Origin of the sequence: Bacillus sp. 123MFChir2 (genome assembly GCF_000383235.1) — a bacterium.
Classification (GTDB): Bacteria; Bacillota; Bacilli; order Bacillales; family Bacillaceae_G; genus Bacillus_A.
Genome location: NZ_KB910924.1, coordinates 346029 through 403699, shown reverse-complemented (window position 1 = coordinate 403699; position 57671 = coordinate 346029). Strand labels below are relative to the sequence as shown.

Here is a 57671-nt window from a genome sequence, read left to right as displayed (position 1 = left end):
CCGTGTGAATCTGTATTTTGTGAAACCATAGGTACTAACTCTAAACGATTGGCATGTTCCTCTGTAATAGGAACGCATACAAGGCCGCGCCCATGCGTAATCATGAAGTTGATTGTTTCCGGTGTACTATACTCGGCTAAAGAAATAAAATCCCCTTCATTTTCTCTATTTTCATCATCGCAGACGATAACAACTTTTCCTTGTTTTAAATCTTCTAGCGCTTCTTCAATTCGATGAAACATTTCATTTCCTCCCTTATAGGAACCCATTGTCTTGTAAAAAGTTTTCTGTAATAGAGCTCTTCTTAGATGTTGGCTTTGTAATAAAACGTTCAATATATTTTCCAATCATATCGCACTCAATGTTCACGATATCGCCAGTAGTTTTTGTTCCGATGACTGACTGACTTAATGTGTGTGGAATGAGAGAGATTGTGATGGAAGATTCATCAATGCCAAAAATCGTAAGACTCGTGCCATCAATGGCAACAGACCCTTTTTGTAAACAATAACGAAGCAATTCATTTGGTAATTGTATTTTGTAATATATGGCGTTATAGCTTCGTTTTTTATCAATAATTGTTCCAGTGCCGTCAATGTGTCCTGTTACAAAATGCCCACCGAAGCGGCCGTTTGCACCCATAGCACGCTCTAAATTGACTGCCCAGCCACGGCTAAGTGATTGGAGAGATGTTGCTCGCATCGTCTCGGGCATAACATCAACGGTAAAAGAGGTGGGTGTAAAAGAAGTGACAGTTAAACAAATCCCGTTTACAGCAATGCTGTCACCTAAGTTTATGTCTGTCAAAATGGTCTCTGCCGAAATTGTCAGTTTCATAGCTTCGCCAGTTTGCTGCATATTAGCGATTGTTCCAAGTTCCTCAACAATTCCTGTAAACATAAGGCACCTCTTTTCTTGGGATGGTAACGACTTTTATATCATCATCAATTTGTTCCATCGATTGAATGTGCAGTGTGAGTGCATCTTTCAATTGTGTAAAACCATTTCCGCCAAAACATGTTGGGGCTTCTTTACCACCAATTAGCTTTGGGCTAATATAAGTAATCAGCTCCTGAAAACATTTTGCTTCTAAGAAACTCGCATGAACTGTTTGTCCGCCTTCGACAAAGAGAGAAAGAATGCTTTTTTCTCCGAGAAGATTGAGCAGTTCGTTTATTTCAATATGATTCGTCTTCATTGGCAAAACAAATACCATATCTGATTGAAATTTTGCGATTTTCTCTTTTGAAACGGTATTTCCAACGATAATCCATGTTGGCGCCTTACCATCTGTAATTACGTGAGATGAAAGGGGGGTTCGCAAATGTGTATCAAGTACGATGCGAATTGGATTTTTTCCGCCATTTACAAGACGCGTTGTTAAATGCGGGTTATCGGTAATAATTGTATTTACACCGACGAGAATGGCATCGTGTGTATGGCGATAACGGTGTACATCGGCACGTGCCTCTTCGCCTGTAATCCATTTACTCTCTCCTGTATGAGTAGCGATTTTTCCATCTAAACTCATTGCTGTTTTTAATGTGACAAATGGTCGCTTTGTTCTCATGTAGTGGAAAAAGTAACGATTTAATTCTTTTGCTTCTTTTTCCAGTACACCAATTGTTACGTCAATTCCAGCTTCCTGTAATCGCTTGACACCTTGACCTGAAACGAGCGGGTTGCTATCGAGTACTGCAACAACGACTCGTTTTACGTTCTTTGCGATGAGCAAATCACAGCAAGGAGGCGTTTTTCCGTGATGACTGCACGGTTCTAGCGTTACATAAACTGTTGCACCGTGGGCATTTTCACCAGCCATGTGAAGAGCGTGAACTTCAGCGTGTTCAGTTCCTGCTCGTAAATGGGACCCCACTCCAATAATATTCCCATCTTTTACAACAACAGCACCGACCATAGGATTAGGACTTGTTTGCCCAGCTGTATGTTTTGCTAATTGCAAAGCAAGTGCCATATATTCTTGATCTGTCATAAACTCACCTCTCCTAAAAAAATCAAAAAACCCCAAGGATAGAATCCTTGGGGTGAGAGAGACGATGTTTCTAGAAATATAAGAAGGATACGAGAGTATACTGAATAAACCTAGCGTTAATCGATATGTTTGCATAGAAAAGAAGCCTAGCAACTATCTATTTTTTACATGCTAGTGTTATTGTATGATTTCAGCAAAGAAAAGAATGGTATATGAAAGAAAACATGTGCATGTTTAAAAATAAACAGTACAAATGAGCATGCTGAAATAAACGTAGTATCCTATTATACGTACTAGAAAACATATCCTTCTCCCATCCAGACTATACTGTCGGCTCTAGAGTCTCACTAGATCCACCGTTTTCAATTTGAAAACGGGTCACGGACTTAGAAGTGTGTACTTCATCACCGCCGGTTGGGAATTTCACCCGACCCCGAAGGATGCTGTTTGCTCACATTATAGCACAAAAAAGACAAAAGGCTATAGAAAATATTTGAATGTGAAGAATTGTATGAAAATAAAGAGTGGTGATAAATCTACGTTAGCGAGGAGAAAAAATTTGTTATACTAGTGTAGAAAAGATTTGATATGTAAATCCATTTTGACTTTTTGACATATAGATTACGGCAATGCAGACAAAAAGATTCTGCTACTTTCTTTCTCTATTTATTTGAACATTGAATGTGGCAGGAAAAGGTCCCGACCGCTCCTATACGCGGCCAGACGCTCTCGCCTCTTTAAAAAGAAAAAGGTTTTTATGTCAGTTTTTTAATTTGGATTTATATAGTGTCTAAATTGAGGTGAAAGTATGAAGTATATTGCTGTAGGAATAGGCGGCGTGATCGGAGCTTTAGCTCGTTATGGAGTAGGACAGCTTTTTGAAACGGCATCGTTTACTAGTTTTCCATTTGCGACATGGTTAGCTAATATGAGTGGCAGTTTTTTATTAGCGTTTTTAACGATGTCAATCTTTCGGATGAAACAGGTTTCACCGCTTATGATAAGTGCTATCGGTACAGGGATAATTGGTTCCTATACAACGTTCTCAACGTTTAGCGTAGACACGCTGAAGCTATTGCAGCACGAAGCGTTCAGGGTGGCTTTTTTATATGTGAGTGCGAGTATGATAGGGGGATTGCTTTTCTCTTTTGGCGGATTTTATGTTGGGAATATGCTATATGAACGCGGTGTGAGGAAAGAAGGAAACATATGAATATTTTACTTGTTAGTATCGGTGGCTTTTTCGGTGCTATTGCCCGTTTTTTTATTAGTATGATAGTGAAAGAAAAATATGGGGATTCTTTTCCGTACGGGACATTTTTTATAAATATACTCGGTTCGTTTTTACTCGGTCTGTTATATGGTGCTGGAGTAGCTAAAATGTGGGTATTATTATGCGGTACAGGATTTATGGGGGCATTTACGACATTTTCGACATATCAACTGGAAATGGTACAATTGATACATAAACGAGAAGGGCAAAAGGCATTACTATATTTTGTTATGAGTTATGTAATAGGTATTGGCAGTGCTTTTGCTGGATTTTATATGGGAAGTATGTAAAAAAACGCGCACATTTTCTTGTGCGCGTTTTTTTCATTCTTTTGGTGCACGTACAACAGATTCAAATTTTCCTTTATGTGAACCATCGCAATACGGCATATTTTTGGATAACCCACAGCGGCATATTGAAAATGCCGGCTTTGCTGGAAATGCATTTCCTTCTGCATCGATTAGTTCCACATCCCCTGTAATGCGGAACGAACCATTATCATTTACTTTAATTTGTACTTTCCCCATTGTTACACCTCCTTACCAAACGCATATGTTTATCATATACTTACTAGAATGACTTGACAATTCTATTGTTTTTTGAACATAAAATATTTTTTCGATTCACCTCACCACCTTCACATATGTTTAGAGGTGGGAGTCCTCTCGAAAGGTATGATATAATAAGCTATATACTGAAAAAATAGTAAGGTGAACATAAACATGAACAAACAATTACGTACATTACAAAACATTGCAACAGAGCGAACGTGGGTATCGTTTTTAAATGATAATCATCCGTACAGCTTACTTCATTGGTCAATTGCTGGTGTGCAACAAGAAGTGAAGGATGTATGGTTATTACAAGATGAAGTAACATTTCAAACAACAGAGTTTCCATCACTTAATGAAGCAGTAAAGTGGATTTCTGAAAATATGGATCAAGTTACAGATGTATTGGCGTAATAGCCATTGTAAATTTGATAAAATTTTGCTGTTGGTTTGGATGGGGAGAAGGCTAATTCATTTGGAGATGAATTAGCCTTTTTGTGTGTAATCATGTTTTTATTATTTTGGGAGTAACTAGTTCCAGTAGCTTGATAGCGATGTAGTAGATGTCTTAATTATCTTGAATTTTCAATTAAGAGAGCTCTAAATTTTTGATTATTTAAAATTTTTAACTGAAAATCATCGTAATGTTTAATTATATAATCAGTTTCAGTTAAGTCATTAAACATAAGCACTATTTCCGTCATATTTCCATCTTTATCTTTTGCATAAGTGGAGTTTGTGAATAAAAATGCTGTTGAACCACCTTTTTGTCCGGCATGTATCAACCACTCCTTATTTTTGGGGTTTTCCATTGGTGATTCGGCAATCTTGTCTAACTCTTTTTGCATATTTGGTGGGAAATAGTTTTTACGATTCAGTCGTTCCATCAATAGCAGATAGTCTTTTGCAGATGCGGCTGGTAAATTATCTGACCAAATTCTTTGGAATTTCATATCGCCAAGGTATGGGATATTCCGCTGTTTAAACTCAGTAGGATTTTTCATCCATTGGTGAATCTTAATAGATTCCCTAGAAAATTCTTGTTGTGACATAGCTTTCAGTTTTTTAAAGGTTTCGTCTTCGGTTAAGTTCTCTTCTTTTTTTAAATTGCCAGCAACGTATAAACTAGATACAAGTGGATATAGTTCTTGATGATGAGGCAATTGTAAATTTTTTATCGTTTGATTAATGTTTGCAAGACCTAATTTGTCTATTAAATAATCGGCATTTGCATTAGAACTAAACTGCAACATTCCTTTTGCAACTTGTTCTAATGTTACTTGATTATTTTGAATCAGATTATTTTCTTTTAAATAACGTATCCAATTAGGATGAGCAGAGCCATCTGTATCTTTCACATAATAAGCTTCTAAATCACTTAAAGGAATTTTTTGATCAGCTGTAATAGTTCCCTCTGCCGATTGTTTAGCAAATTCTACAGCAATCATTAGTTTCATCATGCTTGCTAAAGGAATTACCGCATCAGAATTTATACTAACTAGATTTTTTCCGTTTCTTTGTAGAATAAAAGATACATTTTTATCTGTCTTATGTGTCTTTAAGTATTCCATAATGGGGTCATGATTTTCTTTTTGTTTATGTACAATAAAGAAAATTGAAATAATTAATAATATAATGCTTAGTCTTTTAATTAACTTCAACACAATTTCTCCCTCTATACATTTTATCATTTTGTAAACTTTTGTAATATAATTATATCATAAAATTATATTATGTTTCATATTTTACCAATTTTGTTTTTCTAGAATAAAATTTTACATATCCAAACAGCTCGAATGACGGGTAAAGTTGAAGTCATTATATGTATAAATAAAATCTGTATTAGTACCATGGACTTGATTTCTAATGCATAAAAACATCTAATGTGTGCAACATACAACCGATAGAAACAGCAAAGAAGGTGGTAGTTGTTGTGGAAACGATTGTTTATAGTAAGTATTATCATTTCCTTTTGTATAGCTGGATGCAATAGGGGAGAGCAGGCTAATCAATCAAGTGTAAAAGGCATTTTATCGGCTCATCAAATAGATTTTGTTATTAAAAATGTAAGTCGTGTACCAAATTATGATGTATGGACTGCAAAAAATAATTACACGCTTCTTGTTGTGGACTTTTCTTTAAAGAACAGTAGAAACAAAAGTATTATTGTTAAGCCTTCGCAGTTTAATGTTATTTCGGAGACCGGAAAAATATATGGAGTCGTTCAAACGAAAAGGGAGACAAGTATATTGCATGATAGAAAGTTAAAATCATACGATTTATTGCAATCGAGCGTTATATTCGAAATACCTAAAGAAGAGACGGCATCTGAATTATTATTTGCTCCTTCTTTTGCTAAAGATAAACCAATTGTTATTTCATTAAAATAAAAACAGGCTTATGCAAGCCTGTTTTTTGTTTCGTTCACGTATGTTGTTAAAAATTGATCAACTGCCAATTCGTATTCTTCTCTATTTTCTCCATAAGAACAAGCATGGGCCCCTTTGTTGGCAATAAAGAGTTCTTTTGCTCCTTCTTTTGCTTCATATAATGATTGTGTCATATTGCATAAAATGTAATCATCATCTTTACTATGGATGAACAATACAGGATTTTTAATGTTTTTCACACAATCAATTGGAGAAACCTCACGAATTGTATAGCCATCACGCACTTTTAAAAATGCATTAGCCATTGGTAAAAGTGGCCATTTTGGTAAATGAAACTCAACCTTTAAACGATAATGTAGCTGTTCATAAAAATCAGAGAATGGGCAGTCAGCAATGTAAAAATCAGCTCCGTCCTCAACCATGCCAGCATATTGTAATAACGTTGCTGCTCCCATTGATTCACCGTGGATACCAAGCGTAATATTTGAACCAAATCGTTGTTTGAGCCAATCTACTACCGTCTTTAGATCGTGTTTTTCGTAATAGCCATAACTTGTTGTTTTGCCTCCAGTTTGACCGTGGCGGCGATGATCATAAATAAGTACGTTGAATCCTTTGTTTAAAAATAAATTTGCATACTTTATGGAATTCATTTTGTTGACGGTGACGCCGTGACAAAAAATCATGAACTTATTTGAATTATTAGCAGGAATAAAGTAACCATGAATGTTATAACCAAATTGAGAAGAGAGATATACTTCTTCTTTTTGTAGAGCTTCAAAATCCTCAAAGCGAAAATGCAGTTTTGTTTCACGTTCTAAAATTTCTTCTTCTGTTTTTTTCTTTAAATACATGACTTTATTCGTAAAGAAAATGCCAATTCCAATAAGAGTACCGATTATCGTTAATACTGTTGTCCAAAAAGCTTTCATACTCTATCCTCCAAGTTTACAGTACATATGATAATTACATTGTATCATAACGAGATGAAAAGGTGAGAGCGGCAAGGGGGATTTTAAATATAACGGGGAATATGAACTAGGATAGGGTATAATCTTACATAATATCTAGTTTGAAAAAAATTTTTGTCAGATTAATAAGGGGTTTGAATCAGAAAAATATCTATGTTTTATAAATAGGAAGTTTTTTTGTAACAAGAAATTATTGGGAATAAATAAGCGCTTTAATTACGTAAAGATACAAATTTGATAATTTCACAGACTGGTATAAATCATATATAGTTATTCTAATGAGTAAAGTAGGAAAAGGAGAGATGAGATGATATTTTTCTTTCAATTAGCAGTAATTTTACTAAGTACAAAACTTGCGGGTGACTTAAGTGTTAGGCTAGGACAACCGTCTGTACTTGGAAAACTTATTATAGGTATTATAATTGGTCCAGCAGTACTAGGATTAATTGATAATACGGATTTACTAAAGCAGTTAAGTGAAGTTGGGGTTATTCTTCTCATGTTTATGGCCGGCTTAGAAACGGACTTAAAAGAACTGAATGCAAACCGAAATTCTTCTTTCGCAGTAGCAGTTGGTGGAATTATTATGCCGTTTATAGGTGGTTATGTTGCGGGTCTTATTATGGGAATGGAGCAAGCAAATGCCGTATTTTTAGGCTTACTTCTTTGTGCAACTAGCGTTAGTATCTCTGTGCAAACGCTTCGAGATTTAGGGAAAATGAAAACACGTGAAAGTACAACAATGCTTGGCGCAGCGGTGTTTGATGATATTCTTGTTGTTATTTTACTTGCATTTGCAATGAGCTTCTTAGGTGCAGATGATGTCAATTTAACGATGGTTATCTTGAAGAAAGTTGTCTTCTTTGCAGCAATTATCCTAATCGGATGGAAGGGCGTACCGATGATTATGCGCTGGCTTTCTCCGCTTCGCGTATCAGAATCTATTATTAGTACAGCTCTTATTATTTGTTTTTCTTTTGCATATTTCGGGGAATTATTAGGAATAGCGGGTATTATCGGAGCGTTTGTGGCAGGGATTGCTATCTCTCAAACAGATTATAAACATGAAGTTGAGAAGAAAGTTGAACCAATTGCTTATGCAATGTTTGTTCCTATTTTCTTTGTAAGTATCGGGATGAATATTACGTTTGCAGGAATTGGAGATAAAGTTTGGTTTATTGTCATTTTAACAGTAATTGCTGTGTTAACGAAATTAATTGGTTGTGGTCTTGGAGCGCGTATGACAGGCTTTGATTTACAGTCTTCTACAATCATTGGTTCTGGAATGGTTTCCCGTGGTGAAGTAGCGCTCATTATTGCTGGACAAGGTCTTGCGTCAGGACTATTAGCAAAAGACTACTTTACAGCAATTGTAATTGTTGTTATTTTAACAACAATGATTACACCGCCGATGTTGAAGAAAACATTTGCGATAAAAGACAAACAATTAAAAGAGGGAAGAAGTGCTATGTAAGCACTTCTTTTTTTATGTAACAATTTTCAGAAATATAAAATAATACCCTTGACGTATCATTCAATTTGTTTTACGGTGAATTTGTAAACTATTTCCATGTTGAGGGGTGAAGAGGTGGCAACGATTCGCGATGTTGCAAAGTTGGCGGGAGTTTCAGTCGCAACTGTTTCACGAGTATTAAATGAAAAAGGATATGTACATGAAGATACGGTCAAACAAGTGAAGAAAGCAATTGAAGAGTTGCAGTATAAACCAAATGCGGTGGCAAAAGCTTTATTTAAAAAGTCTTCCACCATGATTGCTTTACTAGTATCTAACATACAAGATCCAGCATGCTTATCCTTGCTTACGGTTATTGAAGAAGAAGCTCACAATGAGGGGTATCAAATCGTTATATGTAATGTGAAACATAAGAGTGGTTATATGGATGTATTGGAACAAAATAATATTGCCGGTATTCTTATGACACGTGATGTATATGAAGGATTACAAAAAGAAAAAGTATCAGTTCCATTTGTAATTATTGATTCAAGTGAAGAAAGGGCTTCGCAGTACTATAATGGAGCAATACAAGCCGTTTCGTTACTAGAAAAGAAAGGATGCCACTTTCTTGCTTATATTCATGAAGGATCGAGTCATGAAACGATGGAAGAACATTTCACTGGTTTTTTAGACGCGGTTTGGGAGAAAAATATATCTTACCGAGTGATCGAAATGTATAGAAGAGAGGAGAATTCAGAACAAATCGCTGTGGAGGTATTGCGAAAACATCCATATATAGATGGCATCGTCACTTGTAGTGATACCACCGGAATTGATTTTATCCGTGCTGCGCAAAAATTACATATCTCTATTCCAGAGTATTTGCAAGTTATTAGTTTGAATGGAGCCGTGCAAGGAGAGTGGTCTACACCATCTTTAACGACAATTGCTCAGCCGATAACAAGTATAGGGATAGTTGCTATCCGGAGATTAATTGCAAAAATAAAAAAGGTAGAAGATAAACATGAGATAATGAATGTAGATTTCGTTCTGATTGAGAGAGGATCAACAAAATGAAAGGTGCGTGAATACACGCACCTTTTTCTATTTTGCTATTTGTAGGCAGCAAGAGTTCTATTGATAGAAGTTGCACCTTGAACAAGAGGCATGCTTCATGCGGTGCACAATCCTTTTCATGAAATATAGAAATCAAGGGTGCAGTAAAAAATGCTCTTGTTTAATTTCGAGTAACGTTTCTGCAAAATGTTCATGTTCTTCAAAGTGTGGAGAATGGGCTGAGTCAGGAAACCAAATCATTTTTTTGATAGGAGCGTTCAAAACATCGCAATATTGTTGTACAAGTGCATAAGGTGTTTGATAGTCATAGCGTCCAGAGCAAAAATAGACAGGAAACGAAACACTTGGAATTTGTGAAAAGAAATCAACTGTTAACATTTCTCTCCATAATTCTCCGGATTTTATATTTCCACTAAAAAATTTTATCCAATCTATCAATGTGTATTCAGATGATAACAATCCTTTTCGAATGAATGAAAAAAATGTTCCATTTTGAATAGCACCGCCAAAAATACCAAGCCATTTCCTTTGAATAAGCAGTCGCTTTTTATCTAGAAATGGTGGTTTTCCAAGCTTTTTTAAAGAAGCGAGTGCCCGATCATGTCTGTGCTTCTTTGCGGATTGAATTAAATGTTTAAAAAGTAATTTCTCATTTTGCTTCATATGCACAATTTGGCCAACTCCAATATAGGCTTCGATGGATTGGGGAGATTGCTGCGCAGCAGATAATCCAATGATGCTACCCCAAGAGTGCCCAAGAAGAAATAACTTCTTTTTTTGAAATTTGTTTAGCAGATAGTCAATTAGTTTATGTGTATCCAAAATAAATTGTTCAATTTTTAGCGGCTCTTTGAAATCACGCCATGAAAAGGATTTACCTGCTCCGCGCTGATCCCAGTTGACAACGATAAAATGTTTCTCGAGTTCTGTTTGGAAATGGCGTGCAAAGCCAATGTGAGCCATTCCCGGTCCACCATGTAAACATAATAAAAGAGGTTGTTTGAGATCTTGGCTACGAATAAGCAATGATTGCTTGCGATTGTTTATAAGTACATTTTCAATTGTAGCAATGCTATTTGGAATAAGTTGTTTATTTTTATCGTAAAAAGAAGGGGTGCAGCTGCGACTGAACATGAGCGGGACCTCCTTTCGAGTGCGATATAGTGAACGGTGTCGATTGGTTAACATATACTAAATAGACGAATAAGAAATTATTGTATCTTAACATAATAACTTTATCTTGCATGAATGAGAAGTAAAATGCTTAAAGATAGAAGTTTTAAGTTATGTATAAGAGAGAGGAGGGAAGAGGTGGAAATTGGTGAAATTATTGATCGCTTAAATAATCATGAATCGATTACAATTGTTGCAAAACGACTAGAGATGAGTCCATATACATTATCAAAAAAATTACGGTTGCTCGGATATGAATATGATAGTGAGCAAAAAAAAAGGATGTTTGTTGGGGAGGGAGAAGAGCCTCGTCATCTACAATTAAAAGAAGCTGTGAGCATACAACAGGAAAAAATAGATTATCAACGTCTTATTTATGAACAATTGCAAAATATTTATAAGTTGTTGCAAAAACAGGAGTATGGAATATGTATTCCTTCTGCCCATACAGGAGAGAAAAAAAGACGTACGTTCTCTCTGTCAAAACAAACATTAGAACATTTAGACTGTTTTTCTATTAGAAATGGCGTGCACAAATCTAAAGTTGTTGAGATAGCCCTGGAAGAATATTTAAAAAAATATCGTGAAAAAGAATAAAAGCGGGAGTTCCCGCTTTTATTCCACTAATTATAGATAGTAAGATTTGTAAAAGATTCAAAATCTGTATTTTATAATGCCTAATTTATTTTTTGAATACGACCTTCAATTTTTGCTTCAATTGGAGATTTTGCTTGTTTCACATAATCTACTAGTGCGTCTAAATCATTTGGCCCTGTTTCTGCATTTTTTCCATTTCTAAATGAAACGAAACCATCCCCGCCAGAAGCTAAAAAGGCATTTGCTACGACAGTATATGTTTGTGAATCAACAAGCGCTTCACCATTTGATAATTGCACATCAACGACTTTTTCTCCAACTGCTTTACTATCATCCCATTTATATGTGATGCCAGAAATTTGGAGCATACGTGTTTTATCTTTTTGCCACTGCTGATTTAAAATGTCACGAATATCTTTCCCAGTTAAGGTTGACTTTATTAGCTGGTTGCCAAAAGGTTGAATACCATATAATTCTCCCCACGTAATATCTCCAGCATCTAAATCGTTCCGAATACCGCCAGGATTCATAATAGCAATTTGTCCGTTCATCACACTGCGCTGTGCATCAGCAATTAAGTTACCAAGCGTAGATTCCCCGGCAGGTGATTGTGTTCTATCTAAAGCAATTGCAGCTTTTCCGACAACTTCGCTTACAAGTGGAGCGACTTTTGCTTCATACTGTTCCATTTTTTTCTTAATTTGTGAATCTGGTTGGATGCCGTCATGGAATGTTGTAACAATCTCAGCCTTTTTCTCTACAATATCTTTTGTTTTCTTGTCAATTTTTAAATCAACATCTGCGAAAGCCATGCCGTATGAATAAGCTTGTACAAGAAGTTTCCCGTTTACAGTACCGTTTACATATGCATGGTTATGCCCGCCAAAAATGACATCGACTTCTGGATCGGTATTTTGAGCTAAGCGAACGAGATCTCCCTCTGTAATTCCTTTATCATCTGTTGTACCCGGATTATGTGCTAATACAACAATCGATTTTACGCCTAATCGCTTTAATTGCTGTGCAGATTTGTTAATAGCCTCTACTTCATCTGTGAACTGTACATTTTCAACCATTTTCGGAATAACCACGTTTGGTGTTTCTGTTGTAACAACACCAATAAAACCAACTGGAACTCCTTGTACCATTTTTACTGTAAATGGTGGTAAAAATAAACGGCCAGTTGTTTTGTTATAAACATTGGCTGCAACGTAAGGGAACTGTGCCCCTTTAAAGTTTCCAGTCTTTTCATGATAACCGCCATAAATAAGGCGACGCATTTCTTCTATACCTTCATCAAATTCATGGTTTCCAATGGTTCCAACATCAAAGCCAAGGTCATTAAAGATCTCAATTGTTGGTTCATCTTGTAATAAAGCTGAAACGGGTGGACTTGCTCCAACTGCGTCTCCGGCATGAACAAGTAGCGTATTTGGATTTTGTTTTTCGTGATCCCGTAAGTATGCAGCTAAATAATCGACGCCGCCAGCTTCCCTGTTATTTATTTTTTTTACTGTGTTTAATTGACCATGAAAGTCATTAATGCCCAGCATTTGCACATCGATATAACGATTATCTTGTGCTGGTGTAGAAGTTGGTTGTGCTGCAAACACACTTGAAAATGTAACGGTACTTAAAACAGCAACTGCAGGTATAATTTTTTTCCACATGTTTTTGTTTCTCCCCTTTTATATAAATCTGACATTATACGACATAATTTTAATAGATTATGAGGAAACAATCTATATAAAATTTAATATTTTAAGAAAATTCATAAAACATCTTTTTATTTTTATATAGAAAATAAATAATAAATTGTAAGCGGTTAACTCTATAAATCTATTTTTATCTTTCAACATATGTAGATGCAAATTGAAAAACTAACATAATAACCCTTTTCTTTTTCGGTGGGCGAGAGCAACTGGCCATGCATAGAATCGGTCAGTGCCTGTTCCTGCCACGTGCAAAGTTTAAAGGAAAGGGAGAAAGCAAGTAGCGGCCATGTTTTATTCTGCATAGCAGCGACTTATATGTTAAAAAAACAACTTGTATTTATATATTCATTAGAGCAAAGATTTGTGAAATTGAATAGTAATACCGCTCTTTTTGTTGCTGCTAATTTACACTTTCTACTATAATAAAGAAAAAAGTAAAAGGTGATTTGATTATGGCGAAGAAAAAACAAAAGCAAACACAGAAACAAAGCGTAATGAAGATGGAAAAGGAAACACTAACAATTGGAGATCAATTGAACGAAGCTCTAATGAAACAACTAAAAAGTAAACAGAAAGAGTTAAAAGAGCAAGAGGAACAGAAACAAGAAATGGAGTTAGAGAGAAAGCGTAAAGAACAGCGTGAACGTGAAAAAAATAAATCATTTGAAGAATTATTAGGTGAAAGTAGCTTGTCATGGAAAGACTTTAAGTAAGAAACGAATGTAAGGGGGATGGGCATGAGGAAAGTGGAAGTATTACCCTATGAAAATCACTGGGCAGAAAGGTTTCAGAAAGAGGCGAAACGTTTAAAGGAAGCAATGCCAGAACATGTGAAAGTTCATCATATTGGCAGTACATCAGTGCCTGGATTAGCGTCAAAACCGATTATTGATATGATTATGGAAGTTACGAATATTGCCAAAGTGGATAGTTGGAATGATGTATTCCAAAAAATGGGTTATACACCAAAAGGTGAAAATGGTATTTCAGGACGTCGTTTCTACATACACGGTACAGAAGAAAAGCGAAGCTATCATTTACATGTATATGAAACAGGGAATCAAGAGATTATACGACACCTCTCTTTTCGCGATTACATGATGGAGCATTGTGAAGAAGCAGAGGCCTATGCAACGCTAAAGCAAGAGCTTGCGAAACAATTTACATATGATATCGAGAGTTATATTGAAGGAAAAGATGCATTTGTTCGTGAGAGGGAACAAAGAGCGATAGAATGGATGAAGAAAAAATAACGTGCCATATAGATACGGCACGTTATTTTTATCATTGTTTTATGGAAGTAATAAAATTTTTCCTGTGCTTTTTCTACTTTCTAAATAATGGTGTGCTTTTGCGCCTTCGTTTAATGAAAATGTAGTTGGCTTAGATAACTTGATTTTTCCTTGTTGAATCCATGTGAACAGTTCATTAGAACGAATAACGCGTTCATCATGAGACGTGAGTACATTCCATAAATCTCCGCCGGTTAGTGTCTTAGATGTATCCATAAGCATGCGCGGGTCTACAGGTGCTGGATCGCCTCCTGCCATTCCGTAAAACACAACTGTTCCTCCGATACGTGTTGCCTCAAAGCTATCCATTAACGTAGAACCAACAGATTCATATACGACATCGACACCTTTTCCGTTCGTCACATGCATAACTTTCTGTTTCCAATCATCTTCATACAAAAAGGCCCAGTCTGCGCCAACAGCTTCGGCAGCTTTTGCTTTTTGAATAGAAGAAGTAAGTGCAATCACTTTACCGCCTAGTAATTTTATAATTTGTACAAGAAGCTGGCCAACACCACCGGCAGCAGCGTGTACGAGTACGATATCTCCTTCTTTTACCGCATAGCTATCTCGGGTTAAATAGTGAGCTGTTAAACCTTGTAGTAAAATAGAAGCAGCAGTTTCATGTGAAATATGATTAGGAAGTGGAATTGCTTTCTCTAGTGGAACTGCTACAAGCTCTGCATTTGCATAAGGAACATCTGCAAATGCGATAGAGTCTCCTTGCTTAATTGTCGTAACATTACTTCCTACCATTTCGACAATTCCAGCGCCTTCGTAGCCTAAAATATACGGTGGTTTACCGGCAAGGTGGTAATTACCTTTTCTTCTATAAACATCAGCAAAATTTAAACCAATTGCTTTCATTTTCACAAGAATTTCATCAGGTCCGATAACAGGATTTGGGATTTCTTCATATTGTAATACTTCTGGTTCTCCAAATGTGTTAAATATAAGAGCCTTCATCTTTTTCCCTCTACTTTGTGTATTTTATTTTACGCTTACACTGTAAGATAAAAGGATGGAGAAAGCAAGGAATTGCGCTTTGGAAAAAATGGGAAAGGAACTTCTTTTTTCTTCTTGTACTAAAGAGGCATTTAAATTGAACAAGCACCAATCATATTGCTAAAGTTGAATTATATTATCGTAGGGTGAAATTTTTTATTTAAATTTGGGTGAGGTGGAGACTAATGATTTTAGATTTAAAAGGTGAATCTCAAATGGATCCAATTGTAGGTATGCTTTATTCTTCTGTAGATGGTAATTATAAGCGCTTAAAATCTATTGTTGCAGGTATGTCACAGGAGGAACTAGATTATAAAGGGCCAGATCAGAAATATAACAGTACAGCACAATTAATAAGGCATTTGGCATATGTGGACCTTAACTGGGTTTTTAGAATTAAAGGTGAACCAGTACCAAAGATTCTTCAAGATAAGTACGGACCTATGTTAGATAAAAACAATGAAATCCCATTGATTTATGGAGTTTCCTTAGAAAGGATTCTCTTTGATTATGATAAGGTATTTAACATGTTTAAGTCTATTTGCTTTCAGTTAACTGACAACCAATTGAATAAAATACTAGATTATGAGAATGAAGTAACTGCAACTATCCGCTGGGGCATTTGGCATATAGCAGATCATAATAGATACCACCAGGCTCACATAAATCAACTTCGCAAATGGTATAAAGAAGAGAAGGGTTTTATGCCGGGTTCCTTCACATAATAACATTATGTGAACAAACCGCTTTTCTTTTGACTTTTTCTTTTTTTCTTGTTCAAATGAAGGGAAGGAGGAGTTTTTTATGCATATTCCAACAACAACACTTCATAACGGCGTGAAAATGCCAATGCTCGGTTTAGGCGTATATAAAGCGAAAGAAGGAGAGGAAGTAAAACGAGCGGTACAGACTGCACTTGAGATCGGTTATCGTTCTATTGATACGGCTGCTATTTACGAAAATGAAAGCGGTGTCGGAGAAGCGATTCGTGAATTTGGAATTGCGCGCGAAGAGCTGTTTATTACAACGAAAGTATGGAACGATGAACAAGGGTATGAAACGACGCTGAAAGCTTTCGATACAAGTTTAAAGAAATTACAGATGGATTATGTTGATGTATATTTAATTCATTGGCCGATACGTGGGAAGTATGCGGATACATATCGCGCTTTAGAAAAATTGTATGAAGAAGGTAAAGTGCGTGCGATTGGCGTGTCAAACTTTCATATTCATCATTTAGAACACTTATTAGCAAATTGTCATATTAAACCGATGGTGAACCAAGTTGAGCTTCATCCAATGTTGGCACAATTTGAACTTCGTAATTTTTGCCAGCGAAAACAAATTCAAATGGAAGCATGGAGCCCGCTTATGCGAGGCGGAGAGGTGTTTGAACATCCTGTTATTCAAGAAATTGCTAAGAAATATGGAAAAACACCTGCACAAGTTATTTTACGCTGGGACATTCAAAGCGGCATCGTAACTATTCCAAAATCTGTTACTCCGTCTCGTATTGCAGAGAATTTTCATATTTTCGATTTTTCATTAGCAGAAGAAGAAGTGCGCCAAATTGATACATTAGATTGTAATAAGCGTTCAGGAACAAATCCAGAGAAATATGATACGATGTAAAAAGCTACCGATTTTCGGTAGCTTTTTTTAGCGATGAGATTCATATGCATCCAATTTTAAAAGTGCTTGAATGTGTTTATATTGTTCGTCTGTCAATGAATGGGCAGTGACCGCTTTTACGTTTTCGCGTAATTGGTCAATTGAGCTAGCGCCTGGAATGAGAGCTGCAATTGCAGAAGTATGCAGGCAATATTGAAGCGCAGTTTCTGTTAGAGAGCGCTCAACTGTTATTTCTTTAATACAAGATACAGCGTGTTTTACTTCATCAAAGTCGTAAGAGAGATAGTCTTTTTCTTTCACCTTAGCTAATTTTTGGTCATTGTTGTTAGTCAATAAGCCTTTTGCAAGTGGGCCGCGAGCAATAACGCTAATATTGTGTTCTTGTAAGAATGGGAACCATTCTTCTGGGCGGCGATTGAACATGTTGTATTCCATTAAAATACTTACAATATTAGAGCGCTCTGCAAACTGGCGAATAACGTTAGGGCGGATGGAAGAAATACCGTAATGACGAATGAGTCCTTCTTGTTTAAGTTCTTCAAATGTTTCAATGACTTCGTCGATATTATCTTTAATTGTTCCGCCGTGCAGCTGATATAAATCGATATAATCTGTTTTTAATCGGTGCAGGCTTTCTTTTACTTCCTCTTTTATATATGCCTTAGAAGGATCCCAAGACCACCCGTTTTTTTCTTCTGTCCAGCGGTTCCCAACTTTTGTAGCAAGGACAATTTGCTCTCGTTTTCCTTGCAAGGCTTTTCCGACAAACTCTTCATTTAATCCATAATTGTATAAATCGGCCGTATCTAAAAAGTTAATGCCTAAATCTAACGCTTCATGAATGATTTGAATGGCTTCTGTTTCATTTGTCCCAAGCGACATGCATCCAAGTCCAATTTCACTTACATATAAATCTGAATTTCCTAATTGACGTGTCTTCATCATTCTCCTCCTTACTTGTATTTTACGAAAGCGTAAGGAGTTTCACAAATACTTTACATTTGTCTATTTGTAATCCAGTCATGGACAGTTTTATAACGTTGTTCATATTGTTTTAGCATATGACGAATTTCCCAAGCTTTTCCGACTAACGTTACTCGATTTGGTAAAATATACACTTTCATTTTCGTTTCGCTCCTTTCAATGTGATAGAATGTATGAAGAAAGATTAGGAAATAGAACAGGGAGATGAAGTCTTGTGAGTAATCTTGAAGAAAGAACGGTTGCGACTGAGCCTATTTTTGATGGAAGAGTAATTAAAGTTCGTGTTGATGAAGTAGTATTGCCAAATGGTGAGACGAGTAAACGTGAAATTGTGACGCATCCTGGTGCGGTAGCGGTTATTGCAATTACAGATGACGAGAAAATTGTGTTAGTTGAACAGTATCGTAAAGCGATGGAAAAAGAGCTTGTAGAAATTCCTGCTGGAAAGTTGGAGCAGGGAGAAAAACCTGAAGTAACAGCAATTCGGGAATTAGAAGAGGAAACAGGGTACATATGTGATAATATGGAGCTGATTACGTCATTCTACACTTCACCAGGATTTGCAGATGAAATTGTGTATGTATATGAAGCGACTGGCTTGAAGAAAAAGGAGGACAAAGCGGATCTTGATGAGGATGAGTTCGTTGAGTTAATGGAAGTATCATTAGAAGAAGCATTGCAACTAATAAAAGAGCAACGTATCCATGATGCAAAGACAATGTTTGCCATTCAATATTTACAACTGAAAAAATAAACACTCGCTTTATGCGAGTGTTTATTTTTATTGTATTTTTGCGTATACACATGTATCACATAAACTACCATCAGGAGCAAGGAAATCATTTTCGAGCGTACCTTCTAGAATAAACTCTAGGCGCTCTGCAACCAATCTTGCGTTTGTATTATTCGCATCACAGCAAATTTCAAGGCGTTTTGCTCCAAGTTTATCGAAAGCGAATTGAACAGCTCCTTTTAAAGCTTCTGTCATAAACCCTTGGTTTGTATAAGAGCTATGAAGCCAAAAGCTAATAGAAAACTTTGGGATATCCCAATTTTCTGGATGGAGAGTGAGTGCACCGATGAAAGTACCCGATGTTTTCTCGTATAGATGGAACGGTAATGTTTCACGAAGTAAAAACTTTCCATGTGCAGCTCTAACTGCTGCTTCTGCTGTTTCTTCAGTTTCGTGTGTAATCGCCATCCATGGCTTTAAGTCTTCTAAAGAAGCTTGGATTGCTTCGTAAACTTCCGCTCCATCACCAGGGAACGGTTTCCGCACTTGTAAGCGCTCAGTCTGAAATAATGTTGGAAAATCTAATAATAGTTGATTCAAACGAAATCCCTCCTATTCTCTTCTTTAAGTTTAGCAAAGTGGCGTGGAATTTCAATGTTAATTCGTCATACTTTTTTCTTTCTTTCATACATTCTATATAGATACAAATTAAAAAACCGACATAAAACCATTCTTTTTAGGTTGGCGTGAGCATCTGGCCAAAGCGGTCAGGGCCTTATTCTGCCACATGAGAAGTGGAAACAAAGAGATAAAACGAGTACAGGTTCTTTTTTTCGCATAGCAGAGACTTATATGTCGAAAATCAAAATGAATTTATATAGTAAGGGAAAGAACGGAGGGAATGAATATGCTAAGGAAATCATCTTGGCAAGATCGTGTAACATATCATGTACAAGAACATGCTTCACTATATGTATTTGTAGCAGTTCTTTTATTAATGGGGGTTATCTTTGGAGCCATTCTTGTGAATAGTTTACAAGTAAGTCAGAAGCAAGACTTGTACTTTTATTTGAGTCGTTTTTTTGGACAAGTTTCCAAAGGGCAATTTGCAAATGCAGGTGAGATGTTTCGAGAAAGTTACTTATCGCAACTGAAATACATTGGCTTTATTTGGATTTTAGGTATTTCCATCATCGGTTTACCACTTATTTTTATTTTATTATTTTTAAAAGGAGTCGTTGTTGGGTTTACAGTGGGGTTTTTAGTGAGTCAACTCGGATGGAACGGTCTATTATTAGCATTTGTGGCCGTGCTTCCACAAAATGTGATTATCATACCGACGTTTCTTATTATGACGACGATTGCAGCTAGCTTTTCATTGCGGATGATCCGTCATCAATTTATTCGGAAAGTAAATGAGCCATTGCTACCACTTTTTATGCGCTACACTTGTTTTTTTCTTATTATCGGTGTGGTGTTAGCGGTTGCTTCGGGGATTGAAGCGTATGCATCACCAACTTTTATGAAACAAGTCATGGACACTATTAATAAAAAGTAATTATACTTTGAGAATTATTATCAAATAATCTTGATTATTTTTGTTTTGACAGTTGCCCTTCTTCTGATATAATGGGGTAAGAGTGGCGAGGGAGGGAGTAGTACCGAATGGAAGAGAGAATTGATCGAATTAAGAAGCAATTACATGCAGCGAGTTATAAATTAACACCACAACGTGAAGCAACGGTTCGCGTGCTGCTAGAAAATGAAGAAGACCATTTAAGCGCGGAAGATGTTTACCTCCTTGTAAAAGAAAAGTCGCCAGAGATCGGACTTGCAACCGTTTATCGGACTTTGGAGTTATTATCCGAGTTAAAGATTGTCGACAAGATTAATTTCGGTGACGGTGTTTCGCGCTATGACTTACGCCAAGAAGGAGCATCACGTTTTCATCATCATTTAATTTGTACGGAATGCGGTGCAGTAGAAGAAATTCAAGAAGATTTACTTGGCGAGGTAGAAAAAAGAGTAGAACAAGAGTGGCGCTTTAAAGTAAAAGACCATCGTTTAACGTTCCACGGTATTTGTGAAAAATGTCAAGAGAAATTAACAGAAGAAAATTAACCTTTTCCTATTTAATTAGGAAGAGGTTTTTTATTTATTATTAGGTATAAATGGTGAAAAGCTTGGCATATGTTGTAATAACATATATTTTGGAGGAATTTATAATGCGCCGAGCAATGAAAGCTATTTTTGATGGCATGAAAGTATTTTTATTGTTTACCAGTTGTACCATTATGTTTTATTTCGCTATACTATGGATAAATGAAGAATATGAAAGTTATCATCGTTATGAAAAACCGAAAGAAGAAATGGTAGAAAAAGTATCTGGAACAGAAGAACCTGTGAAAGATGCTTTCGTAAACAGAATGATTTTTTTCTATGAAAATGGGGAGTAGAGAAGATTGGAAGATCAATTACAAGATTTTATTCATTATATGGTTGTTGAAAAAGGATTGGCTAAAAATACAGTTGTATCATATGAACGCGATCTAAAAAGTTATATGAAGTATTTACAAAAAGTAGAGGAGACTACATCTTTTCATGATGTAACGCGAATGCATATTGTAAACTTTTTGCATCATCTAAAAGAGAATGATAAATCTTCGAAAACGATGGCGCGTCACATTGCATCTGTACGATCGTTTCATCAATTTTTATTACGTGAACGTGTTGTAGAACATGACCCATCTGTACATATTGAAACGCCTCAAGCTGAACGTAAATTACCGAAAGTGTTATCTATTGATGAGGTAGAAGCATTATTACAAACGCCAAAAGCAAAGAGTGCTTTTGGAATCCGTGATAAGGCTATGCTAGAGTTATTATATGCAACAGGATTACGTGTTTCTGAGTTAATTGAATTAAACATAGCTGATGTACATTTAACAATGGGTTTTGTTCGTTGCATTGGAAAGGGGAATAAAGAAAGAATTATTCCTCTTGGCAGTTTAGCGGCTGAAGCGATTCAGCATTATATTGAAAAGGGAAGACCGGAACTATTAGGAAGGAAAACGGCCGAAGCACTCTTTTTAAATCATCATGGAAATCGTTTATCGCGCCAAGGGTTTTGGAAAATTTTGAAGAGACTTGCAAAAGAAGCGAACATTCAAAAAGAACTTACACCGCATACGTTGCGTCATTCTTTTGCAACACACCTATTAGAGAATGGGGCAGATTTAAGGGCGGTACAAGAAATGCTTGGTCATGCTGATATTTCAACAACACAAATTTATACACATGTTTCAAAAACTAGATTAAAAGATGTATATAAACAGTTTCACCCAAGGGCATGAGTTTTCATGTCCTTTTGCTATTATGATGAAGAAACTTCACAAAAACTTCACAAACATTTCGTACATTGTTTTCAGCAGAAGGCTAGAATATGAATGTATATTTCCTCTATACTAATATAGGACGAAGGAGGAAGTTATAAATGAAGAAACTTTTAATTACATTATTTATCGCCATGCTAGCCTTAGCTGGTTGCAATATGAAATCGGACGAAAAAGCGAAAAATGATAAGCGACTTGAAGAAGTAAAAGTAGCAGTAAAAACAAACCCTGAAACAATAAAGCCAAATGAAAAAGTAGAAGTGCAAGCAATTGTTACACAAGGGAAAGAAAAAGTAACAGATGCTGATGATGTGAAATTTGAAATTTGGAAAGATGGCGAAGCAAAAAAAGAAATGGTAAATGCGAAACACAAAGGGAACGGTGTTTATACAATCGATAAAACATTCCCAAGTGACGGTGTTTATCATATTATTGCACATACAAATGCACGTGATATGCATGTGATGCCAGAAGTAAAAGTAGCTGTTGGAAATGCAAAAGTTACAGAAGAAAAGAAAGCCCATGATAGTCATGGTAATCATAAAAGTGAGACAATGATTCACCTTATGGCAGACGGTGTAAAAGTAAATACAGAATCTACAATGAAAGTACATTTAAAACAAAAAGAAGAAGCATTAACTGGTGCGGAAGTTCAACTTGAAATTTGGAAAGATGGTGCAGAAAAGCACGAGTTTGTTCCAGCAAAAGAAGGTAACAAAGGTGAATATACAAGCACTCATACATTTAAAGAAGCAGGCGCATATAAAGTGAAGGTTCATGTACGAAAAGGTGATCTTCATGACCATAAAGAAGAAACGGTTGAAGTGAAGTAAGGAACAGCTCTTTGAAAGAGCTGTTTTTATTTATTACTGGTAACTATTCAGTCCCTCTATGAAAAAACGATAGAAAAGCATTTTTGAAAGCGGACCTGAGGGACTGGCTATGTATAGTAGCGGTCAGTGCCTTTTCTTGCCACGCGCAAGGTTTGAAAACAAAGAAAGGCAGCGAGGTGTAGGTCCAGTTTTATCTTCATGACAGCAATTATAGGTAAGCGTATTTTCGCTGGGCGAGAGTATCTGGCCATGCGTAGAAGCGGTCAGATACTTTTTTTACATGCGATGTTAAAACAAAAAAGAGGAAGAAAGAAGCAGGTTACGTTTTGCTTGGCATAGCGGCAACTTATATGTTGAAAAAATCAACATGGATTAATATATTAGTTTTATTCGCACTTCTGTGCAGAATAGATTACAATGAAAATGTGTAGAAAATATGAAATGTGATAAAAATCCCTTAAAAAGAAAGCGTAAACATGTTATAGTAGCTGTAGGAGATGTCTGACATCTGACTTAGAAGAAGAAGGAAGTTTTTACAAAGATTTGAACATACTACATTAGTAGCATATATAGGAGGTTACAGTTGTGAGCAAATATAAACGTATTTTCCTTATCGTAATGGACTCCGTGGGTATTGGAGAAGCACCAGATGCTGAAAAATATGGCGATAAAGGGTCTGACACATTAGGTCATATCGCAGAGCATATGAATGGATTACAAATGCCAAACATGATGAATTTAGGTCTTGGAAATATCCGTGAAATGAAAGGGATTTCAAAAGTAGAGAAGCCACTTGCATATTATACGAAAATGCAAGAAAAATCTACGGGTAAGGATACAATGACAGGACACTGGGAGATCATGGGCTTATACATTGATACGCCGTTCCAAGTGTTCCCAGAAGGATTCCCAAAAGAGTTACTGGATGAGCTAGAAGCGAGAACAGGACGTAAAATCATTGGAAATAAACCAGCTTCTGGAACAGGTATTCTAGATGAGCTTGGTCAAGAGCATATGGAAACAGGCGCATTAATCGTGTATACATCTGCCGATAGCGTACTGCAAATTGCTGCTCATGAAGAAGTTGTACCACTTGAAGAATTATATAACATTTGTAAAATTGCACGCGAGTTAACACTCGATGAAAAATATATGGTTGGTCGTGTTATTGCTCGTCCATTCGTTGGAGAGCCAGGAAACTTTACACGTACACCGAATCGCCATGACTACGCTTTAAAACCATTTGGTCGCACAGTTATGAACGAATTAAAAGATTCTAGCTATGATGTGATTGCAATTGGCAAAATTTCTGACATTTATGATGGAGAAGGTGTAACAGAGTCTCTTCGTACAAAATCCAACATGGATGGCATGGATAAACTTGTAGATACATTAAACATGGACTTTACTGGTTTAAGCTTTTTAAATCTAGTTGACTTTGATGCACTGTTCGGTCATCGTCGAGATCCTCAAGGATATGGAGAAGCATTGCAGGAATATGATGCACGCCTTCCTGAAGTGTTTGAAAAGTTACAAGAAGACGACTTATTACTTATCACAGCTGACCATGGTAATGACCCAATTCACTACGGTACAGATCATACACGTGAATATGTACCATTATTAGCGTATAGCCCAAGTATGAAAGATGGCGGACAAGAATTGCCACTTCGTCAAACATTTGCTGATATCGGCGCAACAGTTGCAGAAAACTTCAATGTAACAATGCCAAAATACGGAAAAAGCTTCTTAAACGAGCTAGGTAAATAGGAGGAATATAAAATGAATCGTGAATTAATTTCAAAATCTGCATCATATTTAAAAGGTAAATTTTCAGAAAGACCAACAGTAGGACTAATCCTTGGTTCAGGCTTAGGTGTATTAGCTGATGAAATCGAAAATGCAGTAGCTGTACCTTATAATGAAATTCCTGAGTTTCCTGTATCTACAGTTGAAGGCCATGCCGGTCAATTAGTATTCGGTACACTTCAAGGAGTTACAGTTGTAGCAATGCAAGGTCGCTTCCATTACTATGAAGGATACGATATGCAAAAAGTAACATTCCCAGTTCGTGTTATGAAAGAACTAGGTGTAGAAACAGTTGTTGTTACTAACGCAGCTGGTGGTGTAAATACATCATATGAGCCAGGCGATTTAATGCTAATTTCAGATCACATTAATTTCATGGGCTACAATCCATTAATCGGACCAAATGATTCTGAAATGGGTGTACGTTTCCCTGATATGTCTGAATCGTATAGTAAAGATCTTCGTGCAATGGCGAAACAAGTTGCAGCTGATTTAAATATTAAAGTACAAGAAGGCGTATACGCTGGGATGACAGGTCCTGTATACGAAACACCAGCAGAAATTCGTATGATTCGTACAGTTGGCGGCGATGCTGTCGGAATGTCAACTGTACCAGAAGTTATTGTAGCGCGTCATGCTGGTATGAAAGTACTTGGTATTTCTTGTATTTCAAATATGGCAGCTGGTATTTTAGATCAGCCACTTAATCATGAGGAAGTAATTGAAACAACAGAACGTGTAAAAGCAAACTTCTTAGCACTTGTAAAAGAAATTGTAAAACAAATGAAGGGATGAGTTTACAATGAGAATGGTGGACCTAATTGCGAAAAAACGTGATGGCAAAGCATTAACGACAGAAGAAATTAATTTTATCATTGAAGGGTACACAAATGGTGATATTCCAGATTACCAAATGAGTTCACTTGCAATGGCAATTTTCTTCCAAGATATGAATGAGCAGGAACGTGCTGATTTAACGATGGCAATGGTAAATAGTGGTGATACAATTAATTTATCAGCGATTGAAGGCGTAAAAGTAGATAAGCATTCAACAGGTGGTGTTGGTGATACAACTACACTTGTATTAGGTCCATTAGTAGCTGCTTTAGGTGTACCAGTGGCAAAAATGTCTGGGCGTGGTCTTGGGCATACAGGTGGTACAATTGATAAACTAGAGGCAGTTCCAGGATTCCATGTAGAAATTGAAAACGAGGAATTTATTCGTCTTGTAAATGAAAACAAAATTGCTGTTATTGGGCAAAGTGGTAATTTAACACCTGCTGACAAAAAGTTATATGCGCTTCGTGACGTGACGGCAACGGTAAACTCTATCCCGCTAATTGCTAGCTCTATTATGAGTAAAAAAATTGCAGCTGGTGCGGATGCAATCGTTCTTGATGTAAAGACAGGTGCGGGTGCATTTATGAAAACGGATGAGGATGCGAAGCGATTAGCAGAAGCGATGGTTCGTATCGGTAACAATGTTGGACGTAAAACAATGGCTGTTATCTCTGATATGAGTCAGCCGCTTGGTGAGGCAATCGGTAACGCTTTAGAAGTGAAAGAAGCGATTGATACATTACAAGGAAAAGGACCAAAAGACTTAGAAGAGTTATGTTTAACACTTGGAAGTCAAATGGTATACTTAGCTGGACAAGCTTCTTCTTTAGAAGATGCACGTGAAAAGCTAATTGAAGTGATGAACAATGGCAAGGCACTAGAAGCGTTTAAAACATTTTTAGCAGCACAAGGCGGCGATGCTTCTGTTGTGGATGAACCAGCGAAACTTCCGCAAGCGCAATATATGATTGAAGTAGAAGCAAAAGAAGATGGCTATGTATCTGAAATTGTCGCAGACGAAATTGGTACAGCAGCGATGCTTCTTGGTGCAGGACGGGCAACGAAAGAATCTGAAATTGATTTAGCAGTTGGTCTTATGCTTCGTAAAAAAGTTGGCGATAGCGTGAAGAAAGGTGAATCACTTGTAACGATTTACGCAAACCGTGAAAATGTAGAAGATGTAAAACAAAAAATTTACGAAAACATGAAGATGTCTGCAGTACACGTAGATGCACCGAAGTTAGTACACGGTATCGTCGAGAAATAAAGCGACAATTTGTTCGAAAATTGTAAGATAAAGAAGCTAAGGAGTTTTCTCCTTAGCTTTTTTTGCATATAATAATAATGGGTGAAATTATGATAAGAATTTGTGCAGTAACAAAAGAAAATGAAGTATTATATGACGTGTCATTAGAAGAAACGAAGCGAGAAGATATCGTATGGTTTTGGCTGGATTTATGTAAACCGACGAAAGAAGAGTATACATATATTTTACAAGATTATTTTAAATTCCATCCCCTTGCGATTGAAGATTGTTTGGAGTACGTGCAGAGACCGAAAGTGGATTTTTATGAAGGATATAATTTTTTAGTACTTCATGCTTTTAGTGAAGAGGGACTCGAGCCTCATGAAATTGATATATTCGTTAGCGATCAGTTTGTTGTATCTTTTCACTTTTCGCATAATAAGGCAATTGAACGAGCTTGGAATAAACTTGGAGAAAAACAGCGCGTAAAGAGAAGTACTCTTCATGTGACTCATATGATTATTGACCAAATTGTCGATGATTATTTTGCTCCGGTATATTATATTGAAGATCATTTAAATGCTATTGATGACAATTTAACAGGAGATACGGCTGGTGCTGTATTAGAAGAGGTATTTGATATTCGTTCTGATTTATCAAAATTACGACGAACAATTATACCGATGCGTGATTTATTGTATCGTATTTTAAATTCAACGCGCTTTTATGGTGCAAGTGACCATGAAATTTATTTTAAAGATATTCACGATCATCTTTTAAAGCTTGCCGAAATGATTGAAGCAAGCCGAGAGTTGACAGCTGATATTCGCGATAGCTACTTCTCGCTTAACTCTCATCATATGAATAATATTATGAAAACATTAACGGTTTTTTCAACGATTTTCATGCCGTTAACATTTATAGTTGGTGTATATGGAATGAACTTTGATCATATGCCAGAGTTAAAGTGGGAGTATGGCTATTATATTTGTTTAGCCATAATGGCGTTTATAGGTGGAGGCATGATGGTCTGGTTTTATAAGAAGGGTTGGTTTAAATAATAAAACGCCGGGAATTCCCGGCGTTTTTGCTTTAGCCAATGGCATGTAACACAAACATGGCTAAGAAGAGACATGTTATAACATAAAGTGGTTTTGCAACTTGTTTATGTTGACCAAGTGCTACTTTTAAAATTGGATATGCAATGAATCCAAAAGCAATACCATCAGCAATGCTATATGTGAGCGGAATCATAACAATGATTAAAAATGCTGGAAATCCTTCTGAAAAATCGTTCAGAGGAATTTGTTGAATGTTTGTAATCATTAAACCGCCAATAATAATTAAGATTGGAGCGATTGCGCTATCTGGAATCAATTTTACAAACGGCAAAGCGAATAATGAGGCAAAGAATAATCCACCAGTAACGATAGACGTCAGACCTGTCTTGCCGCCCGCTGTAATACCAGCAGCACTTTCTACTGTAGAAACAGTTGGACTCGTGCCAAATAGACCGCATGTCATCGCTGAAATTGCATTTGCTTGATATGCACGAGGGAATTTACGCTGATCCTCTAATAACCCGTGTAAAAGTCCCATGTTTTCAAAAATGAGTACCATACTCAATGAGAACGTTGCGATTAAAAATGGTAAAGAAGTCAGTTTTCCGAACGACATTGCGCCAAAAACGTCACCATAGTTAGCAAATGAAAATGAGCTATTACCAATTTGACTTGTATCAACAATACCAAATAACCAAGAGATTCCTGTTCCAATTGCAATCGTCCATAAAAAGTTTCCTCGAACGTTACGAATAAATAAAACTAAAGCAACGATAAGAGTAAGCAGTGTTGCTAGAACAACAGGACTACTTAATTTTCCCAATGCAACAGCAGTATTCGAATTCGCAACGACAAGGCCGCCCTTTTGCAAGCCGATAAATGCTAAAAAGAGTCCGATACCAACCGTTATCGCTTCTTTTAAAGACTTTGGAATTGCGGTAGAAAGTGTGCGGGCAATTGGTGTAAATGCGGCAACCATAAAAATAATACCAGCGACAAATACCGCTGCTAATGCTTCTTGCCAAGTTAAACCAAGTGTATGCACAGCTGTGTACGTAAAAAACGCATTTACTCCCATTCCTGGTACAAGGATCGCCGGTGCATTTGCCCAAAATGCCATCAATAGACATCCGACAAATGAGCTGAATACTGTTGCTAAAATTCCTGCTTCAAGAGGAATGCCGGCATCTGATAAAATGGATGCATTCACAATCATAATATAAACAATTGTGAAAAATGATGTTACACCAGCGAGTACTTCTTGTTTTGGTGATGTTTGATGTAAGTCTAATTTAAATGTTTTTTCAAGAATTCCTTTCATGTTAAACCTTCTTTTTCATATCCCTCTCCCACCCGTGATATCCCTATGTAAGGTTCACCGTCTATTATTATATCAAAACAAAAGTTTTTTACAACAATTAAATGAGAACGTTTTCTTTTTTGCTAGATATATAATTACATATAGATAAAAACAGCACGTACAGTTGAAATAATTTCTATTTCGCCTGATTGAATAGGGGGAGCACCGCCATGAACAGCAGAATAAGCAACAAATTCTCGCGGCATATGAGAAGATTCTTCAACGAGAGACAAAGGAACGGGATTTATATTTAGATTATATGTACTAGCAATTGTCCTTGCTTTTTCTTGCGCGTTTTGCACAGCGAGTACTAATGCTTGTTTGTAGTAAGTATTCGGTGCAGAAACGCGAAATACAAGTCCTCTGGCGACATTTGCTCCGCTTGCTACAGCTGCTTCAAATACCTCCCCTGCTTTTTGGACATTGAGTACAATAATTTCATATAAATGCTCAACTTGATAACCTCGTAAGACAGGCTTTTCGTTCACGTATTCATATTGCGGTGTAATCGTGTAAGAAAGTGTCTTAATATTTTGCTCTGTAATTCCAAGCTGTTTTAAAGAAGCAAGTAAATTAGTGGAAAGAGCAGCGTTCTCGGCTTGCGCTTGTTTTATATTTTGATCTTCAGTACGAACACCGATTGTAAGTACGACAACATCAGGTTTTGCTTTCACGACGCCTTCACCTTGCACAGTAATTGTTGCTTCTTTGCCATTGCGTAACTCATGTGAATAGGGGGGCATGCCCATTTGCATAATTGTTCACCTTCCTTTCTTTATTTATATGAAAGAAGGAAGTCCATTTTTTCCTTAAATTTAGAAATAGCGCAGAAAATCTAAGTAGAAAATATATACAATTATGGTATTCATGCATTATAATAATGTGTAAATATTATAAAAAAGGATCGAGAACATTGAACGAAAAACGAGAAGCACTAATTTTAAACTTATCTACTTCCTTCCGAAAAATGCTTCGCTTATTACAAAGTGATATTAATGAACTTTTTTCTGAATATATGCCATGGAATGAGTTTTCTGTACTGCGTGCATTATATTGGAAAAGTCCGCAAATGGCATCGCAAATTGCAAATGAAGTGAATGTTACATCCAGTCATATTACAGCAGTTACAGATCGTCTTGCTCGTAAAGGACTTGTAATGAGAAAACGATCGAATTCAGACAGACGCATTGTGTATTTAGAAATTACAGATAGCGGGCGAGAAGTTGCTGAAAAACTTGAAAATGTTCGAAAAGAATATTATAGAGAGAAGTTTCAGGGCTGGAGCGACCAAGAAATTGAAATGGCATTAGAGCTCTTTGATAGAGTCCTATAAAAATAGAAAAGCAAAGATTGCTTTTCTATTTTTATATGTGTGAATATATGAATACAAATTGAAAAATGATATAAAAACCACTTTTTTAGGGGAGGAGACCAGAGCAACTGGCCATGCATAGAGGCGGTCAGTTCTTTTTCCTGCCACGTGCAAAGTTTAAAACAAAAGAAGAAAACCAGTAGAAGTCACGCTGCGTTCTGCACTGCATAAAAATAGCCTGAAATTCCTATACTTTACGTATATGGAATAGGAGGCAGACAATGAAGCGTATTGTTTCTTTTGGCATTATCGGTATCTGTTTATTATGTTACGGCACTGAGATACGTGCAGCGTCTCCAAATCAAATTGTTCAAAAAGAATTGGAGTATCTCTCCAATCATAAAACGGTTTTATATTCAAAGCTATGGATGCGTTCAATGCAAACGTCTGTATTATTTCATCATAATGATCGCATTCATCATCAAGATACTTTACATAATATAAAACATTCTTCTCTCGTCGGTATAAAACAAATGTCACTAACGAAAGCTTCCGTTTATATGCCGCGAGTTTCGCAGTACGTATCAAAATTCGGAAAAGAAAATGTACAAGTGTACTATTTAGCTGTGCAGTATGATGTGAAAAAAGAAAACATATATCAAATGAATGGAACGAACTACTTTTTACAAGTATTTGTACGAGAGTATGGAGACTGGAAAATTGCTGAAAGTATTGTTGCACCAACGGATCAAATTGTGGCAAATGGTAATGGATTTGGGACAGATGAGGAGAAGAATTATAGTGAAAGAAGAAAGAATGTAAAATAGCCTCCTGACTAGGAGGCTATTTTGCATATAAAAAAAGTTTACGTTTTAACACCCACTGTAAAATAACATATGTCAAAATGCCACACCCAATAAAATACATATAGTGAAGCGAGATAGATTTACTGTCATCAGTGAAAACTTCGCTGCCAAGAAGTCCGAAACAAATGGAAGTACATAGTAAGAAATAGACATGAAGTCTTTGATATAGCAATATCTTTCCATTCTGTTCATTTGGTGAACGTGCATACAAATAGGCTCCTAGTGGCAGACAAATAAGTATATAAATTGCTGGGCTTAGTAGTGTCCATGCAGACGGAATATGATGATAAGCAGGTCCTATATGTACATCTCCATGTTCATCTTTTCCAGCTTCTTTTTGTGGTTGATAGTTATAGTTAATTTCAAAATGTTTAAGTGGAGCAAATGTACTTATATTTTCTATATACATGGAACTTTTATGATAGGCCTGAGTATATTCTTTTTCTGATAAATCAACATGTAATGCAAAGAAAGGAAACGCAAGCTGAGAAATGTAAATTGGGAAAATCAATAAAATATAGCTTAGCGCACCTTGTGAAACAATATTTCCTGTAATGGTTCCGATAAAAAGAGCTAGTGTATAAATTGCAATTAATGTCATGATTCTATAAATAAAGTATAGATGAAACAGTGTGAATGATTGATAATCGGCGTGTATCGTAGTTTTATAGACAATATACATAAGGACCCAGCTCACGCTTAGTGTACTTATGATATGAACTGTACCAAACAACCATTTTGATAAAAATAAATGTGAACGTTTAAATGGCATAGCCCATAAAAAATCATTTGTTTGATTATGACGCTCCCAGCCTATTAATATGACAGCTAATGCAATTAAAAGTAGGCCCGGGAAAAAAGTATAATTTTCTCCGCTCAAATAATAGGAATAATACGTATTCGTCGTTTCACGTAAGTATTTAGCTTTGTGTAGTGCGTCGCTATAATATTGATATGGTAAAAGATATAAGGTACTAAGCCAAAATAACGCAATGACATATTTTCCTTGCTTCCAATTTCTCATCCACAATGCTTTATGAAACATACAATTCACCTCGATTTATACGTGTATTTTTATTGGTTAAACCAGTACTGTTATCTTCCACTGAAAGAGAATTTCCATTTTAGTAGGCGAGATAAAATGAGATAAGTAATAACTCCTGTGCCTAGAAAACCGACATAATAACCTACTAACGAATTGATTCCTCCTAGTAAACGAGCACCAAGCAAGGCGAAGCATGTTACGGTACAAATGATAAAGAGCTTTTGTAACTTCGGAAAAAGTAGTATCTTTCCGTTTTGTTCGTTAGGTGACCGAGTGTATAAGTACATACTTAATGGTAATAAAATCAGTGTATACAGAATAGGACTTATTAATGTCCAAAGAGACGGAATAGAACTAAAGTTAGGTTCATTGATTCGTTTTCCTGTTTTATCTGTATAGGCAGACTTGGGTTCGTAACTAAAACAAATTTGAAAATGTATCATAGGTGAAAAGACAGTGAATTTTTCGACATTATTTGTATATGCATTTTCTCGTTCGTAAGTGTTAGCATACGAATGATTCGTATGAACAGAAATGAACCCAGCAATCAAAATGGACAATACGAAAGGTAAAATAAGAACAATTGCAGTTAACAGACCTTGTGAAACAACATTTCCAGCAATTGTTCCAATACATAGCGTTAACGTATAGATTGCAACGAGTACGATTGCTGCGTATAGAAAATAATAGTGAAAAGGTGAAAATATTTGATACTTATTATGAAAAGTTGTTTTTTTCAAAATAGCAAAAATCCCCCAGTTCAATACTAGAACACTCAAAATATTACATACACCAAATAGCCATTTTGTAAGAAAGATATGTGTTCGCTTAAATGGCATCGACCAAAGTAGATCGATAGATTGATTGTGACGATCCCAGCCGATGACTACACAACCTAAAACAATAACAAGTGCACCTTGTATTATTATAGTTTCTTCAGGAAAAATATAGTGGTAATGAAAACGATAACCCCATTTCATATTATCGTGAAAATAGTTTAGTTGTTCTGCAGCTGCAAAATAATATCTGCACGATAGTAGATAGAAGTTAATGAGCCAAAATAACCATACGATATATTTACTTTGCTTATATGTTTGAAGCCATAGTGCTTTTTGAAACATAGGATCGCTCCTTTAAAAAATTTTATATTTGGTAGCACGAGATAGTATGAAATAGGTGATGCTCCCAAGTAAAAAGAAGCCGACGTAATATTTCAATAATAAGCCAAAAGGATTTGAAACCCGTCCACCTATTAAAGCAAAGTATAGTGTAGTCCCCCATATCCATAGCAAGCGATGTTTTTGAAAAAGAAAGATTTTCATATTATTTTCATTTCGTGTCCGTGTAAAAAGAAATATGCCAAGTAGTAAGCAACAAATGGTATAAAAGACAGGAACCAGCATTGCTTTGGCAGAATAAAATTGATGAAATGCAGGACCTTTTAGAGTATTTTCAGTATCATCAGTTCGACGATGTTTTGGATCATAATCGTAACCAATAGTAAATTTGTTTATAGGAGCGGAAATACTTGTTTTGTCTTTAAGTTCATAAATTGTGTCAACCCTTTTCCCATAACTTTCTTTGTCAATTGCATTCCAATGAGTAGTTAGAAAAGAGAGTCCTAGTGAAAATACGCCACACCCCATAATTAAAAAAGTAATGCTAAAGATACTTTGTGAAATAATGCTTCCTGTAAATGTTCCAATACATAAGGTAGCTGTATAGATTGCTATATACGAAACAATTGCATAGAGAAAGTATCGGTTAAATGGATAAAATGATTGATATTCAATGTGAATTGTTGACTTGTAAATGAGATACATAAGTATCCAAATTATGAAAAAAGAACCTACAATATGAATAACTCCAAAGAGCCATTTTGATAAGAAAATATCACGTCGCTTAAACGGCATCGCCATAAGCATGTCCTCAGATTGATTTCTACGTTCCCACCCGATTAAGAGACATCCTAAGACAATTACAATAAAGGCTATCCAAAAACTATCAGAGGAATAAAAAGTATATTCATAATAAAACTTTCCTTCTGTGTGATATTTGTGATAAAAATTAAGTTGTTGCTTTGCTGCTTGATAATATTTATATGGAAAAAAGTAGAGACAGCCGAAAAAGAATAGCAATACAACATATTTTCCCTGCTTCCAGTTTCGCATCCATAGTGCTTTATGGAACATGTAATTCACCTCTATTTGTATGTGTTCGCATCTTGATTAAAAATATCGTTATCTTCCATTAAAAGAAAACTTCCATTTTAGTAAGCGAGTTAAAATCATATAACTAATAAATCCTGTTCCTAAAAAGGTTACATAGTAAATCCATAAAGCACTTATTCCAAATATTCGTCCTGCGAGTAATGCAAAGCAAAGGACTGTACAGCCGATAAAGCATTTCTGTAGCTGTGGAAACAATAGAGTTTTCCCATTTTGTTCATTAGGAGAGCGTGTATATAAAATGATCGCTAATGGTAAAAATAGAATAATATAAACGAATGGATTCAGCAATTTCCAAACAGGTGGAATCGATGTTTTCTCCATAGGGTCTACGGTATGTGATTCTGAGGTTTTATGACCGCCACGATCAAATGTCATTTCAGGCTGGTAGTTGTAACTAATATAAAATTCATGGAACGGTGCAATGATGCTTACTTGTTCTAAGTAATATCCAGTTTTACCCTCAATTTTATATAGATCCTCAGTTGCTCCTCCAGTATGAACAAAAACAAATCCAGATACTAATAAATTTAAACCATACGGAAGATATAAAATGACCGCAGTTAAAGTGCCTTGTGAAAAAATATTTCCAGTAATTGTTCCGATGAATAAAGAGAATGTATAAATAGCAATTAGCACAATTGTTAGGTAAACAAAATAAGTATGAAACGGACTGAAATCCTGATAAGCATTATGAAAAGAGACTTTTTTGATTCCCCACATACTAATCCAGCAAACAAAATTTACGATTATAATATTGACAATACCAAACAACCATTTTGTTAGAAAAATATCTTTTCGTTTAAAAGGCATAGAGAAAAGGAAATCGGTTGATTGATTGCTGCGTTCCCATCCAATTAAAACACAAGCGAGTGCGATGAGCACAATGCCTTGTATCACGACAGGTTCATCTGTTTGAAAAGAATAGGAATAATAATATATATGATCCCATTTCATTTTTGACTGTCGAAACTCTGATTGTGCAGCACTATAATATGCATAAGGAAGTGTATGTAAACTACTTAACCAAAAGAGTAGCAGTACATATTTCCCTTGTTTAAATGTTCGCATCCACAACGCTTTATGAAACATGTGACCCCTCCTCAAAAGCCGTAACAAAGACATCCTCAAGTGACATTGGCAATTCTTCTAATAAGAGCGGCTGCTCTTTATGAAATTTTTCTAACGTAGTTGCTACATTGCCCTCGATTAAAACGGTGTATACTTTTCCGGTTTGTTGTAATACTTTCACATTACTTAAGTTTTCTAGTTTTTGTGGTAGTGAACGTTCATAAGCGACTTGAATTTTTGCATATCGCGATTTTGTATCGTCTAAAGCTGTAATTGATGCAATGGTATGATCTTTTAAAATGATGACTGTGTCTGCGATTTTTTCAATTTCATCTAAGTGATGTGTCGAAATGAGAATGGTAATTTCACGTTCTGCTACTTCTTCAATTAAAAATTGTAAGATTTGTCTTTTTACAATTGGATCAAGTCCGTTTGTTGGCTCATCTAAAATTATGTATTCTACGCCAGTAGAAAAGGCTAAGATCATTGCCAATAGTGCCTTCATTCCGCGGGAGTAGCTACGAATGCGTTTGTCTGGTAAGTTAAAACGCTCAAGTAACTCATAGAAATAGTCTGCATTGAAATTATGATAGACTGCTTTATAGAATTTTACGATTTCTTTTACTGTGTATCCGCTTAATACATTTGTAGAGTCTGGAACGTATACAACTGTTTGTTTTACTTCAGGATGCTTGTGTACGTCAACGTCGTTATATGTAACGGTTCCTTCATCTGGAGTTAAAATCCCAACGAGTGTACGTAATAGTGTTGTTTTTCCGGCTCCATTTCTTCCGAGTAATCCGGCAATGCTCCCCTTTTTTAAAGTAAATGAAATATCTTCTAATATCGTTTGATTATCAATTGTTTTCTTTATGTTCGTCACTTTTAACATGCGTATTTCCTCCTAATTCTTTATAGTATGAATCAATCCAATCATGAATTTTTTCTTTTGAAATACCAAGATACGAAGCTTCTAGTAACAATTGATGGAATTGTTTTTCTACCATAGCAATTTTCCTTTCATCTTGTGCGGGAGTGATGGATTGCGAGACGAATGTTCCTTTGCCGCGCAGCGTTTCGATAATGCCTTGTCGCTCTAATTCTTGATACGCTTTACTCACCGTGTTTGGATTAATGACGAGTGAAGAGGCGAGTTCACGAACGGAAGGAAGTTTATCGCTAGATTCGAGCATCCCTCTTAAAATGAGCTCTTTAACATTATGAACAATTTGTTCCCATATCGGAGTGTTGCTTCTTGGATCTAGTTGAATGTGCAAGAGCAAAGTCTCCTTTCTAATAAAAAGTATAAGTGTACTAATAGATATAATACACTTAATACAATATATGGTGCATTATCGTTTGTCAATCATGTTTTTAGAAAATTATGGTATAAAACCCCTTCGTTTGGAAAAAATAGGTTTGATATAGAATGGAGGGTTAGTCATGAAGCGATTAATAGGAATACTTGTTTGTTTCATGTTATTGCTTTCCGCTGTTCCAGTTGGTTTTGCACAGTCTGAGAAAAAAGAAGCGGAAACAAAACCAAAACTAGCGGAACAAGCATCGTCAGCAATTGTAATTGAGCAGGACACAGGGAAAGTTTTGTTTGACAAAAATCCAAATGAAAAGTTGCCCCCTGCTAGTATGACAAAAATTATGACCATGTTACTTATTATGGAACAAATTGAAAAAGGAAAATTAAAACTGACAGATAAAGTGAGAACGAGTGAACACGCTGCTTCTATGGGAGGTTCACAAATTTTCCTTGAACCTGGTGAAGAAATGTCAGTTGATGAAATGTTAAAGGGCATTGCTATAGCATCTGGAAATGACGCATCAGTTGCCGTTGCTGAACACATTGCTGGGTCAGAAGAAGGATTTGTAGATAGGATGAATAAAAAAGCAAAAGATTTAGGACTAAAAAATACTCATTTTCAAAATCCAACAGGTCTTCCAGCAAAGGATCATTATTCAACGGCATATGACATGGCCGTTATGGCAAAGGAATTGATGAAATACCCATTAATCCGTAAATATACAGGGAAATATGAAGATTATTTACGTGAAGATACGGATAAGAAATTTTGGCTTGTAAATACAAATAAGCTTGTCCGTTTCTATCCAGGTGTTGACGGTGTGAAAACAGGATTTACAACAGAAGCAAAATATTGTTTAACAGCATCGGCAGAACGAAATGGGATGCGTGTCATTTCTGTCATTATGGGCTCTCCAACATCAAAGGAACGAAATGCGGAAGTAACCAAGCTTCTTGATTATGCATTTAGTCAATATATGACGAAAAAGATGTATACAAGAGGTGAAAAAATTCAAACGGTAAAAGTAGGGAAAGGAAAAAAAGAAACAGTCGACTTAGTAGCTTCTGAAAATGTGTCCCTCCTAATGAAAAAGGGAGAAGCAATGAAGAATATTAAAAAAGAAGTAGTTGCTGAAGAGAAGGTGAAAGCTCCAATTAAAAAAGGAGATGCTTTAGGTACACTTGTCATTAAAAAAGGGAATGAAGTGCTACTCAAACAAACAATTGTTGCAAAAGAAGATGTTGCAGCAGCGAGCTGGTGGGAGTTATTTAAACGAAGTTTTGGGATGTTTTCAACATCGAAATAGCGGCAATATAGTTGCCGCTTTCTCCCTTTGTTTTATCTTGTAGGTGGCAGAAAAGGGAGCTGACTGCTTCTATGTGTGGCCAGATGCTCTCGCCTACCGAAACAGAATGGTTTTATCCCGCTATTCGCGGGCAGTAATACTCCCACCTCAAAATTCGGCGAAAGCAAGGAAGTTAGGTGAGTGATAAACTGCCCGTAAAAGCCCGATTGGTGAGGGCTAATAATCAGCGGGGGCCCCACTGATTAAAGTTTCACTTTATGTCGGTTTTTGATTTGTATTTATAGAGAAGGTTCTTTTTATGACGAAATAGTACTTCTTTTGTCAGGTGGAAGGATTCTACATTTATTTTAGAGAAAAACTTCTTATATATTTTGCGTGTATACGCGAATTTTGAATGTAAGGAGGAAATAGAGTGAGTCTTTCCATCCATTTAGAAGTAAAGCGTGACGTCTTATGTGTTCGTTTAGCAGGCGAACTAGATCATCATACTGCTGAAGAGTTGCGAGCAAAAGTAACTGATATGATTGAGACGCATCATGTTCATCATATTATTTTAAATTTAGGACAATTAGCATTTATGGATAGTTCTGGCCTTGGTGTTGTATTAGGAAGATATAAACATGTCAAAAGTTTAGGCGGCGAAATGGTTGTTTGTGCAATTTCTCCTGCTGTAAAGCGCTTATTTGAGATGTCAGGGCTATTTAAAATTATTCGTTTAGAAGAAAATGAAGCCCATGCGCTCGCAACATTGGGGGTGGCATAGATGAGAAATGAAATGAACCTTCAATTTTCTGCATTAAGTCAAAATGAATCGTTTGCTCGCGTTACAGTTGCCGCTTTTATTGCGCAGCTCGATCCAACAATGGAAGAGTTAACGGAAGTGAAAACCGTCGTGTCTGAGGCAGTAACGAATGCCATTATTCATGGATATGAAGGGAATTCAGATGGCATTGTGTATATTACGGTTATTTTGGAAGATGGCATGGTAAAGTTAACAATTCGTGATGAAGGGATTGGAATTCTAGATTTAGATGAAGCAAGGCAACCCCTTTTTACAACTAAACCCGAATTAGAGCGTTCTGGAATGGGATTTACCATTATGGAAAATTTTATGGATGAAGTAGAGGTTATTTCTAATGAATCTTTCGGGACAACGATCCATTTGACGAAGCATCTATCAAAAAGTAACGCTCTATGCAATTAAGGAGAATTGCCTATGGACATAGAGGTCAGAAGTGAAAAAGGAAAAGGGCAGTTAAAGGATCAGGAATTAAAAGAATTAATTAAAAGGAGTCAACAGGGCGATCAAGGAGCGAGAGACTTAATTATTCAAAATAATATGAGGCTTGTTTGGTCCGTTGTACAACGCTTTTTAAATCGCGGTTATGAGCCGGAGGACTTGTTTCAAATTGGCTGTATTGGGTTGCTAAAATCTGTCGACAAGTTTGATCTATCTTTTGATGTAAAGTTTTCAACATATGCAGTTCCAATGATTATTGGAGAAATTCAGCGTTTTTTACGTGATGATGGAACAGTGAAAGTAAGTCGTTCGTTAAAAGAAATGGGAAATAAAATTCGTAAAATGAAAGATGAATTATCAAAGGAGTATGGTCGTGCACCGACAATTACCGAAATAGCAGAGGCGTTAGAACTAACGCCAGAAGAAGTTGTAATGGCGCAAGAAGCAAGTCGGACACCATCGTCGATACATGAAACGGTGTATGAAAATGATGGTGATCCTATTACTATTTTAGACCAAATTGCGGATCGCTCTGAAACAAAGTGGTTTGATAAGATTGCGTTAAAAGAAGCAATTCGTGAATTAGATGAGCGTGAACGGTTGATTGTCTATTTGCGGTATTATAAAGACCAGACACAATCGGAAGTAGCAGAGCGTTTAGGGATCTCTCAAGTACAAGTATCGAGGCTGGAAAAGAAAATATTAAAACAAATGAAGGAACGAATAGGCGAATAGTCTATTCGTTTTTTTATTTTAAAAAAGTTGTATTAGAAAAATTTCCAATATCCATACTACAACTACGAGGAATAGTTAAGAGGTGATTGGAGTGGAGCAAACGATATATGTAAAGATGAGGAATCGTCTACAAGTGTCGCCTGCTTATGAGATTAAAATTGGTGACGTTGCACAAGTAGTTGGAGAGTCACGTATTGTAGATGAGATAAAACGACAGGTTATATACAAAATTACAAAGAAAGATAAAACGCATGTTGTAATTGATGTGATGAAAGTGATTCAAGCTATTTGGCAGTATTCTAGCAGTTTAGAAATTAATTTGCTCGGTTCAGTACAAACGATTGTTGAAATTGTATACGAAAAAAAACAAGTAAATCCATTTTTCTTTGGAATGGTGTGGTTATTACTATTTGTCGGAGCGGCTCTTGCGATTATTTATTTTCATGAGGACGTTAGTATGCAGCAAGTGCATCAACGTTTGTATTACATGATTACAGGAGAAAGTAACCAAAAGCCACTTTTATTTCAAATCCCATATTCGTTAGGGCTTGGACTTGGAATGATTCTTTTTTTTAATCACGTATTTCAAAAGCGTATTAATGAGGAACCAAGCCCATTAGAAGTTGAAATGTTCCAATACCAACAATCTCTCGATCAATATGTAATGATGAACGAAAACAAAGAAATGATAAAGAACATCCAAAATGATTGAATGTATTGGGATAATCTTTATTGGATTTGCTGGTGGCATTGCTGTTGGAGGAGGATACGTTGCATTTTTAACTGTATTAGGTATGATTCCAAGGCTCGCTCAGTTAACGAAAAGTGGTCATCGTGTGCAATATTATGAATGGGCTGTTGTGAGCGGTGCACTAAGCGGTACGTGGTGCAGTTTACGTGATGTTACATTATTGGCTTCACCGTATTGGCTTTTGCTCCTTGGATTGTTATGCGGCACATTTATCGGAATGCTTGCTGCTGCTTTAACAGAAGTGCTGAATGTACTTCCAATATTAGCGAAACGTGTTGGGGTTGATGGAAAAATTGTTATTCTTCTTATCGCACTTGTTCTTGGCAAGGTAGTAGGATCTTTATTTCATTGGATTTATTTTGTGAAATAGGAGGTATGTCAATGGCGCAGCATAAATTAAAGGATGATTATACGAATAAGGTGAAAGAGTATCATCCAAAACCTAATTATATGATGAATTGTATGAAGGCTTTTGTTGTGGGAGGGCTTATTTGTACATTAGGTGAAGCTTTGATGAAGATGTATATACACTATTTTGATTTTACGGAGAAAAATGCAGGGAATCTGGCAATCACAACGTTAATATTACTGTCAGCTATTTTAACAGGACTTGGTGTATATGATAAGCTTGGCCAATTTGCAGGAGCTGGGTCAGCAATCCCGGTTACTGGATTTGCGAATTCAATGGTAAGTGCAGCAATGGAGCATCGCAGCGAAGGGATTGTTCTTGGGGTTGCTACAAATATGTTCAAAATTGCTGGAAGTGTCATTGTATTTGGAGTTGTTGGGGCGTATGTTGTCGGTCTCATTCGGTATACATGGAAGCTCCTCCAATGATAGAAGTTTCATCTTATGTAAGTAAAGGAGAAGATAGATGAGATTAACTGGGAAACAAACGTGGCTATTTCAAAACGATGTATATGTGAATGCAACAGGTACGGCTGTTGGACCAAATGAGGCAAAGGGGCCGCTTGGAGATAGTTTTGATATTACATATGATGACTTGCACTGCGGAGAAGAAAGCTGGGAGTTAGCGGAAAGAAGGTTAATGAGAGAGTCGATTCAACATGCATTGCGAAAAGAAAAGATGCAAGCATCTGATATTGATTTATTTTTAGCAGGAGATTTATTAAATCAAACCGTTACGGCAAATTATGTTGCTAGAGAGCTGTCGATTCCATTTTTAGGCATGTTTGGAGCGTGTTCCACTTCGATGGAGACGCTAGCTGTTGGCGCAGCATTTATTGATGGTGGATTTGCAAATCGCGTGTTAGCAACAGTCAGTAGTCATAATGCCACTGCTGAACGGCAATTTCGTTATCCAACAGAGTATGGAGGGCAAAAACCAACTACAGCAACATTTACTGTTACAGGAGCTGGTACAGCTTTAATTAGTCGGGAAAGAAGTGCAATTAAAGTCACATCAGCAACTATTGGAAAAGTTCAAGATTTAGGTATAACAGATCCGTTTGATATGGGATCTGCAATGGCCCCTGCTGCAGCTCATACAATTAGGCAGCATTTTGAAGATTTAAACAGAAGTGCTGTCGATTACGATTTGATTGTGACAGGTGATTTATCAGGAGTTGGAACACCAATTGCGCGGCGGCTGTTGTTAGATGAAGGCTACGATTTAGGGAATGTTTATAATGATTGCGGTTTAATGATTTATAGGGGTGACCAGCAAGTATTTGCGGGAGGAAGTGGCTGTGCTTGTTCCGCAGTTGTAACATATGGACATTTAATGAAAGAAATGAACAAGGGGAATTTAGGGCGGATTTTTGTCGTAGCAACAGGTGCTTTGTTAAATCCAATTATGATTCAACAAAAAGAATCGATTCCAACGATTGCACACGGTATCGTATTTGAAAGAATAAAAGGGGTGTAATATGTGGAATTTATATATGCGTTTTTAGTTGGGGGAGCGATTTGTGTTGTCGGACAACTTCTGTTAGATTTTGCGAAATTAACACCTGCACATGTTATGGCGATCTTCGTAGTAGTTGGTACTATTTTAGATGGTTTTGGCATTTATGACAAACTGATTCAGTTTGCAGGAGCGGGAGCGACTGTTCCGATTTCAAGTTTTGGTCATTCTTTATTGCATGGTGCGATGGAAGCGGCAGAAAAGCATGGTTATCTTGGGATTGGAATGGGAATGTTTAAGTTAACATCTGTTGGAATTTCAGCAGCGATTTTGTTTGCATTTATAGCAGCACTTATTTTTAAACCGAAAGGATAAATAAGATGAGAAGAAGGGTTATTTTGGTGACAGACGGAGATGAATATGCACAGCGAACAATCGAGTTACTGGCAAAAGAATTTGGTGGACGATGCATTTCGGCCACGCAAAGTAATCCAACGAAATTAACGGGGAGAAAGATTGTTGAGCTTATCATGCAAACACCACATGACCCGGTTTTTGTTATGTTTGATGATAGTGGATATATAGGGGAAGGATCAGGAGAAAAAGCATTAAAATATGTAGCAACGAATAAACAAATCGATGTACTTGGCGTGTTAGCTGTTGCTTCTAATACGCATCATTGGGAATGGACACGTGTTGATGTAAGTGTCGATCGAGAAGGGCGATTAACTGAATATGGCGTTGATAAATTTGGATTGGCGGATATTGAAATAGGAAGAATAAACGGTGATACCGTTTACTGTTTAGACGAATTACATGTTCCGATTATTGTTGGAATCGGTGATATTGGGAAAATGTATGGCAATGATGATCGGAAACGTGGGTCACCAATTACAAGAAAAGCAATTCAATTAATTTTAGAAAGGAGTGGGTTTTATGACCAACACAAAAAAGACTAGTATACCAATTTCTTCATTTTTAAGTGACAATGAAAATTATTTGAAGCAAACCGTGGGACTTGGCGTTACCTTTGATGTGGGAATTCGTAAATTTCATATTTTAGATAAAGAAATTGGTGTTTTGTTTGTGAATGGTTTATGTGATACAAACTATATCATACACATTCTCGAAGAGGCTATTAATACAAATGAAATACAAAGGTATGGAGAAGGTACGGTAAAGTTGTTAGAAAATCGTCTGATTCATCAGCAAGTAAGTAAAGTAAAGACGATGGATGATGTCATATTACAAGTGTTATCAGGCTTAATCGTTATTTTTGTTGAGGGAGAAACAGAAGCTTTTGTAATCGATGTTCGCAGCTATCCAGGACGAACTCCGACAGAGCCGGATACAGAGAAAGTTGTCAGAGGTGCGCGCGATGGATTTGTTGAAAATATTATTGTAAATACAGCTCTTATTCGGAGACGTATTCGTGATCCGCGTTTGCGACATGAAATTATTCGGGTGGGAGAGCGGTCACACACAGATCTTTGTATTGCATATATACAAGATATTGCGAATCCAGATTTGGTGAAAATAATAAAGCAAGAAATAGAAAATATTCAAATCGACGGTGTAACAATGGCCGATAAAACAATTGAGGAGTTTCTTGTGAAACAAGGATACAATCCTTTTCCGCTTATTCGTTATACAGAAAGACCAGACGTCGCTGCGAATCATTTACTAGAAGGACACGTTTTACTGTTGACAGATACTTCTCCTAGCGCAATTATTACACCGACAACATATTTTCATCATTTACAGCATGCAGAGGAATTTCGGCAAAATCCTGCTGTTGGAACATTTTTACGCTGGGTTCGTTTTCTTGGAGTTGTATTTTCTCTGTTCTTATTACCGCTTTGGCTTGCGTTTGTAATGGATCCTGCATTATTACCAGAAAAGTTAGCGTTTATTGGACCGAATAAAGTGACTAATATACCAATTGCTTTGCAGATTATTTTAGCAGAAGTAGGGCTGGAATTTCTGAGGATGGCATCAATCCATACACCAACGCCGCTGTCATCAGCAGCTGGGTTAATTTCAGCTATATTAATTGGTCAAATTGCAATCAATGTCGGTCTATTTGTACCAGAAGTTATTTTATATACTGCGATTTCTATGATTGGATCTTATGCAACGCCAAGTTACGAATTAGGGTTAGGGAATAAGGTTGGTAAGCTATTCCTGATTGTATGTACTGCTTTATTTCAAGAAATAGGATTTGTTATTGGAATGACAGTGTTAGTTTTATTTTTAGCATCCATTAGAAGTTTACAAACACCATATCTTTGGCCATTTCTTCCATTTGATTGGGGAGCATTGGTTAAGATTTTAATACGTCCATCTATTTCTAGTTTAAAGGTACGTCCTAGCATCGTCCATCCTCAAAATATAAAGAGGCAAGAATGAGCAGAAGAATAAATTCTGCTCTTTTTGTTTTAAATTTATCTGGTTTTAACAAAAACATAACATTTCTTCTGTACACTAAAAGTAAATATGATGTATGGAAGGGGAGATTACATGATTAAATTATTTGTTAGCGATTTAGATGACACACTCGTTTATAACGTGAATCGGATTCATCGTGACGATGAAAAAGCATTATGCTGGCTAGCGGAGAAAGGTACAAATATTTGTTTTGCTTCTGGTCGTTTTACCCACCGCATTCACGCTGTTGTGAAACAGTTCGCTTTCCCTTATTATACAACAGGATTAAATGGCGCCGTTTTATTTACGAAAGAAGGAGAACTGTTAAACGAATCAACTTTTGATGGTGAGGTTGCCCGGGAAATATATAGATATATACATGAAAAAAAGTTGGCGGATATTGTGTGTGCAAAAGAGCATCGATATACAAAAAAGAAAAATGAACATCATTATATGTTTGAAGAATATATTCAAGGGAAAATCGCAGAAATAGAGACATTAGAGGAAGAGTTTGGACAAACTATTCACCCGGCAAAATTATTTGTTTATGCGGAAGAAGAAAAAGTTACAATGTTAGATCAAGAGTTGCGAAAGCAGTTTCAAGGCGAAGCAGAAGTCGTAATTTCAGGGAAAAAATATGTGGATATTATGCCAATTGGGATTAGTAAGGGGAGTGCACTGCAGCTTTTAATGGAACATTTACAAGTTGAAGCTCATGAAGTAGCGTGTATTGGAGATTCTTTTAATGATGTTTCTATGTTTTCTGTGACGCCGCATTCTTTTACATTGCATCACGCTCATCCATATGTGAAAGAAAAAGCGAGTCATGTTGTTCGTTCAGTAGAAGAAGCAATTATGAAACTACCATTGTTAGCATAAAGTGAAACTTCTATCAGAGGGGGGCTTATTGCCCACGAATAACGGGATAAGAAAAAAGCTCGTTACAAACGAGCTTTTTATTACTTAAATAGAGATTTAATAAAATCAATAAAACTAGAGAATACGCCTTTTAACTTATCTAAAAATCCTTGACCTTCTTCAGAACCTAGAAACGCTGAAACGTGTTCTTTCGCTTTATTTAATTGGTTACTAACTTGATCCCAATCAATGTTTAAGTTTTTCATTTTGTCAAAGAGTGTTACTAAATTATCAAGTTGTTCATCAGTTAATGTAATTCCAAGTTGATCTGCAATCTTTTTAATGAGTGAGCGTAAATCTTCTGTTGTTTTTGGTTGTTCTTTTGCAATCTCTTCTTTAACTTTGGCAACAAGTTGTACAGCTTTGTCATTTCCGATTTGGTCACCAAGTTTTGCAGTTTGAACCATTTCTTCATTAGCTACTTTTTTAACTTCTTCTGGAATTTCCTTTTTCGCTGCTGTCTCGTAGGCCTTCATTAGGCCTGTTAAAGCGGCAGTTCCGGATACTTTAAATGGTGCTGTAATGTAGATATTCGCATCCTTTACACCTGCTGTAATTAATGCGTTTGTATACATTGCATCTGTTACCCAATTGATATTATGCGCTTGTACAACAAGACCAGATCCTTTTTTGGTATACGTAATCATAGAAGAAGAAATTGCTTTCGTACCGATTTGAGCGTTTGGTACAACTCCATCTAAATATTTATGTTCTTCTGCATTTGATACCGTAATAATTTGCGCATCTTTTGGCGCTTTCATTTCTTGGAGAAGCTGTTGTTTTTGCTGTTCTGATAAGTTTTCTCCTAATGTAACAATAGACTCTCCCTCAATAATGTCTGCATATGAAGCGGTTGGAATTAAAAAAACCATTACAGCTAATAGCAGTGCTAACAATTTCGTTTTCACGAAAAATCGCTCCCTTTCTCTTTCTGAAATTTTCGGGCAACAAAGTAATTATAGTATATTTTTTGTATTTGTCATCCGTCTTAAGGATGATTTGTGAAAGAAACAGTAGGATTGTCGGATTTTATAAAGGTTTTCACAATAATATTTTTGTTTATTATAGTGATTGTGGTAATATAAGGCTGAGATTGTTGAAAGGAGCTTATTATACATGAAAACTTTAGGATACATATTAATGGAAAACGGTGAAAAAATCGAATTAGAATTTTTCGCAGAAGAAGCACCAAAAACAGTAGAAAACTTTAGAAAATTAGCTAACGAAGGATTTTATGATGGATTAACATTCCACCGCGTTATTCCTGGTTTCGTATCTCAAGGGGGCTGCCCTATTGGAAATGGGACTGGTGGACCAGGCTATTCAATCCCATGTGAAACAGATGGTAATCCTCACAAGCATACAGTAGGTGCACTTTCTATGGCGCATGCTGGAAGAAATACTGGAGGAAGCCAGTTTTTTGTTGTACATGAACCACAACCGCATTTAGATGGTGTTCATACTGTATTTGGAAAAGCAACAAGTGGCATCGAAACAGTATTAAATATGCGTCAAGGCGATGTTATGAAAGAAGTTAAAGTCTGGGAAGAGTAAAATGTTAAGAGGGGGCAAAATGCTCTCTCTTTTTTTATTTATATAGGTACGAATCATACAATGTTATTAGCATAATATAAACAGAATATCAACATTTGACTTCCTCTGCCCGTCTTTGTATGATTATAAAGTTGTTTTAGGCAAGCCTTCTCAGTAGGTTAGAAATGTTGTAAAATAGACATGATATGAACATGCTGATTAAGGGGATATGATTTGTAACTTTTGTAAGAAGGGATAAATTTCATGTTAATTCGTTTTAAAAAAAGTTATGAAAAAATTGCAATGGGACTTCTTTCTTTTATGCCAATGGAAAAAGATATAAAGCGATTGCAAGCGACGATGAAGGATTATGAACAAAACGATGATTGGCAGCTTTACTTATGGAAAGAAGATGAAGCGATTGTTGGGATTATCGGGACGTTAAAACGAGAAGAAGATGTATTAGAAATACAGCATATTAGTGTAAATCCGTCACATCGTCATGCTGGAATTGGAACAAAAATGGTGCAAGAATTACAAATTACGATGCCGAATATTACGGTATGCGGAAATGACCAAACATCTAGTTTCTGTGAGAAGTGCAAAGAAATTGAACAGAACGTGTATTAATAAAAGCAGAGATAACATTATCCCTGCTTTTTCTTTTTTAATTGCATATTTCGCTCGGCAATCACACCTTCACGATTGCGACGGGAGTGTTTATGAATAATGTCCTCGCTTGGTGTGAAAGAAGTGTCTTTCCAAGGAAATCTTTTCGCTTTGCATAATTGTATACATATGTTCTCTAAATTCGAATCAGCAAACGGGAGAAATAATGTTGTATAAGGTTCATGATTTTGTATGATGTGCAATCGCTCGTCAAGAAGCAATAGTAGTTTGGAATAGTTTAAACCTAATGCCTCTATATGCTGTTTTTTATTTTGTAAAATGAATAGCGCACTTTTCATCATTTTCTGGGCGCCGTTCCAATTACAGCGTCTATGGTGATATAAAGCGACGGCAATTTGGATAAGTCCAACCCAATGCTGTTCTCGCTCTCCGCGTGGCTTTGTTTTCCAATGTTCTTCTAAAACTTCATGACATTCAAAGTAATCATAATCACTATGAAAATGAATTAAAAACTGTATGTATGCTCCGTGATACATGTTTTTCACTCCTATTCCAAGTAGTGTGCATATATATGAATCCATTTTGATTTGGATTTATATATTGTAGCATAAATATAAAGCGACTAGAGAGTGCTCTAGTCGCTTTATGTCAGTTAGCAGAAACAAGCTGCGCCGACAATAATTAATAAAATAAACAACACAACTAGTAGAGCAAATCCGCCGTGGAAACCTCCAGAAATATGCTGTCCCATAGTTTGTAACCTCCTACAATGTACTCATTACACTGTTATCATATGAAGGGGATGGGCATTGTGGCCTAGGTATACGTCTATTTTTAATTAATTTTTTGAAAAAGGTTGGATAGTGTATGAGTATGCACTATACTTAGGATGTTACAGAAAAATTGTGGTGGGATGATTTGTGCAATATAATTTTAAAGTTGAGGCATTCGAAGGCCCTTTAGATTTACTATTACATTTAATTAATCGTTATGAAATTGATATATATAACATTCCTGTAGCGGAAATTACAGAACAATATTTATCATATATCCATACGATGAAGGAATTGCAGCTTGATGTTGCAAGTGAATATTTAGTAATGGCTGCGACGCTATTACAAATTAAAAGCAAAATGTTGCTTCCAAAGTATGAAGAGGATGAAGAGGATAGCAGTGAAGAGTTTATGGAAGATCCTCGGCAAGAGTTAATGGAGCGCCTAATTGAGTATAAGAAATATAAGCAAGTTGCTACTCAATTAAAAGAGAAAGAACAAGAACGAGCACAGTTATATACACGGCCACCTCTTGATTATATGATGTTTCAAAAAGAAGAGGATGAAAAGTTGCCGATTGACGTTACGTTATATGATATGTTAGCAGCGTTTCAAAAGCTCATGCGCCGAAAGAAAATACAGCGCCCAGTAACGGCTACAGTTACTAGGCAGGAAATCCCCATTGAGCAAAGAATGGAAGCTGTTTTAAAGCAATTGGACCTTGCAGGCGGTCGCCAAAGTTTCTATGATTTATTTGTAGATGATAGTCGAGATATGGTCGTTGTTACATTTTTAGCAATTTTGGAACTCATGAAACATCAGAAAATTGTTATTGAGCAAGAGCGTAATTTTGATGAAATCTTTTTAAAGAAACAATAGCTGTAATCTTTGACCGAACGCAATATACCGATGTTCGGTCTTTATGACGTATATGGAGATAAAGAATGTGGGAAAGGAGCTTTTAGCGTTGGATAGACAAGAACAAAAGGCAGTTATAGAGGGACTGTTATTTGTAGCGGGAGATGAAGGGATCTACCCAGAACAAATTGCAAAAGTATTAGAGGTAGAAGTGAAAGAGATAATAAAACTTGTAGAAGAACTGCAGGAAGAATATGAACAATTGAACCGAGGTTTGCAAATTGTTCAATTTGCAAAAGTATATCGTTTTACAACGAAAAAAGAGCACGCACCGTATTATCAAAAATTGATGGATGCACCAACAGCTACATCTTTATCGCAAGCGGCGTTAGAAACATTAGCGATTATCGCCTATCGCCAGCCAATTACAAGAACAGAAATTGAAGAGATTCGCGGTGTGAAAACAGATCGGGCCCTGCAAACGCTTGTATCTCATTTATTAATTAAAGAAGTAGGACGTGCAGAAGGGCCGGGACGTCCCATTTTATACGGCACAACAAAAGAATTTTTAGATACATTTGCATTACAAACATTAGACGAACTACCTTCTCTATCAGAAGACGGAGAAGGAATAAATGAAGCGGATTTATTCTTTGGTTCTTTACAAGAAATTTCGAAGTGAAGCTTGGCATTTTGCCAAGCTTTTTTTGTATATGAAATCCAAGCTGCGTCATACTAAATAGAAAAAGGAGAAGGTGTATGAAAGATGTGCGTATCGCTCTTTTTCTATTTGCAGCAATATTATGTATAACTTTAAATAGTACATCCCCCACGCGTCAGTATGCTTCTATACATACGGCTTCCTCCTTTTCAAGTCAGCGTACGCATTTAGGTAAGATGACGGTAAGTTTTTTAAGAGTTGGACAAGGAGACGCAACGATTATTTCTTTACCGAACGGGAAAACAATTTTAATTGATGGTGGACCGTATGAAGCTGGGGAACCTATTATTGATAAATTAATGAAAAAAGGAATTAAACGTCTAGATGTTGTCATCGGTACACATCCTGACATGGATCATATCGGAGGGTTAATTCCAATTATTGAACAAATGCCGGTTGCGCTTGTGCTAGATAGCGGGAAATTATATAGTTCGTTTACATATCATACGTATATAAGAAGCATTAAAAAAAGAGGAGTTCCATTTTTACGTGTAAAAGAAGGACAGTATATTCCCCTGGATCCTCATATTGCTATTCAAGTATTAAATGATGGAAAAGCAAAACGAGAAAATAATGAGTCATCTATTGTATTGAAAATTCGTTATGGTAAGGCTGATTTTTTATTTATGGGGGATGCTGATACACACACTGAGGAAGACATTATAAGGAAATATGATGTTCATGCGGATGTATTAAAAGTTGGCCATCACGGGTCATATACATCAACGAGTGAACAGTTTATAACAGCTGTTGCGCCGCAATTTGCTATTATTTCATATGACAAAAAAAATCCGTACGGTCATCCTCATCGAAGTGTAATGAAACGTTTAAATCGGTATGGTGTCACTGTACATACTACTATAAAAAGTGATGTTGAAATTGAAACAGATGGTGAAAACATTACTATTCAGCATAAGCTATCTTTACCGCTGTTAAAGTAATATAAGTATAATGCAGTGATGTTCTACAGTTTTCTTGATATCCATTTAATAAAACGTTTTTATGTATTATATTAATGTAGTTTTAGAAGTGTAGTTGCTTTCTTTGTTATACCGTCTGTTAAAAGTCTTTTTATAAAGCGCTCTCAACAGACGGTATATACTGTTAAAATAATTCTAAAATTTGAATTTAGTTACAAAAATAAATAAAGTAATTATCGATTTCTTCATCTATTATAAATGTGTCCTTTTGAATAAATAATCCCATATATATAAATGCAAATTGAAAAAATAACATAAAAACCACTTTTTTAGGGGAGAAGACCAGAGCAACTGGCCATGCATAGAGGCGGTCAGTGCCTTTTTTTCCTGCCACGTGTAAAGTTTAAAACAAAGGTAGAAAGCAAGTAGCCGCCATGTTTTATTCTGCATAGCAACGACTTATATGTTAAAAAATCAACTTGTATTTATATACTATAAATCCGCTCTTAATGTATAGACAACTATTTGTGTATATATTATGATAAAGATAGATAAATAGATAATAATACAAGTGGGTATTACACAAGAAAGGATCGATGAAAATGAAAACGCAAGTTGTCATCAATGCCAAAATTTATACAGGTCGTGAAGTTTTAGAAAGAGGTTTTATTCGTTACACTGATCAAATTCAAGATCTAGGATTGATGGCTAAGTATGTACCACAAGAAAATGAAACAATTCATGATATAAAAGGGAATATAGTCATCCCAGGCATGATTGATATTCATATTCACGGTGGATACGGTATTGATGCAATGGATGCAGATGGCGACGGATTAGTAACTCTTGGTAAACAGATGCTACAAGAAGGAGTTACAACTTTTTTTCCAACAACAATGACACAGTCTCCTGAAGTAATTGAAGCAGCATTGAATGCTGCAAAAGAAGCAAAGGAAAAAGGTGCGCATTTCGAATATATTCATTTAGAAGGCCCATACGTTTCAAAAAAACGTGCAGGTGCACAGCCGCTAGAATACATTGTCCCTGCAAATATTGAGCAATTTAAACAATGGCAAAAAGTAAGTGGAAATTTAATTAAACTCGTAACATATGCTCCTGAAGAAGGTGCTCGTGAGTTTGAACAATATCTTGCAAAAACAGGTGTTATTGGTACGATGGGACATACGGATGCAACGAATGAACAATTAATTGGTAGAAACATTACGCATGCAACACATCTTTACAATCAAATGCGTGGTTTGCATCACCGTGAACCAGGCGCAGTTGGTCATGTGTTGTTAAATCCAGATATAATGGTCGAAGTGATTACAGATGGCATTCACATTCATCCGGATATGGTGAAATTAGCCTATAAATTAAAAGGCCCGAAAAAATTGAGTGTTATTACAGATGCGATGCGTGCAAAAGGTTTAGCAGATGGATTATATGAACTTGGCGGACAACCAGTTATTGTAAAAGGTGGTAGTGCACGATTAGCAGATGGCACATTAGCAGGTAGTATTTTGAAAATGGATGAAGCATTGCGTGGCGTAATAGCGTTTACTGGATGCTCCATTGAAGAAGCTGTTCTTATGACATCAGTTAACCAAGCTGAGGAATTTGGTTTAGTAAATAAAGGAGCTTTAGAAACTGGAAAAGATGCAGATTTTGTTATTATGTCTGAGGATTTATACGTACAAGATACAGTTCGATTAGGAATTCATATGAAAGAGGGGAAATAAATGAACATCGACAAGTATTCACCATTTCCGATCTATTATCAGATTCAAGAATGGGTGAAGCAACTAATTGAATACGGTGAATGGAAGCCGGGAGATAAAATTCCATCTGAAAATGAGTTATGTGATAAGTTTGAAGTAAGTCGAATGACAATCAGACAGGCGATTAATAACTTAGTTGAACAAGGTTATTTATATCGAAAGCGTGGAATTGGCACTTTTGTACAACTTCCGAAAGTTGAACAAAAGTTGCAAGGTTTGACAGGTTTTACAGAGGATATGCTCTCTCGTGGAATGAAACCGAGTAGTGTGTTATTAAGCTTTCTCCTTGTTCCAGCTACTGATAAAATAGCAGATAGGCTTAGAATTCAAGAGGGAGAATCGGTATACGAAGTAAGGCGTATCCGCTTAGCTGATGAAGAGCCAATTGCGTTTGAGACAACGTATTTGTCACCATCTCTTGTGAAAGATATTGATGAAGAAATTTTGCAGCAATCATTGTATGAACACTTAGAAAAAAGACTAGGTTTTAAGCTAGTTCGTGCTACGCAATCTATTGAAGCGTCTATTGCAACAGACGAAGAGGCAGAGCATCTTCATATACCGAAGAAAGCGCCAGTGCTTGTAATGAGACAATGGTCGTATGCAGAGGATGATTTGCCCCTGGAATATGTGAAATGTATTTACAGAGGAGATCGTTATAAATTTATTACGAATATTTCACGCAATAAGTAAAGTAGTGAAATAAAAATACGACTCATCCTTATAAGGAGGGAGTCGTATTTTTATGTTCTTCATTATAACGAAGAACATATTCAATCGCATCTTTGACAGAAGGAACAATATGTGATGCATGTTGCCTAACTTCATCGTCTGCACCGGACATTGCAAAGCTATGATGTGTTAAAGTAAACATAGGAATATCATTATAAGAATCACCAATACAAGCCATTTCATTAGGCCCAATATTAAATTCATTTAATAAAACAGAAATAGCGGAACCTTTGCTAATGTTTGGGGGCATTACATCTAAACATTGCTCGGCAGAGATAAAAGTACTTACTTTTCCTTTGAAATTTTCTTCAATTTGTTTTTGAAGAATAATTAAATCTTCTTTTGTACCACCGACTGAAATTTTATTTGGGAAAATTGTCGTATCAATTTTTTCGAGCAAGTTTGGTTCTTCAACGGAAGTCATTTTTACCCGCTTTTCGAGTTCATGAATAAATGGTGTTTTTTCTTCAATATAATAATTATGTTCATCACTTACATAACGAAAGAATGGTTCTTTGTTTGTTATAGACAACAGTTCGGGTAAAATAGTAGAATCAAATGTTGCAGATAATAGTTGTTTATTTTCGTGTGTATATACAAATACTCCATTCACACTAATTCTATGAAAGTTAATGTCAACTTTATTCATTAAATCGGCAATCTCATTATCAAGTCGTCCAGATGCGAAACAAAGAGTTATATTTTGGTCAGCAAGGCTACGCAGTGCATGTACATCTTGGTTATCGATTACACCTCCATGTTGCATCATCGTGCCATCAATATCACTTATAAACATTTTAATCATACTATTTCTCCTTTCGATTAGACGTATGCCATTACATTATACGCATCTCGTACAGTCATGTCTAAAAAATGACATTTCTAAAATGGCAGATGTTTGACATTGACGAAAAATAAGATTGTTCTGTAACATGAAAGTAGACGTTTTACGCGCGGGGGTGGTGTTGTATGAATAATTGTCTCGAAATTAAAAAAGTTTTAAATAATAATGTTATTATTGCTGTTCATCCAGAACATGAAGAGGTTGTTGTCATAGGAAAAGGAATTGGATTTGGGAAAAAAGCAACAGAGATGTTGCAGGTAGAACAAATTGAGAAAATGTTTGTATTAACAAACGAACGTGAGCGCGAACAATACAAACTTCTTGTTCCGCATGTGAGTGAGAAATTGATTGAATTAATGAACGATCTTATGTTTTATATTCAAGATCGAGTAGAAACACCGTTAAATGAGCATATTCATATTGCTTTAACGGATCATATTGCTTTTGCAATAAAGCGATTAAAGCAAGGATTTACAGTTGATAATCCATTTTTAGTGGAAACAAAAGTGTTGTATCCAAAAGAATATAAAATTGCAGAAGAAGTTGTAGAATTAATTAATTCCCGCTTAAATATTCATCTGCCTGAAGGAGAGATTGGATTTATTGCACTGCATATTTATAGCTCTGTTACAAACTCTGAATTATCTTCTGTTAATCAAAATTCTAAATTAATTGCCCACCTTATTTCTTTAATTGAAACAAACTTACAAATCGTGTTAGACAAAGAGAGCATTCATTATTTACGTCTTGTTCGTCATCTGCAATATGCAATTGAACGGGTAAAAAAAGGTGAGAAAGTGGAAGAATCACAAAATTTTGCAGATCTTTTAAAAGCTGAATTTCCAAAGTGTTATAATTTGGCTTGGAAACTTGTAAAAGTCATGCAAAAACAATTACAACTGCCTGTGTATGATGCGGAAACGATTTATTTAACGATGCACTTACAGCGATTAATGAAGGTTGAACAAGTTTAAATTTTGTCGAAAATGTAAACGTTAAAAAAAGTTATTGAATCGCTTACAATTGTTATGTATAATCAATAGTACAAAGTTCTACTAAATTCGACAAATGAATAACAGTACACAAAGAAAACGTTTGCTAAAATTTGTGAACTTATTACGTATACCTATTTTTGACACGTGTTACTGATTCGATCAGGCATGAGTGGAGAAAAGTTAGGAATGTAAGCTAGAGAAAGGGACATACTACCCTTTGTATAGCTATCGTTCTATCTTTTTTTCCTCATGCCTTTTGGCGTTTGTCGAAAGTATCAATTATATAAGAGAGGAAGGGTATTTATGTTTAAGAAGATTTTTGGTGTTCTTCAAAAAGTCGGTAAAGCACTTATGTTACCAGTTGCAATCTTACCGGCTGCAGGGATTTTACTTGGATTTGGTAATGCATTCCAAAACCCTCAGTTAACAAATCATATCCCAGCGTTAAAAGCAGATTGGTTTGTTCTAGTTGCAAAAATTATGGAACAATCTGGTGACATTATTTTCGCAAACCTTGCACTATTATTCGCAGTAGGGGTTGCCATCGGGTTAGCGAATGGAGACGGAGTAGCTGGTTTAGCGGCATTCGTTGGATATTTGATTATGAACAAAACGATGAGTGTATTCTTAGGAGTAGACAAGTTAGTTCAAGTAACAAGCAAAGCTGGAGATCCAATTAAAACTGGTTTTGCAGATCCATCTTATGCAAATGTATTAGGCATTCCAACACTTCAAACGGGAGTGTTTGGTGGTATTCTTGTAGGGATATTAGCAGCATATTGTTATAATAAGTACTTTAATATTGAATTACCATCATACTTAGGATTCTTTGCTGGTAAACGTTTCGTACCAATTGCAACAGCAACATTCTCTTTAATTTTAGGGATTGTAATGTGTTTTATTTGGCCAACAATTCAAGGCGGCTTGAATTCATTCTCGCATCAAATGATTGATACAAATAAAACATTAGCAGCATTTATATTCGGTTTAATTGAACGTTCTTTAATTCCATTTGGATTACATCACATTTTCTATGCACCATTCTGGTTTGAGTTTGGTCAATATACAAACGCAGCAGGTGAAATTATTCACGGTGACCAAAAGATTTTCATGGCACAATTAAAAGATGGCGTGGAGTTAACAGCTGGTACGTTTACAACTGGTAAGTTCCCGTTCATGATGTTCGGTCTTCCAGCAGCAGCGTTAGCAATGTATCATGAAGCGCGTCCGGAAAATAAAAAACTAGCAGCAGGTATTTTAGCTTCTGCTGCGTTAACAGCTTTCTTAACTGGTATTACAGAACCGATTGAGTTCTCATTCTTATTCGTAGCACCTGTACTATTTGGAATCCACGCAGTATTTGCTGGTTTATCATTTATGACTATGCAAATTTTAAACGTTAAAATCGGGATGACATTC

General features: G+C 36.1%; 68 protein-coding genes and 1 riboswitch (2 of these 69 cut by a window edge). Of the genes, 44 read left to right on the top strand and 24 right to left on the bottom strand.

Going from position 1 to position 57671, the window contains the following annotated elements; translation table 11 throughout:
* The 3 genes in view from H280_RS0102080 to ribD are tightly spaced (at most 13 nt apart) and all read right to left on the bottom strand, a layout consistent with a single transcriptional unit that may run on beyond the window.
* Window positions 1-242: the 5' portion of a bifunctional 3,4-dihydroxy-2-butanone-4-phosphate synthase/GTP cyclohydrolase II gene (locus H280_RS0102080; RefSeq protein ID WP_020059454.1), read on the bottom strand. The gene continues 952 nt to the left of window position 1, outside the view; the window shows 242 of its 1194 coding nt (coding positions 1-242); its start codon is at window positions 240-242; its stop codon lies beyond the left edge, outside the window.
* A gap of 13 nt (window positions 243-255) precedes the next feature.
* Complete coding sequence (ribE, locus tag H280_RS0102075) at window positions 256-900, bottom strand: riboflavin synthase (protein WP_020059453.1); 645 nt, start codon at window positions 898-900, stop codon at window positions 256-258.
* Window positions 881-1993, bottom strand: coding sequence for a bifunctional diaminohydroxyphosphoribosylaminopyrimidine deaminase/5-amino-6-(5-phosphoribosylamino)uracil reductase RibD (gene ribD, locus H280_RS0102070; RefSeq protein WP_028411066.1), 1113 nt, complete (start codon window positions 1991-1993; stop codon window positions 881-883). Before ribD ends, ribE begins: the two co-directional genes overlap by 20 nt.
* Before the next feature lie 301 nt (window positions 1994-2294).
* A riboswitch (FMN riboswitch) is annotated at window positions 2295-2438 on the bottom strand.
* A gap of 363 nt (window positions 2439-2801) precedes the next feature.
* Here ribD and crcB (H280_RS0102065) point away from each other — a divergent pair.
* Entirely contained in the window at window positions 2802-3206 is a 405-nt protein-coding gene (gene crcB / locus H280_RS0102065; RefSeq protein WP_020059452.1) for a fluoride efflux transporter CrcB, read from the top strand.
* On the top strand, window positions 3203-3556 hold the full coding sequence (gene crcB / locus H280_RS0102060; RefSeq protein ID WP_020059451.1) for a fluoride efflux transporter CrcB: 354 nt from the start codon (window positions 3203-3205) through the stop codon (window positions 3554-3556). Before crcB (H280_RS0102065) ends, crcB (H280_RS0102060) begins: the two co-directional genes overlap by 4 nt.
* Window positions 3557-3589: 33 nt before the next feature.
* Here the strand turns inward: crcB (H280_RS0102060) and H280_RS0102055 are convergent, their stop codons facing one another.
* The gene (locus tag H280_RS0102055) at window positions 3590-3793 is read right to left on the bottom strand and encodes a CDGSH iron-sulfur domain-containing protein (protein ID WP_020059450.1); all 204 of its coding nucleotides are present in this window, start codon (window positions 3791-3793) and stop codon (window positions 3590-3592) included.
* 195 nt (window positions 3794-3988) lie between these two features.
* Here H280_RS0102055 and H280_RS0102050 point away from each other — a divergent pair, with 195 nt between their 5' ends.
* Entirely contained in the window at window positions 3989-4231 is a 243-nt protein-coding gene (locus tag H280_RS0102050; RefSeq protein WP_020059449.1) for a DUF2552 family protein, read from the top strand.
* A 158-nt stretch (window positions 4232-4389) separates the two neighbouring features.
* Here the strand turns inward: H280_RS0102050 and H280_RS0102045 are convergent, their stop codons facing one another.
* A complete protein-coding gene (locus H280_RS0102045) occupies window positions 4390-5481 on the bottom strand; it encodes a serine hydrolase (protein WP_020059448.1) in 1092 nt (363 codons plus the stop codon).
* A 267-nt stretch (window positions 5482-5748) separates the two neighbouring features.
* Between H280_RS0102045 and H280_RS0102040 the strand changes: the two genes are divergently transcribed.
* A complete protein-coding gene (locus tag H280_RS0102040) occupies window positions 5749-6207 on the top strand; it encodes a DUF4352 domain-containing protein (RefSeq protein WP_020059447.1) in 459 nt (152 codons plus the stop codon).
* An 8-nt stretch (window positions 6208-6215) separates the two neighbouring features.
* Here H280_RS0102040 and H280_RS0102035 read toward each other — a convergent pair whose 3' ends face one another.
* Window positions 6216-7139 carry an alpha/beta hydrolase gene (locus tag H280_RS0102035; protein WP_020059446.1) on the bottom strand — a complete coding sequence of 308 codons (924 nt, stop codon included), beginning with the start codon at window positions 7137-7139 and terminating at the stop codon, window positions 6216-6218.
* A gap of 346 nt (window positions 7140-7485) precedes the next feature.
* Here H280_RS0102035 and H280_RS0102030 point away from each other — a divergent pair, with 346 nt between their 5' ends.
* Both H280_RS0102030 and H280_RS0102025 read left to right on the top strand, forming a co-directional pair.
* Window positions 7486-8652, top strand: coding sequence for a cation:proton antiporter (locus H280_RS0102030; RefSeq protein WP_020059445.1), 1167 nt, complete (start codon window positions 7486-7488; stop codon window positions 8650-8652).
* Window positions 8653-8766: 114 nt separating this feature from the next.
* Window positions 8767-9711 carry a LacI family DNA-binding transcriptional regulator gene (locus H280_RS0102025; RefSeq protein WP_020059444.1) on the top strand — a complete coding sequence of 315 codons (945 nt, stop codon included), beginning with the start codon at window positions 8767-8769 and terminating at the stop codon, window positions 9709-9711.
* Window positions 9712-9843: 132 nt separating this feature from the next.
* Here H280_RS0102025 and H280_RS0102020 read toward each other — a convergent pair whose 3' ends face one another.
* A complete protein-coding gene (locus H280_RS0102020) occupies window positions 9844-10845 on the bottom strand; it encodes an alpha/beta fold hydrolase (protein WP_020059443.1) in 1002 nt (333 codons plus the stop codon).
* Between the two features lie 126 nt (window positions 10846-10971).
* Here H280_RS0102020 and H280_RS0102015 point away from each other — a divergent pair, with 126 nt between their 5' ends.
* Window positions 10972-11481, top strand: coding sequence for a ribbon-helix-helix domain-containing protein (locus H280_RS0102015; RefSeq protein WP_081625573.1), 510 nt, complete (start codon window positions 10972-10974; stop codon window positions 11479-11481).
* Window positions 11482-11561: 80 nt separating this feature from the next.
* Here H280_RS0102015 and H280_RS0102010 read toward each other — a convergent pair whose 3' ends face one another.
* Window positions 11562-13151: a bifunctional metallophosphatase/5'-nucleotidase gene (locus H280_RS0102010; RefSeq protein WP_020059441.1), complete on the bottom strand. Its 1590-nt coding sequence runs from the start codon at window positions 13149-13151 to the stop codon at window positions 11562-11564.
* A 497-nt stretch (window positions 13152-13648) separates the two neighbouring features.
* Between H280_RS0102010 and H280_RS0102005 the strand changes: the two genes are divergently transcribed.
* Together H280_RS0102005 and H280_RS0102000 are read left to right on the top strand one after the other, a co-directional pair.
* Entirely contained in the window at window positions 13649-13909 is a 261-nt protein-coding gene (locus tag H280_RS0102005) for a YqkE family protein (protein WP_020059440.1), read from the top strand.
* A gap of 24 nt (window positions 13910-13933) precedes the next feature.
* Window positions 13934-14449 carry a GrpB family protein gene (locus H280_RS0102000; RefSeq protein ID WP_020059439.1) on the top strand — a complete coding sequence of 172 codons (516 nt, stop codon included), beginning with the start codon at window positions 13934-13936 and terminating at the stop codon, window positions 14447-14449.
* Window positions 14450-14488: 39 nt separating this feature from the next.
* Here the strand turns inward: H280_RS0102000 and H280_RS0101995 are convergent, their stop codons facing one another.
* Window positions 14489-15454 (bottom strand): quinone oxidoreductase family protein, encoded by a 966-nt coding sequence (locus H280_RS0101995; protein WP_020059438.1) that lies wholly within the window; start codon window positions 15452-15454, stop codon window positions 14489-14491.
* A gap of 224 nt (window positions 15455-15678) precedes the next feature.
* On the opposite strand from H280_RS0101995, the gene H280_RS0101990 reads away from it, so the two are divergent.
* The gene (locus H280_RS0101990) at window positions 15679-16218 is read left to right on the top strand and encodes a DinB family protein (RefSeq protein ID WP_020059437.1); all 540 of its coding nucleotides are present in this window, start codon (window positions 15679-15681) and stop codon (window positions 16216-16218) included.
* Between the two features lie 79 nt (window positions 16219-16297).
* A complete protein-coding gene (locus H280_RS0101985; RefSeq protein ID WP_020059436.1) occupies window positions 16298-17125 on the top strand; it encodes an aldo/keto reductase in 828 nt (275 codons plus the stop codon).
* Between the two features lie 27 nt (window positions 17126-17152).
* Here H280_RS0101985 and H280_RS0101980 read toward each other — a convergent pair whose 3' ends face one another.
* On the bottom strand, window positions 17153-18067 hold the full coding sequence (locus H280_RS0101980; protein ID WP_020059435.1) for an aldo/keto reductase: 915 nt from the start codon (window positions 18065-18067) through the stop codon (window positions 17153-17155).
* Between the two features lie 53 nt (window positions 18068-18120).
* The gene (gene mciZ, locus H280_RS0101975; protein ID WP_020059434.1) at window positions 18121-18249 is read right to left on the bottom strand and encodes a Z-ring formation inhibitor MciZ; all 129 of its coding nucleotides are present in this window, start codon (window positions 18247-18249) and stop codon (window positions 18121-18123) included.
* A gap of 74 nt (window positions 18250-18323) precedes the next feature.
* Here mciZ and H280_RS0101970 point away from each other — a divergent pair, with 74 nt between their 5' ends.
* A complete protein-coding gene (locus tag H280_RS0101970; protein ID WP_020059433.1) occupies window positions 18324-18863 on the top strand; it encodes an NUDIX domain-containing protein in 540 nt (179 codons plus the stop codon).
* A 27-nt stretch (window positions 18864-18890) separates the two neighbouring features.
* Here H280_RS0101970 and H280_RS0101965 read toward each other — a convergent pair whose 3' ends face one another.
* Window positions 18891-19442: a GNAT family N-acetyltransferase gene (locus H280_RS0101965; protein WP_020059432.1), complete on the bottom strand. Its 552-nt coding sequence runs from the start codon at window positions 19440-19442 to the stop codon at window positions 18891-18893.
* A gap of 307 nt (window positions 19443-19749) precedes the next feature.
* On the opposite strand from H280_RS0101965, the gene spoIIM reads away from it, so the two are divergent.
* From spoIIM to corA, 9 genes are all read left to right on the top strand, one after another.
* Complete coding sequence (gene spoIIM, locus H280_RS0101960; protein WP_020059431.1) at window positions 19750-20400, top strand: stage II sporulation protein M; 651 nt, start codon at window positions 19750-19752, stop codon at window positions 20398-20400.
* Window positions 20401-20507: 107 nt separating this feature from the next.
* Window positions 20508-20963, top strand: a complete 456-nt coding sequence (gene fur / locus H280_RS0101955; protein ID WP_020059430.1) for a ferric iron uptake transcriptional regulator — start codon at window positions 20508-20510, stop codon at window positions 20961-20963.
* A 104-nt stretch (window positions 20964-21067) separates the two neighbouring features.
* Window positions 21068-21298 carry a YqzK family protein gene (locus H280_RS0101950; RefSeq protein ID WP_020059429.1) on the top strand — a complete coding sequence of 77 codons (231 nt, stop codon included), beginning with the start codon at window positions 21068-21070 and terminating at the stop codon, window positions 21296-21298.
* 6 nt (window positions 21299-21304) lie between these two features.
* A complete protein-coding gene (xerD, locus tag H280_RS0101945) occupies window positions 21305-22195 on the top strand; it encodes a site-specific tyrosine recombinase XerD (RefSeq protein ID WP_020059428.1) in 891 nt (296 codons plus the stop codon).
* A 140-nt stretch (window positions 22196-22335) separates the two neighbouring features.
* Window positions 22336-23067, top strand: coding sequence for a FixH family protein (locus H280_RS0101940; RefSeq protein ID WP_020059427.1), 732 nt, complete (start codon window positions 22336-22338; stop codon window positions 23065-23067).
* 585 nt (window positions 23068-23652) lie between these two features.
* The gene (gene deoB / locus H280_RS0101935) at window positions 23653-24837 is read left to right on the top strand and encodes a phosphopentomutase (protein ID WP_020059426.1); all 1185 of its coding nucleotides are present in this window, start codon (window positions 23653-23655) and stop codon (window positions 24835-24837) included.
* A gap of 12 nt (window positions 24838-24849) precedes the next feature.
* The gene (locus H280_RS0101930; RefSeq protein ID WP_020059425.1) at window positions 24850-25671 is read left to right on the top strand and encodes a purine-nucleoside phosphorylase; all 822 of its coding nucleotides are present in this window, start codon (window positions 24850-24852) and stop codon (window positions 25669-25671) included.
* Between the two features lie 7 nt (window positions 25672-25678).
* A complete protein-coding gene (locus tag H280_RS0101925) occupies window positions 25679-26983 on the top strand; it encodes a pyrimidine-nucleoside phosphorylase (protein WP_020059424.1) in 1305 nt (434 codons plus the stop codon).
* Between the two features lie 77 nt (window positions 26984-27060).
* Entirely contained in the window at window positions 27061-28023 is a 963-nt protein-coding gene (gene corA / locus H280_RS0101920; protein ID WP_020059423.1) for a magnesium/cobalt transporter CorA, read from the top strand.
* 31 nt (window positions 28024-28054) lie between these two features.
* Here the strand turns inward: corA and H280_RS0101915 are convergent, their stop codons facing one another.
* Together H280_RS0101915 and H280_RS0101910 are read right to left on the bottom strand one after the other, a co-directional pair.
* Window positions 28055-29344, bottom strand: a complete 1290-nt coding sequence (locus tag H280_RS0101915; protein WP_020059422.1) for an NCS2 family permease — start codon at window positions 29342-29344, stop codon at window positions 28055-28057.
* Between the two features lie 134 nt (window positions 29345-29478).
* Complete coding sequence (locus tag H280_RS0101910; RefSeq protein WP_020059421.1) at window positions 29479-30138, bottom strand: SIMPL domain-containing protein; 660 nt, start codon at window positions 30136-30138, stop codon at window positions 29479-29481.
* Between the two features lie 158 nt (window positions 30139-30296).
* Between H280_RS0101910 and H280_RS0101905 the strand changes: the two genes are divergently transcribed.
* Window positions 30297-30716 (top strand): MarR family winged helix-turn-helix transcriptional regulator, encoded by a 420-nt coding sequence (locus H280_RS0101905; protein WP_020059420.1) that lies wholly within the window; start codon window positions 30297-30299, stop codon window positions 30714-30716.
* A gap of 260 nt (window positions 30717-30976) precedes the next feature.
* Window positions 30977-31522: a hypothetical protein gene (locus H280_RS0101900; protein WP_020059419.1), complete on the top strand. Its 546-nt coding sequence runs from the start codon at window positions 30977-30979 to the stop codon at window positions 31520-31522.
* A 16-nt stretch (window positions 31523-31538) separates the two neighbouring features.
* Here the strand turns inward: H280_RS0101900 and H280_RS0101895 are convergent, their stop codons facing one another.
* The 6 genes from H280_RS0101895 to H280_RS0101870 are packed head-to-tail and all read right to left on the bottom strand — an operon-like array spanning window position 31539 to window position 37182.
* Window positions 31539-32606 carry an ABC transporter permease subunit gene (locus H280_RS0101895; protein ID WP_020059418.1) on the bottom strand — a complete coding sequence of 356 codons (1068 nt, stop codon included), beginning with the start codon at window positions 32604-32606 and terminating at the stop codon, window positions 31539-31541.
* Between the two features lie 50 nt (window positions 32607-32656).
* Window positions 32657-33727, bottom strand: a complete 1071-nt coding sequence (locus H280_RS0101890; RefSeq protein ID WP_020059417.1) for an ABC transporter permease subunit — start codon at window positions 33725-33727, stop codon at window positions 32657-32659.
* 12 nt (window positions 33728-33739) lie between these two features.
* Window positions 33740-34798, bottom strand: a complete 1059-nt coding sequence (locus H280_RS0101885; protein ID WP_020059416.1) for an ABC transporter permease subunit — start codon at window positions 34796-34798, stop codon at window positions 33740-33742.
* Window positions 34799-34846: 48 nt separating this feature from the next.
* A complete protein-coding gene (locus H280_RS0101880) occupies window positions 34847-35926 on the bottom strand; it encodes an ABC-2 transporter permease (RefSeq protein WP_020059415.1) in 1080 nt (359 codons plus the stop codon).
* Window positions 35916-36797 carry an ABC transporter ATP-binding protein gene (locus H280_RS0101875; RefSeq protein WP_020059414.1) on the bottom strand — a complete coding sequence of 294 codons (882 nt, stop codon included), beginning with the start codon at window positions 36795-36797 and terminating at the stop codon, window positions 35916-35918. Before H280_RS0101875 ends, H280_RS0101880 begins: the two co-directional genes overlap by 11 nt.
* The gene (locus H280_RS0101870) at window positions 36763-37182 is read right to left on the bottom strand and encodes a GntR family transcriptional regulator (RefSeq protein WP_020059413.1); all 420 of its coding nucleotides are present in this window, start codon (window positions 37180-37182) and stop codon (window positions 36763-36765) included. The genes H280_RS0101875 and H280_RS0101870 overlap by 35 nt, the downstream gene beginning before the upstream one ends.
* 166 nt (window positions 37183-37348) lie before the next feature.
* Between H280_RS0101870 and H280_RS0101865 the strand changes: the two genes are divergently transcribed.
* The 12 genes from H280_RS0101865 (at window position 37349) to H280_RS0101810 (ending at window position 46426) form a co-directional block, all read left to right on the top strand.
* Window positions 37349-38527 carry a D-alanyl-D-alanine carboxypeptidase family protein gene (locus H280_RS0101865; RefSeq protein WP_020059412.1) on the top strand — a complete coding sequence of 393 codons (1179 nt, stop codon included), beginning with the start codon at window positions 37349-37351 and terminating at the stop codon, window positions 38525-38527.
* Between the two features lie 412 nt (window positions 38528-38939).
* On the top strand, window positions 38940-39290 hold the full coding sequence (gene spoIIAA, locus H280_RS0101860) for an anti-sigma F factor antagonist (protein WP_020059411.1): 351 nt from the start codon (window positions 38940-38942) through the stop codon (window positions 39288-39290).
* On the top strand, window positions 39291-39731 hold the full coding sequence (gene spoIIAB, locus H280_RS0101855; RefSeq protein WP_020059410.1) for an anti-sigma F factor: 441 nt from the start codon (window positions 39291-39293) through the stop codon (window positions 39729-39731).
* A 12-nt stretch (window positions 39732-39743) separates the two neighbouring features.
* Window positions 39744-40502 (top strand): RNA polymerase sporulation sigma factor SigF, encoded by a 759-nt coding sequence (gene sigF, locus H280_RS0101850; RefSeq protein ID WP_020059409.1) that lies wholly within the window; start codon window positions 39744-39746, stop codon window positions 40500-40502.
* Window positions 40503-40593: 91 nt separating this feature from the next.
* The gene (locus H280_RS0101845; protein WP_020059408.1) at window positions 40594-41214 is read left to right on the top strand and encodes a stage V sporulation protein AA; all 621 of its coding nucleotides are present in this window, start codon (window positions 40594-40596) and stop codon (window positions 41212-41214) included.
* Window positions 41207-41623: a stage V sporulation protein AB gene (locus tag H280_RS0101840; RefSeq protein WP_020059407.1), complete on the top strand. Its 417-nt coding sequence runs from the start codon at window positions 41207-41209 to the stop codon at window positions 41621-41623. Before H280_RS0101845 ends, H280_RS0101840 begins: the two co-directional genes overlap by 8 nt.
* Before the next feature lie 11 nt (window positions 41624-41634).
* Complete coding sequence (gene spoVAC, locus H280_RS0101835) at window positions 41635-42090, top strand: stage V sporulation protein AC (RefSeq protein WP_020059406.1); 456 nt, start codon at window positions 41635-41637, stop codon at window positions 42088-42090.
* A 37-nt stretch (window positions 42091-42127) separates the two neighbouring features.
* Window positions 42128-43141 carry a stage V sporulation protein AD gene (spoVAD, locus tag H280_RS0101830; protein ID WP_020059405.1) on the top strand — a complete coding sequence of 338 codons (1014 nt, stop codon included), beginning with the start codon at window positions 42128-42130 and terminating at the stop codon, window positions 43139-43141.
* Window positions 43142-43144: 3 nt separating this feature from the next.
* On the top strand, window positions 43145-43495 hold the full coding sequence (gene spoVAE, locus H280_RS0101825; protein ID WP_020059404.1) for a stage V sporulation protein AE: 351 nt from the start codon (window positions 43145-43147) through the stop codon (window positions 43493-43495).
* A gap of 5 nt (window positions 43496-43500) precedes the next feature.
* Complete coding sequence (locus tag H280_RS0101820; RefSeq protein ID WP_028411065.1) at window positions 43501-44079, top strand: stage V sporulation protein AE; 579 nt, start codon at window positions 43501-43503, stop codon at window positions 44077-44079.
* Window positions 44057-45529, top strand: coding sequence for a spore germination protein (locus H280_RS0101815; RefSeq protein WP_020059402.1), 1473 nt, complete (start codon window positions 44057-44059; stop codon window positions 45527-45529). The genes H280_RS0101820 and H280_RS0101815 overlap by 23 nt, the downstream gene beginning before the upstream one ends.
* Before the next feature lie 90 nt (window positions 45530-45619).
* Complete coding sequence (locus H280_RS0101810) at window positions 45620-46426, top strand: Cof-type HAD-IIB family hydrolase (RefSeq protein ID WP_028411064.1); 807 nt, start codon at window positions 45620-45622, stop codon at window positions 46424-46426.
* An 80-nt stretch (window positions 46427-46506) separates the two neighbouring features.
* Here H280_RS0101810 and H280_RS0101805 read toward each other — a convergent pair whose 3' ends face one another.
* Complete coding sequence (locus H280_RS0101805) at window positions 46507-47373, bottom strand: DUF1002 domain-containing protein (protein ID WP_020059399.1); 867 nt, start codon at window positions 47371-47373, stop codon at window positions 46507-46509.
* 208 nt (window positions 47374-47581) lie between these two features.
* Between H280_RS0101805 and H280_RS0101800 the strand changes: the two genes are divergently transcribed.
* Window positions 47582-48019, top strand: a complete 438-nt coding sequence (locus H280_RS0101800) for a peptidylprolyl isomerase (protein WP_020059398.1) — start codon at window positions 47582-47584, stop codon at window positions 48017-48019.
* Window positions 48020-48262: 243 nt separating this feature from the next.
* Window positions 48263-48628 (top strand): GNAT family N-acetyltransferase, encoded by a 366-nt coding sequence (locus H280_RS0101795; RefSeq protein WP_020059397.1) that lies wholly within the window; start codon window positions 48263-48265, stop codon window positions 48626-48628.
* A gap of 17 nt (window positions 48629-48645) precedes the next feature.
* Here H280_RS0101795 and H280_RS0101790 read toward each other — a convergent pair whose 3' ends face one another.
* Window positions 48646-49164: a DUF309 domain-containing protein gene (locus H280_RS0101790; protein ID WP_020059396.1), complete on the bottom strand. Its 519-nt coding sequence runs from the start codon at window positions 49162-49164 to the stop codon at window positions 48646-48648.
* Window positions 49165-49280: 116 nt separating this feature from the next.
* Window positions 49281-49367 (bottom strand): YjcZ family sporulation protein, encoded by an 87-nt coding sequence (locus H280_RS24560; protein ID WP_196810697.1) that lies wholly within the window; start codon window positions 49365-49367, stop codon window positions 49281-49283.
* 181 nt (window positions 49368-49548) lie between these two features.
* Between H280_RS24560 and H280_RS0101780 the strand changes: the two genes are divergently transcribed.
* From H280_RS0101780 to phnF, 5 genes are all read left to right on the top strand, one after another.
* Window positions 49549-50280: a segregation/condensation protein A gene (locus tag H280_RS0101780; protein ID WP_020059394.1), complete on the top strand. Its 732-nt coding sequence runs from the start codon at window positions 49549-49551 to the stop codon at window positions 50278-50280.
* Between the two features lie 88 nt (window positions 50281-50368).
* Entirely contained in the window at window positions 50369-50941 is a 573-nt protein-coding gene (scpB, locus tag H280_RS0101775) for an SMC-Scp complex subunit ScpB (RefSeq protein ID WP_028411063.1), read from the top strand.
* A gap of 77 nt (window positions 50942-51018) precedes the next feature.
* Window positions 51019-51921, top strand: coding sequence for a ComEC/Rec2 family competence protein (locus tag H280_RS0101770; RefSeq protein WP_020059392.1), 903 nt, complete (start codon window positions 51019-51021; stop codon window positions 51919-51921).
* 581 nt (window positions 51922-52502) lie between these two features.
* Window positions 52503-53642: an N-acetylglucosamine-6-phosphate deacetylase gene (gene nagA / locus H280_RS0101765; RefSeq protein WP_028411062.1), complete on the top strand. Its 1140-nt coding sequence runs from the start codon at window positions 52503-52505 to the stop codon at window positions 53640-53642.
* Window positions 53643-54374, top strand: coding sequence for a phosphonate metabolism transcriptional regulator PhnF (gene phnF / locus H280_RS0101760; RefSeq protein ID WP_020059390.1), 732 nt, complete (start codon window positions 53643-53645; stop codon window positions 54372-54374).
* Between the two features lie 28 nt (window positions 54375-54402).
* Here the strand turns inward: phnF and H280_RS0101755 are convergent, their stop codons facing one another.
* On the bottom strand, window positions 54403-55218 hold the full coding sequence (locus tag H280_RS0101755; RefSeq protein ID WP_020059389.1) for a Cof-type HAD-IIB family hydrolase: 816 nt from the start codon (window positions 55216-55218) through the stop codon (window positions 54403-54405).
* A gap of 164 nt (window positions 55219-55382) precedes the next feature.
* On the opposite strand from H280_RS0101755, the gene glcT reads away from it, so the two are divergent.
* Entirely contained in the window at window positions 55383-56231 is an 849-nt protein-coding gene (gene glcT, locus H280_RS0101750; protein ID WP_020059388.1) for a glucose PTS transporter transcription antiterminator GlcT, read from the top strand.
* Between the two features lie 324 nt (window positions 56232-56555).
* Window positions 56556-57671, top strand: partial view of a glucose-specific PTS transporter subunit IIBC gene (gene ptsG, locus H280_RS0101745; protein WP_020059387.1) — the 5' portion only. Its footprint extends 945 nt past the window's final position; only the first 1116 of its 2061 coding nucleotides appear in the window; the start codon lies at window positions 56556-56558; its stop codon lies off the right edge, out of view.

Coding starts and splice junctions, on each gene's coding strand:
- ribE (WP_020059453.1), bottom strand. CDS start 900: ATGTTTACAGGAATTGTTGAGGAACTTGGAACAATCGCTAATATGCAG.
- ribD (WP_028411066.1), bottom strand. CDS start 1,993: ATGACAGATCAAGAATATATGGCACTTGCTTTGCAATTAGCAAAACAT.
- crcB (WP_020059452.1), top strand. CDS start 2,802: ATGAAGTATATTGCTGTAGGAATAGGCGGCGTGATCGGAGCTTTAGCT.
- crcB (WP_020059451.1), top strand. CDS start 3,203: ATGAATATTTTACTTGTTAGTATCGGTGGCTTTTTCGGTGCTATTGCC.
- H280_RS0102055 (WP_020059450.1), bottom strand. CDS start 3,793: ATGGGGAAAGTACAAATTAAAGTAAATGATAATGGTTCGTTCCGCATT.
- H280_RS0102050 (WP_020059449.1), top strand. CDS start 3,989: ATGAACAAACAATTACGTACATTACAAAACATTGCAACAGAGCGAACG.
- H280_RS0102035 (WP_020059446.1), bottom strand. CDS start 7,139: ATGAAAGCTTTTTGGACAACAGTATTAACGATAATCGGTACTCTTATT.
- H280_RS0102030 (WP_020059445.1), top strand. CDS start 7,486: ATGATATTTTTCTTTCAATTAGCAGTAATTTTACTAAGTACAAAACTT.
- H280_RS0102020 (WP_020059443.1), bottom strand. CDS start 10,845: ATGTTCAGTCGCAGCTGCACCCCTTCTTTTTACGATAAAAATAAACAA.
- H280_RS0102015 (WP_081625573.1), top strand. CDS start 10,972: ATGCTTAAAGATAGAAGTTTTAAGTTATGTATAAGAGAGAGGAGGGAA.
- H280_RS0102010 (WP_020059441.1), bottom strand. CDS start 13,151: ATGTGGAAAAAAATTATACCTGCAGTTGCTGTTTTAAGTACCGTTACA.
- H280_RS0102005 (WP_020059440.1), top strand. CDS start 13,649: ATGGCGAAGAAAAAACAAAAGCAAACACAGAAACAAAGCGTAATGAAG.
- H280_RS0102000 (WP_020059439.1), top strand. CDS start 13,934: ATGAGGAAAGTGGAAGTATTACCCTATGAAAATCACTGGGCAGAAAGG.
- H280_RS0101995 (WP_020059438.1), bottom strand. CDS start 15,454: ATGAAGGCTCTTATATTTAACACATTTGGAGAACCAGAAGTATTACAA.
- H280_RS0101990 (WP_020059437.1), top strand. CDS start 15,679: ATGATTTTAGATTTAAAAGGTGAATCTCAAATGGATCCAATTGTAGGT.
- H280_RS0101985 (WP_020059436.1), top strand. CDS start 16,298: ATGCATATTCCAACAACAACACTTCATAACGGCGTGAAAATGCCAATG.
- H280_RS0101980 (WP_020059435.1), bottom strand. CDS start 18,067: ATGAAGACACGTCAATTAGGAAATTCAGATTTATATGTAAGTGAAATT.
- mciZ (WP_020059434.1), bottom strand. CDS start 18,249: ATGAAAGTGTATATTTTACCAAATCGAGTAACGTTAGTCGGAAAAGCT.
- spoIIM (WP_020059431.1), top strand. CDS start 19,750: ATGCTAAGGAAATCATCTTGGCAAGATCGTGTAACATATCATGTACAA.
- fur (WP_020059430.1), top strand. CDS start 20,508: ATGGAAGAGAGAATTGATCGAATTAAGAAGCAATTACATGCAGCGAGT.
- H280_RS0101950 (WP_020059429.1), top strand. CDS start 21,068: ATGCGCCGAGCAATGAAAGCTATTTTTGATGGCATGAAAGTATTTTTA.
- H280_RS0101940 (WP_020059427.1), top strand. CDS start 22,336: ATGAAGAAACTTTTAATTACATTATTTATCGCCATGCTAGCCTTAGCT.
- H280_RS0101930 (WP_020059425.1), top strand. CDS start 24,850: ATGAATCGTGAATTAATTTCAAAATCTGCATCATATTTAAAAGGTAAA.
- H280_RS0101925 (WP_020059424.1), top strand. CDS start 25,679: ATGAGAATGGTGGACCTAATTGCGAAAAAACGTGATGGCAAAGCATTA.
- corA (WP_020059423.1), top strand. CDS start 27,061: ATGGGTGAAATTATGATAAGAATTTGTGCAGTAACAAAAGAAAATGAA.
- H280_RS0101915 (WP_020059422.1), bottom strand. CDS start 29,344: ATGAAAGGAATTCTTGAAAAAACATTTAAATTAGACTTACATCAAACA.
- H280_RS0101910 (WP_020059421.1), bottom strand. CDS start 30,138: ATGCAAATGGGCATGCCCCCCTATTCACATGAGTTACGCAATGGCAAA.
- H280_RS0101900 (WP_020059419.1), top strand. CDS start 30,977: ATGAAGCGTATTGTTTCTTTTGGCATTATCGGTATCTGTTTATTATGT.
- H280_RS0101895 (WP_020059418.1), bottom strand. CDS start 32,606: ATGTTTCATAAAGCATTGTGGATGAGAAATTGGAAGCAAGGAAAATAT.
- H280_RS0101890 (WP_020059417.1), bottom strand. CDS start 33,727: ATGTTTCAAAAAGCACTATGGCTTCAAACATATAAGCAAAGTAAATAT.
- H280_RS0101885 (WP_020059416.1), bottom strand. CDS start 34,798: ATGTTCCATAAAGCACTATGGATGCGAAACTGGAAGCAGGGAAAATAT.
- H280_RS0101880 (WP_020059415.1), bottom strand. CDS start 35,926: ATGTTTCATAAAGCGTTGTGGATGCGAACATTTAAACAAGGGAAATAT.
- H280_RS0101875 (WP_020059414.1), bottom strand. CDS start 36,797: ATGTTAAAAGTGACGAACATAAAGAAAACAATTGATAATCAAACGATA.
- H280_RS0101865 (WP_020059412.1), top strand. CDS start 37,349: ATGAAGCGATTAATAGGAATACTTGTTTGTTTCATGTTATTGCTTTCC.
- spoIIAB (WP_020059410.1), top strand. CDS start 39,291: ATGAGAAATGAAATGAACCTTCAATTTTCTGCATTAAGTCAAAATGAA.
- sigF (WP_020059409.1), top strand. CDS start 39,744: ATGGACATAGAGGTCAGAAGTGAAAAAGGAAAAGGGCAGTTAAAGGAT.
- H280_RS0101840 (WP_020059407.1), top strand. CDS start 41,207: ATGATTGAATGTATTGGGATAATCTTTATTGGATTTGCTGGTGGCATT.
- spoVAC (WP_020059406.1), top strand. CDS start 41,635: ATGGCGCAGCATAAATTAAAGGATGATTATACGAATAAGGTGAAAGAG.
- spoVAD (WP_020059405.1), top strand. CDS start 42,128: ATGAGATTAACTGGGAAACAAACGTGGCTATTTCAAAACGATGTATAT.
- H280_RS0101820 (WP_028411065.1), top strand. CDS start 43,501: ATGAGAAGAAGGGTTATTTTGGTGACAGACGGAGATGAATATGCACAG.
- H280_RS0101815 (WP_020059402.1), top strand. CDS start 44,057: ATGACCAACACAAAAAAGACTAGTATACCAATTTCTTCATTTTTAAGT.
- H280_RS0101810 (WP_028411064.1), top strand. CDS start 45,620: ATGTATGGAAGGGGAGATTACATGATTAAATTATTTGTTAGCGATTTA.
- H280_RS0101800 (WP_020059398.1), top strand. CDS start 47,582: ATGAAAACTTTAGGATACATATTAATGGAAAACGGTGAAAAAATCGAA.
- H280_RS0101795 (WP_020059397.1), top strand. CDS start 48,263: ATGTTAATTCGTTTTAAAAAAAGTTATGAAAAAATTGCAATGGGACTT.
- H280_RS0101790 (WP_020059396.1), bottom strand. CDS start 49,164: ATGTATCACGGAGCATACATACAGTTTTTAATTCATTTTCATAGTGAT.
- H280_RS0101770 (WP_020059392.1), top strand. CDS start 51,019: ATGAAAGATGTGCGTATCGCTCTTTTTCTATTTGCAGCAATATTATGT.
- nagA (WP_028411062.1), top strand. CDS start 52,503: ATGAAAACGCAAGTTGTCATCAATGCCAAAATTTATACAGGTCGTGAA.
- phnF (WP_020059390.1), top strand. CDS start 53,643: ATGAACATCGACAAGTATTCACCATTTCCGATCTATTATCAGATTCAA.
- H280_RS0101755 (WP_020059389.1), bottom strand. CDS start 55,218: ATGATTAAAATGTTTATAAGTGATATTGATGGCACGATGATGCAACAT.
- glcT (WP_020059388.1), top strand. CDS start 55,383: ATGAATAATTGTCTCGAAATTAAAAAAGTTTTAAATAATAATGTTATT.